The organism is Mesorhizobium sp. WSM4814 (genome assembly GCF_055811595.1).
This window is the reverse complement of record NZ_JBVVQT010000006.1, coordinates 56,888-113,619: the sequence shown is the minus strand read 5'-3', so window position 1 is coordinate 113,619 and position 56,732 is coordinate 56,888. Positions and strand designations below refer to the sequence as shown.

Annotated in this window: 50 protein-coding genes, 1 tRNA gene and 1 riboswitch (2 of these 52 running past the window's edge); of the genes, 25 read left to right on the top strand and 26 right to left on the bottom strand. The window is 62.6% G+C overall.

The features are described 5' to 3' along the window. Positions 1-642, bottom strand: the 5' portion of a protein-coding gene (locus AC0L2V_RS12520) for a lysine--tRNA ligase (protein ID WP_091600333.1). 1,008 nt of this gene lie to the left of the window's left edge; the window shows 642 of its 1,650 coding nt (coding positions 1-642); it begins with the start codon at positions 640-642; its stop codon lies off the left edge, out of view. Positions 643-810: 168 nt separating this feature from the next. Between AC0L2V_RS12520 and AC0L2V_RS12515 the strand changes: the two genes are divergently transcribed. Continuing rightward, the gene (locus AC0L2V_RS12515; protein ID WP_091600334.1) at positions 811-1,221 is read left to right on the top strand and encodes a tellurite resistance TerB family protein; all 411 of its coding nucleotides are present in this window, start codon (positions 811-813) and stop codon (positions 1,219-1,221) included. Between the two features lie 88 nt (positions 1,222-1,309). Here AC0L2V_RS12515 and AC0L2V_RS12510 read toward each other — a convergent pair whose 3' ends face one another. Continuing rightward, on the bottom strand, positions 1,310-2,128 hold the full coding sequence (locus tag AC0L2V_RS12510) for a transporter substrate-binding domain-containing protein (RefSeq protein ID WP_091600345.1): 819 nt from the start codon (positions 2,126-2,128) through the stop codon (positions 1,310-1,312). 291 nt (positions 2,129-2,419) lie between these two features. Between AC0L2V_RS12510 and AC0L2V_RS12505 the strand changes: the two genes are divergently transcribed. The 3 genes from AC0L2V_RS12505 to AC0L2V_RS12495 all read left to right on the top strand — a co-directional run bounded on the left by AC0L2V_RS12505 (position 2,420) and on the right by AC0L2V_RS12495 (position 4,652). Further along, complete coding sequence (locus AC0L2V_RS12505; RefSeq protein ID WP_091600335.1) at positions 2,420-3,154, top strand: helix-turn-helix transcriptional regulator; 735 nt, start codon at positions 2,420-2,422, stop codon at positions 3,152-3,154. Positions 3,155-3,251: 97 nt separating this feature from the next. Continuing rightward, positions 3,252-3,890, top strand: a complete 639-nt coding sequence (locus AC0L2V_RS12500) for an acyl-homoserine-lactone synthase (protein WP_027155170.1) — start codon at positions 3,252-3,254, stop codon at positions 3,888-3,890. Between the two features lie 15 nt (positions 3,891-3,905). Next, the gene (locus AC0L2V_RS12495) at positions 3,906-4,652 is read left to right on the top strand and encodes an enoyl-CoA hydratase-related protein (RefSeq protein WP_084646899.1); all 747 of its coding nucleotides are present in this window, start codon (positions 3,906-3,908) and stop codon (positions 4,650-4,652) included. 70 nt (positions 4,653-4,722) lie between these two features. Here the strand turns inward: AC0L2V_RS12495 and ppk2 are convergent, their stop codons facing one another. Beyond that, a complete protein-coding gene (gene ppk2, locus AC0L2V_RS12490) occupies positions 4,723-5,631 on the bottom strand; it encodes a polyphosphate kinase 2 (RefSeq protein ID WP_027155172.1) in 909 nt (302 codons plus the stop codon). 194 nt (positions 5,632-5,825) lie between these two features. On the opposite strand from ppk2, the gene AC0L2V_RS12485 reads away from it, so the two are divergent. The 3 genes from AC0L2V_RS12485 to AC0L2V_RS12475 all read left to right on the top strand — a co-directional run bounded on the left by AC0L2V_RS12485 (position 5,826) and on the right by AC0L2V_RS12475 (position 9,120). Further along, the gene (locus AC0L2V_RS12485) at positions 5,826-7,094 is read left to right on the top strand and encodes a sensor histidine kinase (protein WP_473520214.1); all 1,269 of its coding nucleotides are present in this window, start codon (positions 5,826-5,828) and stop codon (positions 7,092-7,094) included. 201 nt (positions 7,095-7,295) lie between these two features. After that, positions 7,296-8,021, top strand: coding sequence for a phosphate signaling complex protein PhoU (phoU, locus tag AC0L2V_RS12480; RefSeq protein WP_473520213.1), 726 nt, complete (start codon positions 7,296-7,298; stop codon positions 8,019-8,021). Positions 8,022-8,112: 91 nt separating this feature from the next. After that, positions 8,113-9,120: a magnesium and cobalt transport protein CorA gene (locus AC0L2V_RS12475; RefSeq protein ID WP_473520212.1), complete on the top strand. Its 1,008-nt coding sequence runs from the start codon at positions 8,113-8,115 to the stop codon at positions 9,118-9,120. A gap of 155 nt (positions 9,121-9,275) precedes the next feature. On the opposite strand, the gene AC0L2V_RS12470 is transcribed toward AC0L2V_RS12475, so the two are convergent. Further along, positions 9,276-9,794: a GcrA family cell cycle regulator gene (locus AC0L2V_RS12470; RefSeq protein ID WP_027155176.1), complete on the bottom strand. Its 519-nt coding sequence runs from the start codon at positions 9,792-9,794 to the stop codon at positions 9,276-9,278. Positions 9,795-10,149: 355 nt separating this feature from the next. Here AC0L2V_RS12470 and AC0L2V_RS12465 point away from each other — a divergent pair, with 355 nt between their 5' ends. The 3 genes from AC0L2V_RS12465 (at position 10,150) to AC0L2V_RS12455 (ending at position 13,451) form a co-directional block, all read left to right on the top strand. Next, a complete protein-coding gene (locus AC0L2V_RS12465) occupies positions 10,150-11,349 on the top strand; it encodes an acetylornithine transaminase (protein ID WP_473520211.1) in 1,200 nt (399 codons plus the stop codon). A gap of 17 nt (positions 11,350-11,366) precedes the next feature. Then, complete coding sequence (argF, locus tag AC0L2V_RS12460) at positions 11,367-12,278, top strand: ornithine carbamoyltransferase (RefSeq protein ID WP_027155178.1); 912 nt, start codon at positions 11,367-11,369, stop codon at positions 12,276-12,278. 162 nt (positions 12,279-12,440) lie between these two features. Next, positions 12,441-13,451, top strand: coding sequence for an Hsp33 family molecular chaperone (locus AC0L2V_RS12455; RefSeq protein WP_167366584.1), 1,011 nt, complete (start codon positions 12,441-12,443; stop codon positions 13,449-13,451). A gap of 80 nt (positions 13,452-13,531) precedes the next feature. Here the strand turns inward: AC0L2V_RS12455 and apaG are convergent, their stop codons facing one another. Further along, entirely contained in the window at positions 13,532-13,924 is a 393-nt protein-coding gene (gene apaG, locus AC0L2V_RS12450) for a Co2+/Mg2+ efflux protein ApaG (RefSeq protein ID WP_023802187.1), read from the bottom strand. 258 nt (positions 13,925-14,182) lie between these two features. Here apaG and AC0L2V_RS12445 point away from each other — a divergent pair, with 258 nt between their 5' ends. After that, positions 14,183-15,337 carry a ceramide glucosyltransferase gene (locus tag AC0L2V_RS12445; protein ID WP_473520210.1) on the top strand — a complete coding sequence of 385 codons (1,155 nt, stop codon included), beginning with the start codon at positions 14,183-14,185 and terminating at the stop codon, positions 15,335-15,337. Positions 15,338-15,383: 46 nt separating this feature from the next. On the opposite strand, the gene AC0L2V_RS12440 is transcribed toward AC0L2V_RS12445, so the two are convergent. Continuing rightward, positions 15,384-16,574, bottom strand: a complete 1,191-nt coding sequence (locus tag AC0L2V_RS12440; protein ID WP_128177929.1) for an O-succinylhomoserine sulfhydrylase — start codon at positions 16,572-16,574, stop codon at positions 15,384-15,386. A gap of 73 nt (positions 16,575-16,647) precedes the next feature. Further along, positions 16,648-16,725: riboswitch (SAM riboswitch) on the bottom strand. 125 nt (positions 16,726-16,850) lie between these two features. On the opposite strand from AC0L2V_RS12440, the gene AC0L2V_RS12435 reads away from it, so the two are divergent. Next, complete coding sequence (locus AC0L2V_RS12435; protein ID WP_023802190.1) at positions 16,851-17,945, top strand: 2'-deoxycytidine 5'-triphosphate deaminase; 1,095 nt, start codon at positions 16,851-16,853, stop codon at positions 17,943-17,945. 135 nt (positions 17,946-18,080) lie between these two features. Beyond that, positions 18,081-18,812, top strand: coding sequence for an ABC transporter substrate-binding protein (locus tag AC0L2V_RS12430; RefSeq protein ID WP_473520258.1), 732 nt, complete (start codon positions 18,081-18,083; stop codon positions 18,810-18,812). 181 nt (positions 18,813-18,993) lie between these two features. On the opposite strand, the gene araD1 is transcribed toward AC0L2V_RS12430, so the two are convergent. The 4 genes from araD1 to chvE all read right to left on the bottom strand — a co-directional run bounded on the left by araD1 (position 18,994) and on the right by chvE (position 24,259). Next, positions 18,994-19,986 carry an AraD1 family protein gene (gene araD1, locus AC0L2V_RS12425; protein WP_023802192.1) on the bottom strand — a complete coding sequence of 331 codons (993 nt, stop codon included), beginning with the start codon at positions 19,984-19,986 and terminating at the stop codon, positions 18,994-18,996. A gap of 288 nt (positions 19,987-20,274) precedes the next feature. After that, complete coding sequence (mmsB, locus tag AC0L2V_RS12420; RefSeq protein WP_473520209.1) at positions 20,275-21,567, bottom strand: multiple monosaccharide ABC transporter permease; 1,293 nt, start codon at positions 21,565-21,567, stop codon at positions 20,275-20,277. Further along, a complete protein-coding gene (gene mmsA, locus AC0L2V_RS12415) occupies positions 21,564-23,096 on the bottom strand; it encodes a multiple monosaccharide ABC transporter ATP-binding protein (RefSeq protein ID WP_473520208.1) in 1,533 nt (510 codons plus the stop codon). The genes mmsB and mmsA overlap by 4 nt, the downstream gene beginning before the upstream one ends. 98 nt (positions 23,097-23,194) lie before the next feature. Further along, positions 23,195-24,259: a multiple monosaccharide ABC transporter substrate-binding protein gene (gene chvE / locus AC0L2V_RS12410; RefSeq protein ID WP_473520207.1), complete on the bottom strand. Its 1,065-nt coding sequence runs from the start codon at positions 24,257-24,259 to the stop codon at positions 23,195-23,197. A gap of 336 nt (positions 24,260-24,595) precedes the next feature. Here chvE and AC0L2V_RS12405 point away from each other — a divergent pair, with 336 nt between their 5' ends. Both AC0L2V_RS12405 and AC0L2V_RS12400 read left to right on the top strand, forming a co-directional pair. After that, on the top strand, positions 24,596-25,585 hold the full coding sequence (locus tag AC0L2V_RS12405) for a LysR family transcriptional regulator (RefSeq protein WP_091600229.1): 990 nt from the start codon (positions 24,596-24,598) through the stop codon (positions 25,583-25,585). Between the two features lie 140 nt (positions 25,586-25,725). Next, a complete protein-coding gene (locus AC0L2V_RS12400; RefSeq protein ID WP_473510138.1) occupies positions 25,726-26,730 on the top strand; it encodes a L,D-transpeptidase family protein in 1,005 nt (334 codons plus the stop codon). A 655-nt stretch (positions 26,731-27,385) separates the two neighbouring features. On the opposite strand, the gene AC0L2V_RS12395 is transcribed toward AC0L2V_RS12400, so the two are convergent. The 4 genes from AC0L2V_RS12395 to AC0L2V_RS12380 all read right to left on the bottom strand — a co-directional run bounded on the left by AC0L2V_RS12395 (position 27,386) and on the right by AC0L2V_RS12380 (position 30,718). Next, positions 27,386-28,084: a Crp/Fnr family transcriptional regulator gene (locus AC0L2V_RS12395; protein WP_091600261.1), complete on the bottom strand. Its 699-nt coding sequence runs from the start codon at positions 28,082-28,084 to the stop codon at positions 27,386-27,388. 178 nt (positions 28,085-28,262) lie between these two features. Beyond that, entirely contained in the window at positions 28,263-28,511 is a 249-nt protein-coding gene (locus AC0L2V_RS12390; RefSeq protein WP_473510136.1) for a DUF3606 domain-containing protein, read from the bottom strand. 172 nt (positions 28,512-28,683) lie between these two features. Then, a tRNA-Gly gene (locus AC0L2V_RS12385) sits at positions 28,684-28,757 on the bottom strand. A gap of 89 nt (positions 28,758-28,846) precedes the next feature. After that, on the bottom strand, positions 28,847-30,718 hold the full coding sequence (locus tag AC0L2V_RS12380) for an acyltransferase family protein (RefSeq protein WP_473510134.1): 1,872 nt from the start codon (positions 30,716-30,718) through the stop codon (positions 28,847-28,849). Between the two features lie 253 nt (positions 30,719-30,971). Here AC0L2V_RS12380 and AC0L2V_RS12375 point away from each other — a divergent pair, with 253 nt between their 5' ends. Continuing rightward, a complete protein-coding gene (locus AC0L2V_RS12375) occupies positions 30,972-31,235 on the top strand; it encodes a DUF6460 domain-containing protein (protein WP_027155530.1) in 264 nt (87 codons plus the stop codon). Positions 31,236-31,303: 68 nt separating this feature from the next. On the opposite strand, the gene AC0L2V_RS12370 is transcribed toward AC0L2V_RS12375, so the two are convergent. From AC0L2V_RS12370 to AC0L2V_RS12360, 3 genes are read right to left on the bottom strand one after another with little or no spacing between them, the layout of a single operon-like run. Then, positions 31,304-32,206, bottom strand: coding sequence for a histone deacetylase family protein (locus AC0L2V_RS12370; RefSeq protein WP_473510132.1), 903 nt, complete (start codon positions 32,204-32,206; stop codon positions 31,304-31,306). 32 nt (positions 32,207-32,238) lie between these two features. After that, complete coding sequence (locus AC0L2V_RS12365) at positions 32,239-33,315, bottom strand: quinone-dependent dihydroorotate dehydrogenase (protein WP_473510131.1); 1,077 nt, start codon at positions 33,313-33,315, stop codon at positions 32,239-32,241. After that, a complete protein-coding gene (locus AC0L2V_RS12360; protein WP_473510129.1) occupies positions 33,312-33,662 on the bottom strand; it encodes a DUF952 domain-containing protein in 351 nt (116 codons plus the stop codon). Before AC0L2V_RS12360 ends, AC0L2V_RS12365 begins: the two co-directional genes overlap by 4 nt. A 173-nt stretch (positions 33,663-33,835) precedes the next feature. Between AC0L2V_RS12360 and AC0L2V_RS12355 the strand changes: the two genes are divergently transcribed. Together AC0L2V_RS12355 and AC0L2V_RS12350 are read left to right on the top strand one after the other, a co-directional pair. After that, entirely contained in the window at positions 33,836-34,273 is a 438-nt protein-coding gene (locus tag AC0L2V_RS12355; RefSeq protein WP_128169125.1) for a hypothetical protein, read from the top strand. Positions 34,274-34,398: 125 nt separating this feature from the next. After that, entirely contained in the window at positions 34,399-35,058 is a 660-nt protein-coding gene (locus AC0L2V_RS12350) for a response regulator transcription factor (protein WP_287055843.1), read from the top strand. 9 nt (positions 35,059-35,067) lie between these two features. Here the strand turns inward: AC0L2V_RS12350 and AC0L2V_RS12345 are convergent, their stop codons facing one another. Beyond that, positions 35,068-38,556, bottom strand: a complete 3,489-nt coding sequence (locus tag AC0L2V_RS12345) for a hybrid sensor histidine kinase/response regulator (RefSeq protein WP_473510359.1) — start codon at positions 38,554-38,556, stop codon at positions 35,068-35,070. Positions 38,557-38,803: 247 nt separating this feature from the next. On the opposite strand from AC0L2V_RS12345, the gene mscL reads away from it, so the two are divergent. Together mscL and AC0L2V_RS12335 are read left to right on the top strand one after the other, a co-directional pair. Beyond that, the gene (gene mscL / locus AC0L2V_RS12340; RefSeq protein ID WP_023803298.1) at positions 38,804-39,226 is read left to right on the top strand and encodes a large conductance mechanosensitive channel protein MscL; all 423 of its coding nucleotides are present in this window, start codon (positions 38,804-38,806) and stop codon (positions 39,224-39,226) included. Positions 39,227-39,338: 112 nt separating this feature from the next. Beyond that, positions 39,339-40,505 carry a pyridoxal phosphate-dependent aminotransferase gene (locus AC0L2V_RS12335; protein WP_128185244.1) on the top strand — a complete coding sequence of 389 codons (1,167 nt, stop codon included), beginning with the start codon at positions 39,339-39,341 and terminating at the stop codon, positions 40,503-40,505. A 110-nt stretch (positions 40,506-40,615) separates the two neighbouring features. Here AC0L2V_RS12335 and hemA read toward each other — a convergent pair whose 3' ends face one another. Beyond that, complete coding sequence (hemA, locus tag AC0L2V_RS12330; protein ID WP_077376755.1) at positions 40,616-41,893, bottom strand: 5-aminolevulinate synthase; 1,278 nt, start codon at positions 41,891-41,893, stop codon at positions 40,616-40,618. A 281-nt stretch (positions 41,894-42,174) separates the two neighbouring features. On the opposite strand from hemA, the gene galE reads away from it, so the two are divergent. The 3 genes from galE (at position 42,175) to AC0L2V_RS12315 (ending at position 46,434) form a co-directional block, all read left to right on the top strand. Beyond that, a complete protein-coding gene (gene galE / locus AC0L2V_RS12325; protein WP_473520206.1) occupies positions 42,175-43,170 on the top strand; it encodes a UDP-glucose 4-epimerase GalE in 996 nt (331 codons plus the stop codon). Positions 43,171-43,283: 113 nt separating this feature from the next. Beyond that, positions 43,284-44,534, top strand: coding sequence for a D-amino acid dehydrogenase (locus AC0L2V_RS12320; RefSeq protein WP_473510125.1), 1,251 nt, complete (start codon positions 43,284-43,286; stop codon positions 44,532-44,534). A gap of 73 nt (positions 44,535-44,607) precedes the next feature. Further along, on the top strand, positions 44,608-46,434 hold the full coding sequence (locus AC0L2V_RS12315; protein ID WP_473510124.1) for an alanine racemase: 1,827 nt from the start codon (positions 44,608-44,610) through the stop codon (positions 46,432-46,434). On the opposite strand, the gene AC0L2V_RS12310 is transcribed toward AC0L2V_RS12315, so the two are convergent. From AC0L2V_RS12310 to AC0L2V_RS12280, 7 genes are all read right to left on the bottom strand, one after another. Continuing rightward, a complete protein-coding gene (locus AC0L2V_RS12310) occupies positions 46,435-47,805 on the bottom strand; it encodes an FGGY-family carbohydrate kinase (RefSeq protein WP_473520205.1) in 1,371 nt (456 codons plus the stop codon). After that, entirely contained in the window at positions 47,802-48,119 is a 318-nt protein-coding gene (gene rhaM, locus AC0L2V_RS12305) for an L-rhamnose mutarotase (protein ID WP_473510120.1), read from the bottom strand. The genes AC0L2V_RS12310 and rhaM overlap by 4 nt, the downstream gene beginning before the upstream one ends. Then, positions 48,119-49,120, bottom strand: a complete 1,002-nt coding sequence (locus tag AC0L2V_RS12300) for an ABC transporter permease (RefSeq protein WP_023803290.1) — start codon at positions 49,118-49,120, stop codon at positions 48,119-48,121. The genes rhaM and AC0L2V_RS12300 overlap by 1 nt, the downstream gene beginning before the upstream one ends. Continuing rightward, positions 49,117-50,094: an ABC transporter permease gene (locus AC0L2V_RS12295; protein WP_473510119.1), complete on the bottom strand. Its 978-nt coding sequence runs from the start codon at positions 50,092-50,094 to the stop codon at positions 49,117-49,119. Before AC0L2V_RS12295 ends, AC0L2V_RS12300 begins: the two co-directional genes overlap by 4 nt. Next, positions 50,091-51,632, bottom strand: a complete 1,542-nt coding sequence (locus tag AC0L2V_RS12290) for a sugar ABC transporter ATP-binding protein (RefSeq protein WP_091600245.1) — start codon at positions 51,630-51,632, stop codon at positions 50,091-50,093. Before AC0L2V_RS12290 ends, AC0L2V_RS12295 begins: the two co-directional genes overlap by 4 nt. Before the next feature lie 84 nt (positions 51,633-51,716). Continuing rightward, positions 51,717-52,712 carry a rhamnose ABC transporter substrate-binding protein gene (gene rhaS / locus AC0L2V_RS12285; protein ID WP_023803287.1) on the bottom strand — a complete coding sequence of 332 codons (996 nt, stop codon included), beginning with the start codon at positions 52,710-52,712 and terminating at the stop codon, positions 51,717-51,719. Positions 52,713-52,758: 46 nt separating this feature from the next. Further along, the gene (locus AC0L2V_RS12280) at positions 52,759-53,568 is read right to left on the bottom strand and encodes a DeoR/GlpR family DNA-binding transcription regulator (RefSeq protein ID WP_027155512.1); all 810 of its coding nucleotides are present in this window, start codon (positions 53,566-53,568) and stop codon (positions 52,759-52,761) included. Positions 53,569-53,759: 191 nt separating this feature from the next. Here AC0L2V_RS12280 and AC0L2V_RS12275 point away from each other — a divergent pair, with 191 nt between their 5' ends. Together AC0L2V_RS12275 and rhaI are read left to right on the top strand one after the other, a co-directional pair. Beyond that, positions 53,760-55,862, top strand: coding sequence for a bifunctional rhamnulose-1-phosphate aldolase/short-chain dehydrogenase (locus AC0L2V_RS12275; protein WP_473510116.1), 2,103 nt, complete (start codon positions 53,760-53,762; stop codon positions 55,860-55,862). A 178-nt stretch (positions 55,863-56,040) separates the two neighbouring features. Continuing rightward, positions 56,041-56,732 carry the 5' portion of an L-rhamnose catabolism isomerase gene (gene rhaI / locus AC0L2V_RS12270; RefSeq protein WP_473510114.1) on the top strand. The gene runs 601 nt beyond the window's last position, so 692 of the gene's 1,293 nt are visible here — the first part of the coding sequence; the start codon lies at positions 56,041-56,043; the stop codon falls past the right edge of the window.

The window sequence follows — 56,732 nt, the reverse complement described above, 5'->3', positions numbered from 1 at the left end:
ATGCTTCATGGGGACGTAAAGCACGCGGCCGCTTTTGGGGGAAATCGGCAAGAACGGACTGTAGGTCGCCTGACGCTCCTCTCCGAGCGTCGGCAGCATCACGTCCATGATTTTGTCGAAACGTTCGGCAGCGCGCAGCAGAACGTCGTCGAAACGGCCAGCCTTGTAGTATTCCGTCGCGCTGGCGAACTCATAGTCGAAGCCGAACGTGTCCAGGAAACGGCAAAGCATTGCGTTGTTGTGGTCTGCGAAGCTCGCATAGTCGCCGCCAAAAGGATTGGGAACGGACGAGAGCGGCTTGTGCAGGTGCGGCTCGAGTGCGGCGCGATCGGGGACGCTGTCCGGAATCTTGCGCATGCCGTCCATGTCGTCGGAAAAGCACAAGATCTTGGTCTTGACGGTGTCCCGGGTGAGGACGCGGAAGGCGTGGCGCACCATCGAGGTGCGTGCGACCTCGCCGAAAGTACCGATGTGCGGCAGCCCCGACGGACCGTAGCCGGTCTCAAACAGGACAGTCTCGGGAAAGTCAGCCCCTTTGTAGCGATCGACGATCTTCCTGGCTTCCTCGAACGGCCACGCCTTGCTTTCGGCCGCTGCCGCAAGCACCTCGGGATTGAGATCGATGATGTTTGATCCCGCCATGTCACTGTTTTCCAAATTATTCGCTGGCATCGTCGCAAGAAGGGGCCGGATGATTTTTTCAACCGGTCTCTAGGCGTGCCTGCCGTGGGCGTCAACGATCGCGGCGCTTTTTCCTTGCGACGCCGGTGCCGCGTTCCTAACTTCGGAGCCCGTTTGAGGAGTTTTTAAATGCCATTGCCACCGCACGAAGCCCTGATCTATCTTATGGTCATCACTTCCGCGTCCGATCGTGACATGACCAATGTCGAATTGGCGCGGATTGGCGACGTCGTCCGCTCATGGCCGGTGTTCGAGGACTTCGACCACAACCGGCTGGTCGGCGTCGCCCAGGACTGCCAGAAGTTGCTGCACGAAAAGGACGGGTTGGAAGGCGTTTTGGCGCACGTCGCTGAAGCACTGCCCGAGCGCCTGCTTGACACCGCCTATGCCGCAGCCTTCGAGGTCGCGGCCGTCGACCTCGAAATGCGCCTGGAGGAGGTGAGGGTGCTGCAGCTTATCCGTCGCCAGCTCGATCTCGACACGCTCACCGTCGCCGCCATCGCCCGTGCTGCCAAGGCTCGCCTGCGCACGCTGACTTGATCCAGACCCCAACGGTTCAGAAGAAACTGACAGGGCCGGATCAGAAAAAGCTGACCGGGCCGGATCAGAAAAAGCTGACCGGGCCGGATCAGAAAAAGCTGACCGGGAAATAGCGCAGATAAAACTCGGCGAAGATGCCCTTCACCGAAATCTCCTGCAGTGCGTAGTCGAACGCTGCGGCCAGCGCTGGATCGTTGGCCCTGGTAGCGATGGCCATGCCCGACCCCAGATATTCGGGCGCCAGATAGGGACCGCCGGCAAAGCGGCAGCAGGCTGCGGCATTCGAACTGCCCAGCCAGAAGGCGAAGCGCATGCCGTCGCCGAAGCCGGCGTCGACCTTGCCGGCCTTGAGACCGTCGTAGAGCTCTTCCAGCTGCGCGAAAGGAACAACCTGGACGGTGCCGAAGTAATCGCGCAGCATCCGCTCATGCGCGGAGCCTGCGACCACGCCGACGCGCTTGCCACGCAGTCTGTCGAAGATAGGCTCCGTGAGCGCCTTTGCCTTCGGCATGATGAAGCGCGCCGGAAACTGCAGGTAGGAACGCGAGAAAGCATATTTCGATCGCGACTCCGGCGTGGCGGCAATGCCGGCAATGATCGCTTCGCCTTCGCCCTTTTGCAGCGCCCCTTCGAGCTCGGCCCAAGGCAGCGCCTGGATCTGGCATTTTTCGGCGATGCCGAGTTCGGCGCAGATCGCGCGCGCCAGATCGACGTGGAAGCCGGACAAGCGGCCCGCCCCGTCGAGGAAGTTGAACGGCGGGAAATCGGTGGTGGTCAGGAATCTCAGACGCGGCAGCGCGGAAAGGTCAGGCTTCGGCAGCCGCTCCTTGGCATCCCACAGCACCGGCACTTGCGGCTCCGCGGCACGCGCTCCCGTGAGCCACGCTGCCCCCGTCATTGCCAGCATCAAGACGATGGTCATCCACCGAATTGCCACGATCGAGCTCCGCCCTGTCCTGTCCAATGTGGCTTTTGGTACGAAAATGCCACAGGCACAACGGTTTTTGATTTCATCACGCCGATTTAGGGCTATGCTTCGGCGAGCTTGCAAACATGTGTGGCGGTCGGCTGGAGGGTAGCCGCAAGCCGCTGCAAACTGAGGGGAGCAGGTTTGTAATCCGGGGTCGAGGGCAAAGTGCGGGTCAAGCACTGGGCCGTTGATCTCAACGCGGGAAGGCAACATGGGGTAGATGTTGCAATGGGCCATTTCGATCGCACACTGGAATTCATAGATCAGCTACAGCACGCCGATACGGCGGCCGCGGTCTGCGAAAAACTGCTTGGCATAACCTCGGAGTTCGGCCTGACGGCGCTGATGGCCGGAACGGTTCCGCAACCGGGCACGCCAAGAGGCCAGCAAAAGGACCATGTGCTGCTTTGCGAGTGGCCGGGAGAATGGCTGGAGCGCTATGTGGCGCGCAACTATGTCGACCATGACCCCGTTGTCAGCCACATGAAGCAGCTGCAGGCGCCGTTCCAGTGGCGGGAAGCGTCCCAGAGCATCCGCATCGACAAGAGCAGCGGCGAAGTGATGGGCGACGCCGGCGAATTCAAGCTGCGCGACGGATTGGCCTTCCCGCTGATCACGCTCGATGGCCAGATCGTCATGGTGTCGCTGGGCGGCGAGGCCGTCGAATTGTCGGGCGCCGATTTTGGGCTGGTGTCGCTGGTGGCGACCTATGCGATTGGCCGCGCCATGCAGATCCACACGATGGCGGCCAAGACCGTCGACCACCACGTCGAACTGACGCCGCGTGAGCGCGAATGCATGCAATGGGCCGCCGTCGGCAAGTCCGAATGGGAGATTTCACAGATTCTCGGAATTTCGGAACACACATCAGAGAAACACCTTCTTAACGCCAAAAGCAAACTCGGTGCCGTCAACCGGGTGCAGGCGGTCGCGGAAGCGATAAGGCGCGGCTATATTAGCTAGCTCGGCCGTGCCGGCCTAGAAATTCTTGCCTACGTGATCGCGTAATTTCCTCGGGACAGCCCGGCCGTATCTTCCTATTGAACCTAGGAGACGGCAGATGCTTTTTTCCCTTACAACACAGGAACTTATGGAACGCCCCGACCTTTGGGAGGCCGTTCATCGCTTACGCTACAAGATTTTCGTCGAGGAGATGGGGTGGACCGATCTGCAGCGCCCCGACGGCCTTGAGATCGATCAGTTCGACCATGACGAGGCGGTGCATCAGCTCGTCATCCGCAATGGCGAACTCGCCGGTTATCAGCGGATGTTACCGACAACGCGTGCGCATCTTCTGACCGAGGTGCTGGCGGACCTCTTTGAAGGCACGCCGCCATCCGGGCCGAACGTGTGGGAACTGACCCGCTATGCGGTGGCGCCGGGCTTTCGTGACGGCAAGCGCGGCGTCTCGACGGTCGGCACCGAGCTCATTGCCGGCTTCGTCGAGTGGGGGCTGAAGCGGAATGTCAACCAGGTGATCATCGAGTTCGAACCGATGTGGGTCCTGCGGGCGCTGCAGTTGCACTTCTTGGCGAAGCCGCTTGGCTACCAGCGCACCTATGGCAACCAGCAGGTCGTCGCCACACTGCTCACCTTCAACGAGCACACGCTTGAGGTGGTGCGGTCGCGTCGCAGTCATTTCGCGCCGGTTCTGGCCAGGGGATATCCCGACAGGCTCGGAATGAGGCAGGCCTCGTGAGAATTGGAGACAGCCATGAACATCCACCCGCAAACAGAGTTCCGCAATCATTCGCTGATCGTCACGGTGTCGTCGGATGACGGCCGGCCGGTGCTGGACGGGCGAGCCTATGAAAGCCTGGCCAGGATCTTCCACGAAGCTGCAATCGACGATGATGTGCGCGTCGTGGTGCTGCGTGGCCTCGCCGGCTGCTTCTGCCTCGGCGGCGATTTCTCCGAGTTCCTCGACGCCACCAAGCATCAACGGTTGATCGCTGCCGTCACCGACATGTTCCGCACGTTGGCGACGTTCCCCAAACCGGTCCTTGCCTGTGTCGACGGCGACGCCGTCGGTGTCGGCTGCACCATCCTGTTCCATTGCGACATGGTGATCGCATCTGACGAAAGCACGTTCCGGGTGCCGTTCGTCGATTTCGGCCTCGTGCCGGACGCGGCGACCAGCATCCTGGCGCCGCAAAAACTCGGTTATGCCGGCGCTTTCCGCTTCTTCTGCCTGGGCGACACGCTCAGTGCCGCAGACGCCAGGATGCTGGGCCTGGTCACGGAGATCGTGGTGGGCGACGTCGAGGAAGCCGCACTTGGCAGAGCCAGGCAACTCGCCAAGAAGCCGGTCGCCGCACTGCTGCAGACGCGCGACCTGCTCAAGGGCGACACAGGCGCACTCTGCGATCGCATCGACCAGGAGATTTCGCTGTTTCAGCAGGCTTTGCAGGACGATACCACACTGCGGCGGCTGCAGCGGATTGCCCGGCTGGCGGCATGAGACGTCATTCGGCAGAATGACAGGAATATCCGGAATCGTGCCGCGCGTCCTTGGGGCGCGCGGCAGCGCTTCAGGCCTGTCTTCCCAGGAACGAAGGCCCTTCCCCGATGATCTTCTTGTCTTCCTTGCCGATGGCGTCGAGATCGCGGCCGTCATAGGGAAGCGACAACAGGATGCGCCGGATGATGGCAAGTCGCGCGCGCCGCTTGTCGTTGGCCTGTATGATGATCCAGGGCGCGAATTCCTTATGCGTGCGTTCGAACATGAGATCGCGCGCCTTGGTGTAGTCGTCCCATTTGGCGATGCCGGCAATGTCGATCGGCGAGAATTTCCAGTTCTTCAAAGGACTCCAGCGGCGATCGTGAAACCGCTCGAGCTGTGTTTCCCGACCGATGTTCAGCCAGAATTTGAAGAAATGGATGCCCTCGTTACAGATCATCCGTTCAAAATACGGCGTCTCGTCCAGGAATTTCTGATGCTGCTCCGGCGTGCAGAAGCCCATAACCGGCTCGACGCCGGCGCGATTGTACCAGGAGCGGTCGAAGGTGACGAACTCGCCGGATGTCGGAAAGTGCGCGACATAGCGCTGGAAATACCATTGCCCGATTTCGGTTGGGCTAGGCTTGGTCAGCGCCACGTTGCGCGCTGTCCTGGGGTTCATGTACTGGCGCAGCGCGAAGATTGTGCCGCCCTTGCCGGCGGCATCGCGTCCTTCGAACAGCGACATCACCCGCTTGCCCGTCGATTGCAGCCATGCCTGTGCCTTGACCAACTCGATCTGCAGCCGCTCGAGCGTCTCGTCATACTCGTCGCTTTTCATTTTCTTGTCGTAGGGGTAGCCGCCGGCGGTCAGCTTGTTGTCCTCGATCCAGTCCGGAAGCTTGGGATCCTCGATGTCGAACTCGAACTCCTTGCCGTTGATCCGGATCTTTTGCGGACCTGGAACAGGCGCGGCAGCATCTTCCTTGGGGTTTTTCATCGAGACGAACCTTTCCAGCTTCCGGACTCATGCTATTGGGAGCCTTACTGCATCGGCCCGAAAATCGGAATCGATTTTCGAAAGGAACGATGCAGCAGATTTAGTGATAGCGCCGGTCAGCGGGAAATTTCCAACCTGCCGGTCGGGGTGGGGACGGAGGCACAGTGCGCGCGAATGGCTGACAGTAGCTGACAATGGCTGATATGGGCGGCGCAGAACAGCGAACCACGGCGCAAGCCGTCGCCACCCGGTTGTGGAACAGCCGCTGGCTGCTTGCGACCGGCATCGTCGCGATCTTGACGGTCTATGGTTTCGCAGACATGTCCTTCCATGTTGTGCTGCTGGCATGTGCTGTGCTGCTGCTCGCCGCGATGCTGCCGGCCGGCGTAGCGCGCCAATCCGCGGAGGATGCCGCGGCGATTGAGGCGGGCGGGCTACAACAGCTGTCGGGAGAATATCTGGCGGCCGCCGTTGCCGATCCGCTGATCATCTTCGATCGCACCGCGACGATCGTCCATGCCAACGCCGCCGCCTTCGCCGCCTTCGGCGGCATTGCACCGGGCATGTCGCTGTCGCTGAAATTCCGGGCGCCCGAGATGCAGGCCTTGCTGGACAGTATCCTGTCGGGCGCCGCCGCTTCGGACGTCGTCGAATATACCGAAAAGCTGCCGGTCGAACGGGCCTATCGCGTGAGTGCATCTTCGGTCGGCCACGGCACCGACCTCTATGTGCTGGTCTTCAAGGACCAGAGCGAGGCGCGCCGCATCGACCGGATGCGGGCCGACTTCATCGCCAATGCCAGCCATGAGCTGCGAACTCCGCTCGCCTCGATTTCCGGTTTCATCGAGACGCTGCGCGGCCCGGCCCGCAACGACCCGGCGGCGCGCGAGCAGTTCCTGCAGATCATGCACAACCAGACCGGCCGCATGGCGCGCCTGATCGACGACCTGCTGTCGCTGTCGCGGCTGGAGATGAAACCCTATCTGAAGCCGGGAACCGAGGTCGATCTCCGCCAGACCCTCGACAGCGTCATCGATTCGCTGGGTCCGCTTGCCCGGGAAAACGGCGTTGCCATCGAGCGGGATTTCGCGAAAGGACCACTCAATGTGCCGGGGGATCGCGATGAACTTTTCCAGGTTTTCGAAAATCTGCTGGAAAACGCCTGCAAATACGGACAGTCGGGTGGACGTGTCGTGGTGACGATTGCCCACAGCGATGACGGTCCCGAACCGGGCATCGACGTCACCATCCGGGACTTCGGGCCCGGCATTCCCGAGGAGCACATCCCGCGCATCACCGAACGTTTCTACCGCGTCGACGTCGAAAACAGCCGGACCCAGAAGGGCACCGGCCTAGGCCTGTCCATCGTCAAGCATATCCTGACGCGCCACAACGCCAGACTGTCGATCAAGTCGGAGGTCGGCAACGGCGCAGCTTTCACGGTGCATTTGCCGGCGCACTGACACCTCACTATCTAAGAACGCGCCGGCCCGAGTACCGGAAGACTTTAGGACCGCTGGATGCGTGGATACAGGACTTTAGAGCCTACTCTGTGGCCTAGTGGACGCACGTCGCTCTAACGGTTTCTTTTTTCTGTCATCCGGCTAGCGTATCAGCGGGGATTCGAGGAACGACTCGGACCAGAAGACCCGGGAAGGCATTCCATGCAGTCCGTGCACATCGTCAGCGCCTATGACGAGGAGCTGAAATATCTGTCGAAGCGCATTGCCGCGATGGGCGGGCATGCCGAACGCATGGTCGAACAGGCGATTGCGGCCCTGGTCAACGCCGACCCTGGCCTTGCCCAGAAGGTCATCCGCGACGATGCCGTTCTTGACCAGGGGCAGCGCGAGATCGACGACAAGGCGATCATCATCATCGCCAAGCGCCAGCCGATGGCGACGGATTTGCGCGAGATCGTCGGCGCGATCCGCATCTCGGCGGATCTCGAGCGGGTCGGCGACCTCGGCAAGAATGTCGCCAAGCGCGTGGTTGCCGTCACAGAAGGGCGCCAGCCGACCAGCCTGTTCCGCGGCATTGCGGCCTTAGCCGACCTGGCGTTGACGCAGCTCAAGGAAGTGCTCGACGTCTACGCGTCGCGCTCGGTGGAAAAGATCGGCTTCGTGCGTGACCGCGACGATCAGATCGACGCCGTGTACACCTCGCTGTTTCGCGAGTTGCTGACCTACATGATGGAAGATCCGCGCAACATCACGCCCTGCACGCACCTGCTGTTCTGCGCCAAGAACATCGAGCGGATCGGCGACCACGCCACCAATATCGCCGAAACGATCTACTACATCGTCACCGGCGACCAGATGCCGGCCGAGCGGCCGAAGGGCGACAAGACAGACAAGATTGTGCTTCCCGCAACGCTACCGGCGAAGTGAACGGCTGCCTCTCGAACCCATTGCTGATTTAGGCTAAGCTTTACCGAACGTTCCTGATCCTGACCCGAGGCCACGCCTCCAGGAGGTAGCGATGGAGACCGTTCGGAACCTGACGCCGGCCCCGCCGACATCGGCCATCGTCGCTTCCAGCGTCTATACCGCCGGCCGGCGTGTCGCCGACATTCCGATCGAGGAAGCCGGCGATTGGGCCAAGAAGCCAGGTCATGTCGTCTGGATCGGCCTGCTGGAGCCGGACCGCGACCTGTTGCTTCGTGTCCAGGCGCAATTCCACCTGCACGATCTGGCGATCGAGGACGCCGAGCATCCGCATCAGCGGCCGAAGATCGAGCAATATGGCGATGCGTTGTTCATCGTTGCCCGCACGGCTCAACTGATCGACAGGCGCGTCACCTTCGGCGAGACGCATCTGTTCGTCGGCGCCGGCTACATCGTCAGCGTCAGGCACGGTCCGTCGACTTCTTATGCCGTCGTTCGCCAGCATTGGGAAAGCTGCCCGCATTCGCTAGCCAAAGGCGAGGATTTCGTCCTCTATGCCATTCTCGATTTCATCGTCGACAACTACATGCCGGTGCTCGAGCAGATCGAGGACGAGGTCGAGGCGATCGAGGACAGGGTTCTGCTGAAGCCGATGACCGGCTCCGACATAGAGCGGCTCTATATGCTGCGCCGCGATCTCTTGCGCCTGCGCAACGCCGCGCTGCCGCTGGTGGAAGTCTGCCGCCGGTTGACCAGCGCCGACCTGCCGCAGATCCATGCGGCCATGCACCCACTGTTCCGCGACGTCACCGACCACATCCGCACCGTCCAGGAGAAGATCGACAGCTTGCGGGAGGTGCTCGCATTTGCCTTCGAGGCGAGCCTCCTGGTTGGCCAGAGCCAAGAAACGGCGATCACCAAGAAGCTCGCCTCATGGGCTGCAATCCTGGCGGTGCCGACGGCGCTCGCAGGCATCTACGGCATGAACTTCAACGACATGCCGGAACTTAGGATGGAATATGGCTACCCGGTGGTTCTGGGAGCGATTATTTTGGTCTGCTCGGTTCTCTACTGGCGCTTCCGCAAGAGCGGCTGGCTGTGAAGAGTAGGGCAGTAGGGCAGTAGGGCAGTAGGGCAGTAGGGCAGTAGGGCAGTAGGGCAGTAGGGCAGTAGGGCAGTAGGGAAAGATGGCGCCTCACGAGCGCAGCCTTTTGCAGTTCACCCCATACTGCCGTACTGCCTTACTCCCCTATTCCCCTACCTACTGCGCCGCCGCTCCGAAGCGGGCTGAAACGCAACGCGGGCGTGATACTTGCAATAGGGTCCGGTTTCGGCCGCGTCGTTGCCGCAGAAATGGAACTCCTCCGAAAGCGGATCGCCATTCGGCCATTTGCATGTCCGCTCGGTCAATTCGACGAGCTGCAGATGCCGCGAGATCGGCACGACGACGTTCTCGACCGGACGGACATAATGACGCGTCACCGGTACGGCGTCGAATTGCGCCTGCAGCGCGGTCGCGCCGATCGACGTGGTGATATGCCGCGCAGTGCTCGCGGCCCGCGACACCGATTTCTGCACGGTCGATCCCTGCACGCTCTTCTTCTGGCGTGCCGGCGTGGCAGTCGCACGTCCGCGGCCCGACAGTTTCAGCCGATGCACCTTGCCGATGACAGCATTGCGGCTGACACCCCCAAGCTGTGCGGCGATCTGGCTGGCGCTCAGCCCCTCCGACCACAATTTTCTAAGAAGTTCGACCCGCTCGTCAGTCCAATTCATGAGACCGCGCTCCTGCTGAAATGTGCGGCGATCGGAATCCTTCCACGATCCGGCTTCCGCCGGGCAGACACCACATATATCGGGTGATTAGGTCCGCCGCACGAAATCTAGTTATTTCTCGACCTACAATTACCTTATGCGCTGACTCGGTGACAAGAGTCCGAGGGCCAACACGAATCGGTTTTTTCGGTTTTCCCCAACTTGCCCGGTCGCTGATGAGCCGGCGTCTCGCTGGAAAGCTTGCCGCGCTTCCTTGCGCGACGTTTTCGTTGACTTCATGGCCGAAAAACACGATAAGCCGCACAAGCCGCCGCTTTGGCGGCTTTTTGATTTTCCGGTTCCGGAGACGCATATAATGAGCGGTTCGGCGCTTTTCGAGACCTTTACCCGCGCGCCCCTGGCCTTCGACCATGGGGAAGGCACTTGGCTGGTCACCGACAAGGGCGAGCGATATCTCGATTTTGGCGGCGGCGTTGCCGTGAATTCGCTGGGCCACAGCCATCCGCATCTGGTCTCGGCACTCACCGAGCAGGCGGCCAAGCTCTGGCATGTCTCCAACCTGTACGAGATTCCGGGGCAGAGCCGTCTGGGCGAGCGGCTGGCCGACGCCACCTTCGCCGACAAGGTGTTCTTCACCAATTCCGGCGCCGAGGCGCTGGAATGCGCCATCAAGACGGCGCGGCGCTACCATTTCGTCAAGGGCCATCCCGAGCGCTTTCGCATCGTCACCTTCGAAGGCGCTTTTCATGGCCGCACGCTGGCGACCATCGCCGCCGGCGGCCAGTATAAATATTTGGAAGGTTTCGGCCCTAAGGTCGAAGGTTTCGACCAGGTCGGTTTCGACGACATCGACGCCGTCGAAAAGGCGATCACATCAGAGACCGCCGCGATCCTGATCGAGCCGGTGCAGGGCGAGGGCGGTATTCGCCCGGTGCCGACGCAGTCGCTGAAGCGGCTGAGGCAGCTCTGCGAACAGCATGATCTGCTGCTGATCTTCGACGAGGTCCAGTGCGGCATCGGCCGCACCGGAAAACTGTTCGCGCATGAATGGGCTGGCGTCACGCCCGACATCATGGCGGTCGCCAAGGGCATCGGCGGCGGTTTCCCGGTGGGCGCCTGCCTCGCCACCGACGAGGCCGCCGTCGGCATGACCGCCGGCGTGCACGGCACCACTTTCGGCGGCAATCCGCTGGCGATGGCGGTCGGCAACGCCGTGCTCGACGTGGTGCTGGAAGACGGTTTTCTGGAGGATGTGCAGCGCAAGGCGTTGCTGCTGAAGCAGGGGCTGGCGGGTGTCGCCGACGAATTTCCTGATGTCATCGAAGACATCAGAGGCAGCGGCCTGATGCTCGGCCTGAAATGCGCCGCGCCCAACACCAAGGTGAACATGGCGTTGCGCGACCAGCATCTGCTGGCGGTTCCGGCCGGCGACAACGTTCTTCGCCTGCTGCCGCCGCTCACCGTCACCGACGCCGAGATCCATGAGGCGCTCGACCGCATCCGCGCCGGCGCCCGGGGCCTGTCGGACGCCATCGCCGCGGCTGCGGCGAAATAACAGTCGGAAGACCCAAGATGAGCCTTCGCCATTTCACCGATCTTTCCGCCGTTTCCGAGGGCGATCTGCGCCTTATGCTGGACGATGCCGTCGTGCGAAAGGCAAGGCTGAAGGCCGGCGAGCGGACAAAACCGCTCGAAGGCAAGGTGCTGGCGATGATCTTCGACAAGCCGTCGACGCGCACGCGCGTGTCGTTCGACGTCGGCATGCGCCAGCTCGGCGGCGAGACCATCATGCTGACCGGCGCCGAGATGCAGCTCGGCCGCTCCGAAACCATCGCCGACACGGCCAAGGTGCTGTCGCGCTATGTCGATGCGATCATGATCCGCACCACGTCGCATGACCGGCTGCTGGAGCTGACCGAGAACGCGACCGTCCCCGTCATCAACGGGTTGACCGACGACACCCATCCCTGCCAGCTGATGGCCGACATCATGACCTTCGAGGAGCATCGCGGCCCGGTCGCCGGCAAGACCATCGCCTGGACCGGCGACGGCAACAACGTGCTGCATTCGCTGCTGGAGGCCTCGGCGCGGTTCCGCTTCAACCTCAACGTGGCCGTGCCGGAAGGCAGCGAGCCGGCGCAGAAGCATGTCGACTGGTCGAGGGCGCATGGCGGCAAGTTGAACTTCACCCGCTCGCCCGAGGAGGCCGTCCACGAGGCCGACTGTGTCGTTACCGATTGCTGGGTGTCGATGGGCCAGGAGCACCGTGCTCGCGGCCACAATGTCTTCTCACCCTATCAGGTCAATGCGGCACTGATGGCGAAGGCAAAGCCCGACGCGTTGTTCATGCACTGCCTGCCGGCGCATCGCGGCGAGGAGGTCACCGACGAAGTCATCGACGGCCCGCATTCGGTGGTGTTCGACGAGGCCGAGAACCGGCTCCACGCCCAGAAGGCGGTTTTGGCCTGGTGCCTCGGCGCTTGATCCGGGCTGCTGTGATCCTGGTCACCGTGATCCGGGCCGCCTTGATCCCGGCCGCCTTGATCCGGGAGTGCGTGATGCCTATCTCAGGCGCATCACGCAAATCGAGCGCGTTTCGACGCATGCGCCCCGGAGGGCGGCATCGCCGCGCCCCGGAGCTTTGTCATGTTGGAAACCCGTCAATTGGCTGAACATCAACCCAAACTCGGCGAATTCGGCTACGCCGGCGACGATCATGTCGTGCCCTTCGAGGTCGGCCCGCTCGACGTGCGCGGCCGCACCGTCCAGCTCGGGCCGATGCTCGACGCGATCCTCAGCCGTCATGACTATCCCGAGCCGGTCGCCCGCCTGCTGGCGGAAGCCTGCGTGCTGACGGTGCTGCTCGGCACCTCGCTCAAGTTCGAAGGCAAGTTTATCCTGCAGACCCGCACCGACGGGCCGGTCGACATGCTGGTGGCGGATTTTTCCACGCCGCATGCGCTGCGCGCCTATGCCCGCTTTGACGCCGACCGGCTGGAGGCACTGATTTCTGCCGGCGAGACCTCGCAGCGGACGCTGCTCGGCAGCGGTGTGCTGGCGCTGACTATCGACCAGGGCGCCCACACGCAGCGCTATCAGGGCATCGTCCAACTCGACGGCGAGACGCTGGAGGAGGCCGCCCGCACCTATTTCCGGCAGTCGGAGCAGATCCCGACCGATCTCAGGCTTTCGGTGGCCAAGCTGTTGACGCCCGGCATCGGCGGTGCCCGCGAGCAATGGCGCGCCGGTGGCATCCTGGCACAGTTCCTGCCGCAATCGGCGGAGCGCATGCGCGTGCCCGACCTTCCGGGTGGCGACGGCGATCCGCGCGAGGAGATCCATGATCCGGCCGACAATTCCTGGCAGGAACTGCTGGCGTTGCTTGGCACCATCGAGCCGACGGAACTGATCGACCCGACGATCGGCGCCGAGCGGTTGCTTTACCGGCTGTTCCACGAGCACGGCGTGCGCGTCTTTGGCGGCGTGCCGGTAGCCGACCAGTGCTCATGCTCCAGGGAGAAGATCCGCGGCATTCTCGGAGGCTTCTCCGCCGACGAGATCAGGGACAGCACCGAGGATGGCGGCATTCACGTCGCCTGCGAATTCTGCTCGAAGCAATATGACTTCGACCCGGCGGAATTTGCTGCGGCTCAATAGCCGGCGTCAGTGCTGCCTCGGTGCCTTCGCAGAGCTTGGTTTCTCGCCCCTCGCCCTGGGGCGAGAAGCCCAAGTGAGCCTCAGTTCACTGTCCGCCGCGTGCCCGGCAGGTCGAGCGAAAAGGCGGGGATGGCGACGTCGAACGTCTCACCCCGCTTATTGCGCATCGTGTAGTGGCCGACCATGATGCCGGATGGCGTCGAGAGTGGGCAGCCAGACGTATACTGATAACTATCGCCGGGATTGAGTTCAGGCTGGTCGCCGACAACGCCGGCGCCGCGCACCTCTTCGACCCGGCCGGTGCCGTCGGTGATCTGCCAGTAGCGCGACAGAAGCTGCACGAATTCATCCGACTGGTTGTCGATGGTCACCTGGTAGCCCCAGACATAGCGGTTCTCCGACGGGTCGGAGCGGTCTTCCAGATAGAACGGCCTGACCTGCACTTCGATGTCGCGCGTGACGGCGCTGTACATAAATCACTCCACACTATGCAGACGGAACATTCGACCCTCTCCGCAGTTCGGTCAACGGGGTGCGTCCCCTCGGTGTCTGCCATCGTTGCCCGAATTTGTTAAGCGCAGGTGCCGAACAACAATGTCATTTAAGTGACACGTGACAATGATGGTGTGCAGGGCCGGGGATGGTGTGCAGGGCCGGGCGACTCAGCATTCTGTCGAACTGTTGAAAACGGCTTTCATGCGGCCGGTTTTTTCTGGAGCGACCAGATATTGATGGAATTGACAGTCACAGCCGCCTTGCTTTCCATAGCTCTGCTTGTTGTCAATCTCGCCAGCATCCTGCTCGCTTCGTTGAAGCTGAAGCGGCCTGGCAGGATCACGCCGCCAGCCGTCGAGGCGCCGCCGGTGTCGATCGTCGTGCCGTCGCGCGGCGTCGAGCCGTTTACCGAGGAGACGCTCGAGCGCGCCTTCTCGCTCGACTGGCCGCACTATGAGCTCATTTTCTGCGTCGCCCATGCCGACGACCCGGTGGTCGGGCCGATCACCGATGCGATAGCCCGCTTTCCGGCCGTGCCGGCCCGGCTGCTGGTCGGCGACGACCGCATCAGCGGCAATCCAAAACTCAACAATTGCGTGAAGGCCTGGGAGGCCGCGCGCCACCACTGGGTCATCCTTGCCGATTCCAACGTCCTAATGCCGAGGGACTATGTCCAGCATCTGATGACGGCATGGCGGCAGGACACCGGCCTCGTCTGCTCGACGCCGATCGGCTCGCGGCCGGACGGGTTCTGGGCGGAGGTCGAATGCGCTTTCCTCAACACGCTGCAGGCGCGCTGGCAATATACCGGCGAGGCGCTCGGCCTCGGTTTCGCCCAGGGCAAGAGCATGCTGTGGAACAAGCCATTGCTCGACGCCAATGGCGGCATCCGTGCGCTTGCCGCCGAGATTGCCGAGGATGCCGCCGCGACCAAGCTGGTCAACGGGCTCGGACTGCGCGTCAATCTCGTTGCCGCGCCCTTCGAACAGCCGCTCGGCTTGCGCACATTTGGCGAAATCTGGTCGCGCCAGGCCCGCTGGGCACGCCTGCGTCGCGTCACCTTCCCACTGTTTTTCGCGCCCGAGATCCTGATCGGAGCGGCGCCGCCGCTGGTGCTTGCGCTGGTTGCGGCAGCAGGCGCCGGTTTCAGCCTGCCGGCTACCGCCATCGCCGTGCTGATAGTCGCCTATCTGCCGGAATGCGCTCTCGCCTCGGCCAAGGGCTGGCACCTGTCGCTGCGCATGATCCCGGCGATGGTTGCGCGGGACGTGATGCTTCCCGCCATCTGGGTGCGCGGCTGGCTCAGCGGTGCCGTCGACTGGCGCGGCAACACGATGACCATCCAAACCAGCGCCGTTGCGGAATTGGAAGAGACGCCGTCGGGCGCCTGACCGCGCCTGCTTTGCAGATCACAGCGCAGCAGTTCGGCGCGTATCCCTACCTGGCGGCTTTCAAGGCCTGCTCGATGTCTTCGAGCAGGTCGTCAGTGTCCTCCAGTCCGACGGACAGCCTGAGCGTGCCTGGCCCGATGCCAAGTTCGGCCCGCGCCTCGTCGCTCAGATTCTTGTGTGTCGTCGTCGCCGGATGGGTGATCAGGCTCTTGGCGTCACCGAGATTGTTGGAGATCAGCACGACATCGAGCGCGTTCTGGAAGGCGAAGGCCGCCTGCTTGCCTCCCTTGACGTCGAGGCAGATCAGCGTCGACCCGCCCGACATCTGCTTCTTGACGATCGCCGCCTGCGGGTGATCGGCGCGGCCGGGATAGATGACGCGGACAATTTCCGATCGCTCGGCGAGGAAGTCAGCGATCCGGCCGGCACTTTCCGTCTGCTGGCGAACGCGCAGCGGCAGCGTCTCCAGCCCCTTCAGCAGCGTCCAGGCATTGAAGGGCGAGAGGCTGGGACCGGTGTGGCGGAAGTAGTCGTGCAAATTCTCGTCGATCCACTTCTTGTCCGACAGGATGATGCCGCCGAGGCAGCGTCCCTGACCGTCGATGTGCTTGGTCGCCGAATAGACGACGATATGGGCGCCGAGTTGCAACGGCTTCTGCTGCAAGGGCGTGGCAAAGACGTTGTCGACGATCAGCCGCGCGCCGATCGAATCGGCAAGCGAGGCTACGGCTGCGATGTCGACGACCTCCAGCGTTGGATTGGTCGGGCTTTCAAGGAAGAACAACTTGGTGTTGGGCCTGACCGCCTTTTCCCAATTGGCGATGTCGGTGCCGTCGACCAGCGTCGCCTCGATGCCGTATTTCGGCGCCAGCGTCTCGACCACCCAGCGACAGGAGCCGAACAGCGCGCGCGCCGCCACGATGTGGTCGCCGGCCCGGGCACTGCACAGCAACGCCGCCGTCACCGCCGCCATGCCGGATGCGGTGGCGCGGGCATCTTCGGCACCTTCCAGCGCACACATGCGCTTCTCGAACATGTCGACCGTCGGGTTGGCATAGCGCGAATAGATGAAGCCCGGTTCCTCGCCCTTGAAGCGGGCTTCCGCCGCCTGCGCCGTGTCGTAGACATAGCCTTGCGTGAGATACATCGCCTCGGAGGTTTCGCCGAAGCCGGAACGCAGCGTTCCTGCATGCACGAGGGCGGTCTGAGGCTTCCAGTTGCGCGTTTTGCTCGTCATCACCTTGTTCCAAACACAAAAAATGGTCCAAACACAAAAAAACCGGCCGCGAAAGTCGCAACCGGTCGTACGGCCTTTCGGCCCGACGGTCCTTTAGCGACTTGTTTAACGTGGCTGCAAGCCGACCGGCCAAATCACCACGGGATAACGATCCTTTAGACCTGCACCGCGCTTGCGTCAATTGCCGGCATGATTAAGAGGTTTGTACCAGCGGGTTCCACGGCAAGAACCTGCGACAAGACGAGACCACGCCCGGCCTTCGAGCGGAGCCAGACTTTGCGGCAGACAGGCATTCTTCCGGATCAGGATATTTCCGCGCTGTACCAGTCTGGCGCGCTGAAGTCGCCGCGCGCGCTCGACGCCGACCAGGTCCAGCCGGCCAGCCTGGACCTCAGGCTTGGCGACAAGGCCTGGCGGGTGCGCGCCTCCTTCCTGCCCGGCCCCAACCACAGGGTTGCTGAAAAACTCGACCGCCTGAAGCTGCACGAAATCAATCTCACCGATGGTGCGGTGCTGGAGACGGGCTGCGTCTATATCGTGCCGCTGCTCGAGAGCCTGGCGCTTCCGGCAAACATTTCCGCCTCGGCCAACCCAAAAAGCTCGACCGGGCGGCTCGACATCTTCACCCGGGTGATGACCGATCGCGGCCACGAGTTCGACAAGATCGCTGCCGGCTACAACGGCCCGCTCTATCTCGAAGTCAGCCCGCGCACCTTTCCGATCGTCGTCCGCGCCGGCTCGCGGCTGTCGCAGATCCGGTTCCGCACCGGCAATGCGCTTTTGTCGGAAAGCGAGCTGCACGAATTGCACCGTGCCGAGACGCTCGTCGCCACCGAGCCGCCGAACATTTCCGGCGGCGGCATCGCACTGTCGATCGACCTCGATGGCGACAAGGACGGGCTGGTCGGCTACCGCGGCAAGCACCACACCGGCCTGGTCGATGTCGACAAGCGCGCCGCGCAGGATGTCGTCGATTTCTGGGACCCGCTCTACAAGAGCGGCGCCGGCGAACTGGTGCTCGATCCGGACGAATTTTATATCCTCGTCAGCCAGGAAGCGGTGCATGTGCCGCCGCTCTATGCCGCTGAGATGACGCCCTTCGATCCGCTGGTCGGCGAATTCCGCGTCCACTATGCCGGTTTCTTCGATCCGGGTTTCGGCCATTCGGCCTCGGGCGGCACCGGCAGCCGGGCCGTGCTCGAAGTGCGCAGCCACGAAGTGCCGTTCATCCTCGATCACGGCCAGATCGTCGGACGGCTGGTCTACGAGCACATGCTGAAGCGGCCGCAGGCGCTCTACGGCACAGATCTCGGCTCGAACTATCAGGCGCAGGGCCTGAAACTGTCCAAGCATTTTCGCGCCGCGCGCTGATCGCCCGCCATGATCAGACCATGCTTGCCTGACCTTACGGGTCGTGCTTGGCTGTCTTAGCCGTCAATACGGTTGGAACAAGGGGAACAAAAAATGCAGATTTCAAGATGGATCGCATCGGCAGCAACAGCCGCCATGCTGGCGATGTCAGTCGGGTCGCTGTCGGCGCAAGCACAGGAAAAGTTGAAGATCGCCACTGAAGGCGCCTATCCGCCGTTCAACACCATCACCGCGGATGGCAAGCTCGTCGGCTTCGACATCGACATCACCAATGCGCTTTGCGCTCAGATGAAGGTCGAATGCGAACTTGTCACGCAGGACTGGGACGGCATGATCCCGGCGCTCCAGGCCAAAAAATTCGACGCCATCATCGCATCCATGAGCATTACCGAGGAGCGCAAGAAGCAGGTCTCCTTCACCAACAAATACTATACGACGCCGCTTTCGCTGGTGGCCTTGAAGGACAGCGATATTGCCTCGACCGAACCGGCGGCACTCGCCGGCAAGACGGTCGGCGCCCAGGCTTCGACCACCCAGGCCGACTATGCCCAGGATGTCTATGGCAAGGCCGGCGCCGAGGCGAAGCTCTATCCAACCCAGGAGGAGGCGGTCGCCGACCTGGTGAACGGCCGTCTCGATGCTGTCCTTTCAGACAAATTCGTGCTGATGGACTGGATGAAGAAGTCGAGCGATGACTGCTGCAAGATGGTCGGCGACGTCAAGGGCACCGAGACCGAAGCCGGTATCGCCGTGCGCCAGGAAGACAATGCGCTGCGCGAAAAGCTCAACGCCGCAATCGACGCGATCGTCGCCGACGGCACCTACAAGAAGATCCAGGCCAAATATTTCGACTTCGATATTTATTGAGGCGTTGAAGCTGCGCGTTCTTCCTTCTCCCCTTGTGGGAGAAGGTGGCCGAGCGAAGCTCGGTCGGATGAGGGGTGTTCCAGGGAACACCAACGTCTCATTCCTTCCAGCACCCCTCATTCGTCTCGGCGCTGCGCGCCGATCCACCTTCTCCCACAAGGGGAGAAGGAAGAAGCCCACCTCACAGCGCCTTCACCGCCACCTTCACCGGCTGCTCGATTTCAAGCGGGTTGCGCAGCGGCAGGCCGAAATCCTTGGCCTCGATTTCGAAGACATCGCCGGCCTCGGTCCTGACGCCGTCGGCGAAGGACAGTGTCGCGGTGCCGAACATGTGCACATGCACGTCGCCCGGCTGGCGGAAGGCCGAATATTTGAAGTGGTGATGTTCGAGATTGGCGATGGTGTGCGACATGTTGGCCTCGCCCGACAGGAACGGTTTTTCCCACAGCAGCTGGCCGTCGCGGAGGATGCGCGAGGAACCTCTGACGTCGGACGGCAGCTCGCCGATCAGGATTTCCGGCCCGAACGAAGCGTTGCGCAGCTTGGAGTGCGCGAGGAAAAGATAGTTCACGCGCTCGGTGACGTGATCGGAAAATTCGTTTGACAGCGTGAAGCCGACGCGGAACGGGACGCCGTCGTCGCCGATGACATAGATGCCGGCGACTTCCGGCTCCTCGCCGGCATCCTCGGCGAAGGCGGGCGACAGAAGTGCCGCACCGGGCGCCACTGCCATGGTGCCGTTGCCCTTGTAGAACCATTCCGGCTGCACGCCGGTCTGGCCCTTGGCCGGCTTGCCGCCCTCCAGCCCCATGCGGAACATCTTCATCGAATCGGTGAGCTGCTCCTCGCCGTCGCTGCTGAGCTTCTTGTGCATGGAATCGCGGGTCGCGGCGGAGCCGAGATGTGTCAGCCCGGTGCCGGTGAGGTGGAGATGCGCCGGGTCGGGATGGTTGATCGGCGACAATAGCCGCCCCTTCTTGTAGGCGGCATCGAGGTCGACCGCTTCACCAAAACCCTTGCGCTCGATGAGGGCGACAAGCCCGGTGCCGGTGCGCGCGGCCTCCATCGCCAGCGAATAGACGCTGCGGGCGCCGTTGATGATTCTGGTCTTGCCGCCGTTGCGGGCGACGACGCGGATGGTTTCCGCCTCGTCGAGGATCTGGGAAATCAGCATGACGTACCCTCTCTCAATTGCCTTGGCCGGCCTGCCGGTCTGGCAAGCTTTTCCTGGCGCAGCTCGGACGGTGTCCGCGCCACGGGTGAAATTCTTCCTCCGGATTGCGCTCGCGGGCCCGGTCCCCTGGGGGGACTTCCTTGCGTCGCCCGGCAGCGCCGCGATGTGACCCGTGCCTCCTAAAAGCGCGCCGCGTTTGAAAACGGGCCCGCTTTAATCCTTGCTTTCATGCGTGCCGTTGTCCCAACACGCTGCACACGTTTGGCGACATGCATGAGTTCCCTCGCCTCAAGCCTTGTTCTTGTTGTAGACGTCGAAGACCACGGCGCCGAGCAGCACCAGGCCTTTGACCACCTGTTGCCAGTCGACATTGACGCCCATGATCGACATGCCGTTGTTCATGACGCCCATGATGAAACCGCCGACCACCGCGCCAACCACCTGACCGACGCCGCCCATCGCCGAAGCGCCGCCGATGAACACAGCGGCGATGACGTCGAGCTCGCTGCCGAGGCCGGCCGCCGGCACCGCCTGGCCAAGGCGCGCCGCAATAATCAGCCCGCCGAGCGCCGAGAGCACGCCCATATTGATGAACACCATCAGGGTCAGCCGCTCGGTCTTGATACCCGATAGCTGCGCCGCCTTGGCATTGCCGCCCATTGCGTAGATGCGGCGGCCCACCGTCATGCGTTTGGTGACGAAGACGAACAGCGCGATCAGCACGCCCATCACCACGAGAACGATTGGCAGACCCCTGTAGGTGGCGAATTGGTAAACCAGAAACAGCGCCAGGGCGCTGGTCACCAGGGTCTTGACGACGAACAGCGAGAACGGCTCGGCTTCGTAGCCATGCCGCTCGCGGCTGCGCCGTGCCCTGAGCCCGAAATAAGCATAGGCGACCACGGCAATGAGGCCGAGCACGATCGTCGTCATGTGCAGCGTCAGGCCGCTGCCGACGATTGTCTTGCCGGCGGCGTTCACCACCGGCGGGATCAGCGTCAATGAGCCGATCACGTCGGGAATGAAGCCGGAACTGAGCGCCTTGAAGCCGGCCGGAAGCGGGCCCACGGAAGACCCGCCACCCAGCAGCGCCTGGCAGATGCCGCGGAAGATCAGCATCCCCGCCAGCGTGACGATGAAGCTCGGTATTCGGTGATAGGCAATCCAGTAGCCCTGTGCCGCGCCGATGGCACCACCGACGATCAGGCAGATGATCGACACCACCAGCGGATTGCTGAACGGGCCGAGCGGCCAGATGACCATCATCATCGCCGCCAGCGCGCCGATGAAACCGGCGACGGAGCCGACGCTGAGATCGATATGGCCGGAGACGATCACCAGCAGCATGCCCAGCGCCATCACGATGATAAAACTGTTCTGCTGCACCAGGTTGCTCAAGTTCACCGGCTTGAACAGCGTTCCGGATGTCGTGTACTGGAAGAACACCATGATGGCGATAAGCGCCAAGATCAGGCCGTATTCGCGCAGGTTGGTGACCAGCGCCGAGACAGCAATGCGCGGCCCTTGCTGCACATCTTCGGCGACGCCGCTTTTCGGGACGGGACCGCTTTCGGTGCTCATGATGCTTTTCCTTCTCCGCGAACGATGGCGCGCATGATCTTTTCCTGGCTGGCATCGCTCGCCGCCATTTCGCCGACGATGCGTCCTTCGTTCATGACATAGATACGGTCGGTGATGCCGAGCAGTTCGGGCATCTCGGACGAGATGACGATGATCGCCTTACCCTCCGAGGCGAGACGCGCGATGATCGTGTAGATTTCATACTTGGCGCCAACGTCGATGCCGCGCGTCGGCTCGTCGAGGATCAGCACCTCCGGATTGGCGAACAGCCACTTCGACAGCACCACCTTCTGCTGATTGCCGCCCGATAGATTGCCGGTCATCTGATAAACGCTGGACGAGCGGATGTTGGTCTTGGCCTTGTAGTCGTTGGCGACGGCGAGCTCGCGCATGTCGTCGATCACGCTATGGCGCGACACGCCGGGAAGATTGGCCAGCGTGATGTTGTGCTTGATATGATCGATCAGGTTGAGACCGTAGGTCTTGCGGTCTTCGGTGACGTAAGCAATGCCGTGTTCGACTGCCTTGCTGACAGAGGAGACATCGATGGGCTTGCCCTTGAGCAGCACCTCGCCGGTGATGTGGCGGCCATAGGAGCGGCCGAACAGGCTCATCGCGAATTCGGTGCGTCCGGCGCCCATCAGCCCGGCGATACCCACCACCTCGCCCTTGCGGACGTCAAGATCGATACCCTTGATCACTTGCCGCTCGGCATGGATCGGATGATAGACCGACCAGTTCTTCACCTGCAGCACGACCTCACCGATGTCAGGCTCGCGCGACGGATAACGGTCGTCCAGCGAGCGGCCGACCATCGAGGTGATGATGCGGTCTTCCGAGATGTCCTTCTTCGCCAGCGTTTCGATCGTCCGCCCGTCGCGGATGATCGTGACCTTGTCGGCGACCCGGTTGATTTCGTTGAGCTTGTGCGAGATCAGGATCGAGGTGATGCCCTGCCGCTTGAATTCGAGCAGCAGGTCGAGCAGCGCCTGGCTGTCCTTTTCGGACAGGCTCGCCGTCGGCTCGTCGAGGATAAGCAACTGCACTTCCTTGCTGAGCGCCTTGGCGATCTCGACCAGTTGCTGCTTGCCGACGCCGATATTGGTAATCAGCGTCTTGGGGTCTTCCTTAAGGCCCACCTTCTTGAGCAGGGCGCTGGTGCGCGTCTCGTTGGCGTTCCAGTCGATGATGCCGTAGCTGGCGTGTTCGTTGCCGAGGAAGATGTTTTCGGCGATCGACAGCATCGGCACCAGTGCGAGTTCCTGGTGGATGATGACGATGCCGCGACGCTCGCTGTCGTGGATGCCCTTGAATTGGCACTCATCGCCGCGATAGACGATTTCGCCGTCATAGGTGCCGGCGGGATATACACCCGACAGCACCTTCATCAGTGTCGACTTGCCGGCGCCGTTCTCGCCGACAACGGCGTGGATCTCGCCTTCCTCGACGCTGAGGTTGACATTCGAAAGCGCCTTGACGCCGGGAAACGTCTTGGTGATGTCACGCATCTCCAAAATCGTCGAGGCCATCGGCAATACCACTCCTGCGAGGTCCGGAAACATACCGGGGTCGTTCACTGACGAAGCGGGGCCCTGCGTTGCGCAGGACCCCGGTTTCACGTCTGCGGTTACTTCAGTTCTTCGGCCTTGATGTAGCCGGAATCGACCACCAGGGCCTGGTAGTTCGACTTGTCGACCTCATGCGGCGTCAGCAGGATCGAGGGGACGACCTTGACGTCGTTGTTGTAGGTCTTGGTGTCGAGGCCCTCCGGCTTGCCGCCCGAGAGCACCTTGTCGACGAGCTCGACCGTCGCCTTGGCGAGTTCGCGGGTGTCCTTGAACACGGTCGAGTACTGCTCGCCGGCGATGATCGCCTTGACCGAAGCGGTTTCGGCATCCTGGCCGGTGACGATTGGCCATGGCTGATCGGCCGTGCCGTAACCAACGGCGCGCAGCGAGGCGATGATGCCGCGCGACAGGCCGTCATATGGCGAGAGCACGCCATCGACGCGGCTGCCATCCGAGTAGTGGGCGGAGAGCAGATTGTCCATGCGGGCCTGGGCGGTGGCTGCCAGCCAGCGGAGCGTGCCGACCTTGTCCATGCCCATCTGGCCGGACTTCACGACGAGGGTCTTGTCGTCGATCAGCGGCTGCAGAACGGACATGGCGCCGTCGTAGAAGAAGAAGGCGTTGTTGTCGTCGGGCGAGCCGCCGAACAGTTCGACGTTGAACGGACCCTTGTTCTCGGGATAGCCGAGGCCCTTGAGCAGCGATTTCGCCTGGATGACGCCGACGCCGAAATTGTCGAACGTGGTGTAGTAGTCGACATTCGGGGTTTTCTTGATCAGCCGGTCATAGGCGACGACGACGACGCCGGCGTCAGCCGCCTTCTGCAGCGCGTCCGACAAGGTGGTGCCGTCGATCGAGGCGATGATCAGTGCCTTTGGGCCCTTGGTGATTTCGTTTTCGAGCTGGCTGAGCTGATTGGGGATATCGTCCTGCGCATATTGCAGGTCGACAGTGTAGCCCAGAGCCTCGAGCTGGGACTTGACGGCGTCGCCGTCGTTGATCCAGCGCTGCGAGGTCTTGGTCGGCATCAGCACGCCGATGAGGCCTTCGCCTGCCTGCGCCGGGACCGACATGGCCGCGATGCCAAGGGCCGCGACGGCGGCCAGTGTCTTGATGATCTTCACATTAACTCTCCCTGGTTGATGGACGCGCACCCTGGGTTTCGTGGGCCGCGCGATCGTGCAGGAGCGCCAAAACGCGCCGCTGCCGCCATATCGATCTCCGGTATCCTCCCAATCGGCCCTGAGACTCTGGTTCCGGTCGATGCGATTTTTCTCGCTGGCGACGGTCAGGTTTCAGGACGCGCAAAGGTGTGGCGCTTTGCCATAACTGTCAAATGCGATCTTTGGTAGTTGCTATACCCAAACTGGTATACTGAAAGTGGCCAAAAGAATTGAAAGTAGCCAAAAAGATCGGGCCGGGATTGCCGGCCGGCCACCAGCGAGGAGCAAACGGACATCATGGCGGCGCTCCGGGATTTTCACGGACTTTCAGAGGGTTATGGGGAACGTCCCGGCAAGAGTGAGACCTTGCTGCGCAGCGGCCTCAGTCTGCGCCACATGCGCATGATCGCAGCCCTCGACGACCATGGCCGGGTCAGCGCGGCAGCCCAGGTCATGAACATCTCCCAGCCCGCCGCCTCGCGCATGATCGCCGAGATGGAGGCGGTGCTCGACGTCAAGCTGTGCGAGAGGCTGCCGCGCGGCATCACGCTGACGCCCTATGGCAAGGCGTTGGCGAGGCGCGCACGTTCGATCCTGCTCGAGATGCGCGAGGTCGACCGCGAGATATCCGAGCTCAAGGCGGGCAAGGGCGGCTCGGTGTTCCTGGGCGCGGTGACGGCCCCTGCAATCGAGCTCGCCGTGCCGGCGATCCGCGAGATCCGGCGCATCTATCCGCGTATCGAGATCACCATGCAGGTCGAGACCTCCAATGTGCTGGCGCGCGAACTGATCGCCACACGTCACGATTTCATCATCGCGCGCATCCCCGAGGACCTCAATCCGCGGCTGTTCGAGGCCCGCGTCATCGGCGTCGAGAAAGCCTGCCTCATCGTGCGCCGCGGCCACCCGCTGGCCAAGGGCAAGGCGGTGCGGCTGGAGGAGACCGCCGCCTATGACTGGGTTTTCCAGTCGGGCGGCTCGCCGCTGCGCCAGGCGATGGAGAGCAATTTCCTGAACCGCAACATCGCGCTGCCGGACCGCATCCTCAACACCAGCTCGCTGCTGCTCACCCTGGTCATGGTCGCGCAGTCGGACGCCATCGCGCCGGTGTCGATCCAGGTGGCGAAGTTCATCCAGAACCCCGAGGGGCTGGCCGGCGCCATCGACGTCGTCCAGACCGAATTCGACATCGAGGTCAGGCCATACAGTCTGATCACCGTAAAAAATCGCGTGCTTTCGCCGGCGGCCAAGATGCTGCACGACTTCATTTTGCGAGAAGTGGGCTGACGGCGTTAAATCAAGCAATCCTGCCAATCCACTCTTCGGCCATGTCGCTTCAATCAGAATATCGCTCGAGCGAAGGAACCACACAGGGCCGTGCCGCGTCATAGAAGCGGGGTCCTGTGCAGGATCCAGGGAGGCTATCGATGATCAGGCTTCTCCTCGTCTTCGCCGCGTTGCTTGCCGTCGCATGCGGCGGGGCGCGTTCGGCCAGGCTGGACCTGGCGACCGTCAATCAGGCCCAATTCACCGCTGGCGAACCGAAGGAGGTCGATCCGACGGTGCTCAAGGCGCAGATTCTTTTGGATCGCGCCCGCTTCTCGCCGGGGCTGATCGACGGTCGCCTTTCAGAGAACTTTGCCAAGGCACTCGGCGCCTTTCAGCAGGCGAACGGACTCCGATCCGATGGCAAGCTCACTGCGGAGACCTGGAGCAAGCTCACGGCGACCTCCGCCGACCCGGTGCTGGTCACCTATGAGGTGACGCGCAAGGATTTGCGCGGACCCTTCACCAGGCCTATTCCGGCTCGCATGGAGAGGATGGCCCGTCTGCGGCGGCTCGCCTATCGCAACGCGTTGGAGAAGCTGGCGGAGCGCTTCCATGTCAGCGAAAAGTTGCTCAGGATGCTCAATCCGGGCGCCGGCTTCAGGAAGCCCGGCAAGACCTTGATCGTGCCTGATGTTGGCCGCGGCGATCCTCCCGCCGGCGTAGCCGGCATCGAGGTCGACAAGGGCGCTCGCCTGGTGCGCGTGCTCGATGCTTCCGGCAAATGGCTCGCAGTCTACCCCGCCTCGATCGGCAGCGATGAGAAGCCGGCGCCAAGCGGCACGGCGCAGGTCAAGCGCGTGGTGCGCAATCCGACCTATCACTACGATCCGGATTTTGCCTTCAAGGGAGTCAAGACCAAGCGTCCCTTCACCATCGCTGCCGGGCCGAACAATCCCGTGGGATCGGTGTGGATCGATCTCTCCATCGAAAGCTACGGCATCCACGGCTCGCCCGAACCTGGCAAGATCGGCACAACCTTCTCGCATGGCTGCATCCGATTGACCAACTGGGATGTCGAAGATCTCGGCTCCATCGTGCAGCCGGGCACGAAGGTCGAGTTCAAGGACGAGACCGCCCGCGCCGTCGACGAGCTTGCCCCGTAGCAAAGCGGACTGGCCCGCCACCTGCTCTCGCAAGGCCCGGGCGCGCGCCGGAGACGATGCCGGATGACGTCCTATGGACCTGGCCTTCAGGCCGGTGGCGAGCTTCGAGGTGGCTGAAGACCCGTCCGACGACCCCGGCAAACGATCGCGAATGGCTTCCTCAGTTCTGTTTGCGGTCGATTCCACAACTTTGCCGACCTTGCCTGCTAGGGTGCCTGCATCTCCACCCGAGCCTTGCCGGTCGGCCTCTTCCTTGACCGTTTCGTAGGCCTCGGAAGGCTCATGGTCGGACTGCATAATGACGCGCCACGCCTAGCTCTCATTAAGGTCAAAGCTCACCGGAAGGTTGTAGTCTATTGCACGATTGGCAATCATGTTCGCCAGGTCGGAATCTGAGACCGAACATGCCGGTACGATCTGTTTGAGCGCCTTTACGGCGAGCCCCGTCGATATGAAACTATGGCGCCGCCTCCGACTATTTACATACTGTTCGATGAGATTTTCGAGCTCACGCATGTGCAATCCTTCTTTGACGTCAACTGTGCCAATTGAAGCCAGCCGTAATCGATCCGGAGCGAGGGCTCATTCACATTGTTTATTTGACGAGAAATCTTGATGCCGCATCAGTGCGCCGACGCGTCTTGGCCGAGGGCGGTCACCGTGGCTCATGGAAGAGATTTAGGTAAGTCGTATCAAAGTCGGCCAGTAAGGCCAATCGCTGGAAATCAAGGATAACAATCCTGCGGTCTTTCCAGATAACCAGGTCCTTCGCTCGAAGCTCCTGCAGTGTCCGATTCACGTGAACTACAGATAGACCAAGCACGTCCCCCATTTCCGCTTGCGTCAGTGGAATAGCGAACTTCTGGTCAGAGGCCAATCCGACTATCTCTAATCGGACATACAACTCGCAAATTATATGTGCGAGATGCTGTTTGGCGGAGCGACGCCCGAGGCAGGTTATCCAGGTCCTTTGGATCGAGGCGTCGATAGTCGTCGAAAGCCAGAGCATCCGGGTGAGATGTGGACTTCCACCCATTGCTGTAAGCAGGTCTTTGTGTCGAATGAAAACTACATCGCACGAACCCAGCGCGCTCACGCTGTGATCCATCACTTTTAGCAGTAAACTATGCAGATCGACAAAGTCTCCCGGCACGTGAATTGCCGTTATTTGACGCTTTCCTTCCCGAATAGCCTGGTTTCGAACTGCGAACCCATTCGCGACAAGGCAGCTTTCGGTGGGGCGGGATCCCTCCCTGACGATCTCCTCATCGGGTCCGAAAGTTACCGGCCGAACCGGAAGAGCCTCAATGAGCGCGATCTCGTCTGGCGGCAGGGTGTCGCGGCGGTCGAGCATGTGAACCAGGAGGTCTTTGCCGAACATCGCGGTGCCTTTTGAGCAGATCAGGCATCGAGTTCCAGCGGCTCGTGCCAATTGACATGCCGCAGGTCCCGAGCATCTACGACTTGGCCTGTCGGACACAGATAGAAAAGGTCGCTCTCATGTTCGACTTCTTGGCTATGTCGCTTGCCGGTCATGGGCGGCCCTGGTTGTGAAACGTTCGGTCGTCGTTCGAGATCCGTTCTTGTGTGGTCACGGCGTTTCCGAGCTTCCGAGCCTCCCGATACAGGGTCTCGCGATCATTGCCGTGCTTGCCAAAAAGCTCGCGGATCTGCGGTATTGAGAGGCCGAACTTGGTAGCGAAATAGCGGAATTCATAGTCTTGGTCGCGCGCGACGCGGTTTCCCTCGCCAGAACCTCTATTGCCCTTGTCGTCGGCCATTATGGTTCCTCCCTGGCTGGCCTTCAGATCAACCGCAACGCGGATCGGCATCTTTTGTTGCCGCCTCTTATTAGAATCACGTTATGTTCTGTTCAGCTGATATAGGCCGCTCACCTAGACCTGATGATGTGATCCTGTGAGGTGCGGCGCCGGCCGGCCCGACTGGGTAAGCTGGAGCGGGTAGCGGGAATCGAACCCGCGCGTTCAGCTTGGGAAGCTGACAGGCTACCATTACATCATACCCGCGCAGCAGCCTCGTTACCACGCAAGCCGGCATTCGGGCAATCGTTATGCGTGCACTCGTGTGCACTCATGCCTTGCCAGCCGCCAGACTGTTATTCCGTCGTGGCAACGGCATCGTCTGAGGCAAAGGCCGGCCAGTATTTCGAAATTGCCAGCGTGGCCCCGACGGTAGAAAAATGGCCGTAGTCGAAATAGAGGAACTGGCCTGCGTCGGCGTAGGAGCAGCGTCCGGCGCTGCAGAGGAAATTCAGCGGATCGATGAAGGTGGCGCCTTTGGTAAATGCGCGCACACGGTTGTTGATGTCGGAATCCATGGCCATTGGCCACGATGTATCATCAAGATTTTCGCGCTTTGCGAAGAACGCGATTTTCCGAACATCGGTTATGAACTGTGGAGACTGGCCGATGACAAACACGCGTACACCCAGACCACGAAGCGTATCGATCGTTTGCTGGAGACCGTCGAAACTTCTGGCCTCATAATCGGTCCACCGACCGCTGAGTACAACCGTCTTGATGCCAGCGTCCTGAATAATCTTCAGGGCTTGCTGATTGAACCGCATGCAATCCGGGCGTCCATAGGAGAAGTAGGAGAGAATCGGGGGACAGCCCGCGTAGGTGTATTCGACGATATTGGCCCGGAGTTGATTTATGTTGGCGTCCAGGCCTGGAACATAGTGGGCGGCGAACGAGTCACCCCACAACAAAACTGTTGTAGGGAAGCCGCGTGTGCGCGTGCAATCCTCGATATTCCAGTTTTCGATTCGGCTGCCGCCCTCGTTGAAACAGGTGCCATTGCCCCAGTCCCCGACAGGAATCCGCTGTTGGACATAGTCTGGAAAGCGTTGCGGAAAGCCGTTGCCGAGCGCCCCGGCCGCCCCGCCAAGGCAAAGAACAGCGATTGCGCCCGCTGAAAAGGCGAAGATGGGCGCTGGGGCGGTGAAGCTCCTTTTCTGCCGAAACGGCTGCTCGACGTACTTCCAGGAAAACGCAGCCAGCGCGAGGCTTGCTACCGTCAACGCAACGGTCATCGAGGGGTCGAATTCTTCCAGTGAGAAATAGTGCGCAAACGCATTGATCGGCCAGTGGACAAGATACAGCGAATAGGAGATGAGGCCGATCCAGACTAGCGGTCGGACTTCGAGCAGGCGGGTAATGATCGTCGAGGGGCTGTTTTGGCCGACATAGATAAGCAGGACCGTTCCGACGCAAGGATACAAGGCGTTGTAGCCCGGGAACGGATCGCTCTCCGAAATCGTGAAGAACCCGATGGCAAGAAGGCCAAATCCGGCCAACCCGAGCAGTTCCATAACAAACCGGCTGCTCAGGGGCGGGGGGCGTTTCAGCATGAGCACGGCGCCCAGCATGAGCTCCCAGATCCGTGTCGGCAGCAGGTAGAATCCCGCGTTTGGCGCCAGCCACGTCGCCATGACCGCCAGCACGAAGCTGCCGAGGATGATCGGCAGGAGTATCGTCAGCCAGCGTTTGCCAAAATAGCGATAGATCAGGAACATCAGGATCGGGGCAAAGATATAGTACTGCTCCTCGACCGAAAGCGACCACGTATGCAACAGCGGTCGGAGCTCAGCATCGATCGAGAAGTAATTTGACGTTTTCCAGAAATAGATGTTCGACCAGAAAGTCGAAGCCGCTATGACGCTGAGACTGAATTCATGCAGATCCGACGGTAGAAGAATGAACAAGGCCGCAATACAGGTGAGAAGCGTGACAAAGATCAGCGCCGGCAGGATGCGCCGGGCGCGGCGCCAGTAAAAGCTGACGATCGAAAACTGGCCGCGTTCAAGGTCGTCCAGCAGGCTTCCGGTGATCAGATAGCCAGATATGACGAAGAAGATATCGACGCCGGTAAAGCCGCCTGGAATTGCCGAGATGCCGAAATGGAAGAGTACGACCGGCAGTACCGCAACGGCCCGAAGACCATCGATATCGCGCCTGTACTTCATTCAAGAAGCCCTGTGTTCGCAAGTCACGGTGAGGCAGCGCAGTCCGTCCATCACCGGGCGATGAGTCTGGCAGTTCGATATCAACTGGTTACCCTCTGTCGCCCAATTTTGCTGCACTGCAACATAAGTGTCAAGAGCACAATTCGGCAAAGCGCCGACGGGAGCAACTGAGCGATCGCCTTGATGCCGGGCGGCCAAGTGCGTATTTCTGGAGTTGTGCCCGAATCGGGGCAACCGAATCTGGAGACACGCCTTGTCCGCACTGACGCGCTTTCTCGGCGACACGCCGCTCCGGGTGCTCCTGAAGCTGCTGGTGCTGTCGTTCCTCGTCGGCCTTGTCATGAACGCTTTCGGCTGGTCGCCGATGGATGTGCTCTACGGCATCCGCAATGTCTTCGTCGATCTCTGGAACCTCGGCTTCCGCGCTATTGACCGTTTCCTCGGCTACATCCTTCTCGGCGCGGCGATCGTCATTCCAGCCTTCATCCTGCTCAGGATCGCCAACTACCGGAAATAGAGCAGACGCCGAACCGAAGGTTAGCGTGCGATAGCGGAAGCCGGTTCGAGGCCAAAACCGTAAGGCGGTTAGGCGAAGCCTGAGGCCGTTTCGAACAGGATCGCGTGGCGCGCGGCCAAAGCCGCCACGTCAGTCGAATAGCCGCCGCCGATAACGCCGCAGACCGGGATGCCGAGCGCGCGGAAATGACGGATCACCATGTCGTCGCGCGCACGCAGCCCGTCGTTCGACAGCGACAACCTGCCGAGCCGGTCCTCGGCATGAACGTCGACCCCGGCATTGTAGAAAACGATGTCCCAGCGCGCCCTGGCGGTGAGTTCCGGCAGGATGCCGCCCAACCTTTCGAGATAGGCCGCATCGCCGATGCCGTCGGGCAGGGCGATATCGAGGTCGGAAGCGATCTTGCGCGTCGGATAGTTACGATCGCCATGCATGGAAAAGGTGAAAACGCGCCGTTCAGCGCCCAAAATGTCGGCCGTGCCGTCACCCTGATGCACGTCGAGATCGACGATCAGGATATTGTCGGCGACGGCTTCGGCAAGCAGCACCAGTGAAGCCACCGCAACATCATTGAAGGTGCAGAAGCCGGCGCCTTGCGCGCGCCGCGCATGATGGCTGCCGCCGGCGGTATTGCAGGCGATGCCGTTCAGCAACGCCAGCCGCGCCGCCAGCACGGTGCCACCCGTTGCGAGCTGCGCCCTGAGCGAGACGCGCGGGCCTACCGGAAAGCCGATCTCGCGCTCGATTTTTTCTGGCACTTCGCAGGCCAGCACCTGGTCGACATAGCCGGCGGCATGGGCAAGCTTCAGCCATGATGCCGGCGCCGGCTCGGGCATGTTGAGCGCGGCGTGGCCGGCCAGTCCGCGCGCGCCCAAGGCTTCCATCAGCAGCTTGTATTTGCTCATCGGAAAACGATGATTGACGGCAAAACCGGCGTCGTAGTCGGGATGATGAACGATCTGCAGGGGCATGAGCGGCAGGTGCTTTTTAGGGCGACTTCGGGTTAGAGCGGCTTGGACGCCCATCGCTCGAGACTGGTATCGCGCAACTCGCGCAGTGATTTGAGCCGTTGCATGTCGGCGAACCGGGCCATGCCGGCAAGAATGCGGCCCGGCAGTGCCGGCCCGGCATAGATCATGCCGGTATAGAGCTGGACGAGATCGGCGCCGGCGCGGATCTTTTCGAGCGCCGTCTCGGCGGAATCGACGCCGCCGACGCCGATGATGGCGGGGTCCGGGCCAAGCAGTTTGCGCATCTTTGCCAGCACGATCGTCGAGCGCTCGAACAGCGGTTTTCCCGAAAGCCCGCCGGTCTCGCCGGCAAGATCGGCGCTGCGCAGCCGCGGCCGCGCGATGGTGGTGTTGGAGACGATGACGCCGTCTATTGCTTTCTCGGCGACCTCGGCGGCGATGTCCTCCAGTTCGGCCTCGACCAGATCCGGCGCGATCTTCAGAAAGATGACCGGCTGCGCGGCCGCTGCCGCACGTGCGGCCACGACGCGCGACAGCAACTCGCCAAGCTGTTCACGCGCCTGCATGTTGCGCAGGCCCGGCGTGTTCGGCGAGGAGATGTTGATCGTCAGATAGCTGGCGTAGGGCGCAAACCTGGCAACGCCGCGTTCAAAGTCACCGACGCGGTCTGTGCTGTCCTTGTTGGCGCCGATATTGACGCCGACGATGCCGGCGCGGCGCTTGCGGGCGGCAAGCCGTTGTTCGGCGGCCGCGTGACCCTCGTTGTTGAAGCCCAGCCGGTTGATCACCGCGTCGTCTGATGTCAGCCGGAAAATGCGCGGCTTCGGGTTGCCGGCCTGCGGCAGCGGCGTGATCGTGCCGACCTCGGCAAAGCCGAAGCCAAGGCCAAGCAGCGCATCGGGAACCTCGGCGTTCTTGTCGTAGCCGGCGGCCATGCCGAGCGGATTGGGGAAATCGATGCCGCAGACGCTGACTTTCAGCCTGTCGTCGCGCACGGGTCTCCCGCCTATCGGCAGCCCGCATTTCAGCGCCGCGATCGACAGGCCGTGGGCGGCTTCTGGATCGAATGCGAACAGGAACCTCTGGCCGAGCCGGTCGAGCACGCTCATTCGGCCTCCAGCGTCGGGAATTGGTGCAGGCCATCGGTGCCGAGCGGCAATGGTTGCACCCAGACGACGGCGTTGAGGTCGAGCGGGCCGTAAAGATGCGGGAACAGCGCACCACCGCGCGAGACCTCGTATTTCAGCGCATCACCCAGTCTGGCGCCATCGACGGCGACCAGCAGCAGCCCGGTCCGGCCGGCAAAGTGTTTTGCCGCGGTTTCCCTAGCCTGGCCGGCGGTGGAAAAATGAATGAAGCCGTCGGCGACATCGATCGGCGCGCCGGTGAAGCGGCGATTTCTTTCGGCCTCGCGCCACAGCGGTTCAGGTACTATCTTGTAGATAAGCTGAGACATGGTTGCGCTATAGTCCGAACCAATCGTACGGGGAAGAGGCAAGCAGGTTCCGGAAAAGTGTCACACGGTTTTCCGACAGGAACCTGCGTCAAGGTAAAGGCCAGGGTTCTTCCCCATTTCCGGCGCAAACATGCGATAAGATTGCGCTTACTGGCCTATGGAGGACAAACAATATGCGTCCGCAGCACGTCTTGATCCCTGCAGCCCTCGTCTCGCTCGTCGCGGCATCAGCCTTTTCCGAGGAAGCCGACCGCTACCGGTTGGAAAAGTCGGCCACCGGCTATGTCCGCATGGACACGCAGACCGGTGCGATGTCGATCTGTGAGGAGCGTTCCGGCCAGCTCGTCTGCAAGATGGCGGCCGATGAACGCGCCGCCTTCCAGGACGAGATCGACCGGCTGCAAAATTCGGTGAAGGCGCTCGACCAGCGCGTCGTCAAGCTCGAGAACTCGCTTGCCGCCCGCTTTGAGTCGACATTGCCCAGCGAGGAGGATTTCAACAAGACGATGAGCTACATGGAGCGCTTCCTGCGCGGCTTCATGGGCATCGTCAAGGACATGGAAAAGGACAGCGGCGAGGATGGCGCCAAGCCCAATTCGCAAAAAACCTGAGCACCGTTCACCGGGGAAGCCCGGCGCACCGGCTTGCCGCTTGAAAACGGCTGATATCGCCGCATAATCGTTCGACTGATCCCGCAAGAAGCAGACAATCACCAATGGGATTCGGGGAGGGCCATGTGCCGTCAGGCTATACTTTCGTCATCGCTGACGATCATCCGCTTTTTCGCGGCGCGCTGAGAGAGGCGCTTGCCGGCATCGGCGACGTCGCCGGCATTCATGAGGCCGGCGATTTCGAAAGCGCCAAGGCGCTGGTCGTGGCCAATGAGGACGTCGATCTGGTGCTGCTCGACCTGTCGATGCCGGGCGCGAGCGGCCTTTCCGGCCTGATCTCGCTGCGCGGCATCCATCCGACAGTGCCGCTGGTGGTGGTGTCGGCGCATGACGATCCGGTGACCATCCGGCGCGCGCTCGACCTTGGCGCTTCGGGTTTCATCTCCAAATCGGCCAGCATGGACGAGATCCGCAGCGCCGTGCAGTCGGTGCTTGCCGGCGACATCGCTGCGCCCACCGGCATCGATCTCGGCGTCGAGCGCGATCCCGAGATATCCGATCTGATCAAGCGGCTGCAGACGCTGACGCCGCAGCAGACGCGCGTGCTCGGCATGCTGGCCGAAGGTCTGCTCAACAAGCAGATCGCCTACGAGCTCGGTGTCTCCGAAGCGACGATCAAGGCGCATGTCTCGGCCATTCTGCAGAAGCTTGGCGTCGACAGCCGCACCCAGGCGGTGATCCTGCTGTCCAAGATCGGCAGCGACCCGCTGGCGGCGGCCGGCTGACCTCCGGCGCTACTCGGCTGCCGACGCCAGCGGTCTGACCCTCGCCATCATCGAGCGCAGCACCGCTGGTTTGAGCGGCTTGTTGATCACCGGCACGTCGAGCCTGCCGGCGCTGGCGCGCACCTCGCTCGAGCGGTCGGCGGTGACCAGCACCGCCGGCATGTCATGGCCATGGATAGCGCGCAGTTTGGCGATGGCGTCAAGGCCGGTCTCGCCGTCGAGATGATAGTCGGCAAGCACGATGTCGGGCCGACGCATGCCGGACCCCTCCAGATCCCTCGAGCCGGCAAACGTGTCGACGCTGCAGCCCCAGCCTTCGAGCAGCAGCCGCATGCCGTCGAGGATGCGGGCGTCGTTGTCGATGCAGAGCACGCGGAGCCCGGCAAGCGAAGCAGCCGTGCGGACCGGCGCCTTGGCCTCGATCTCGCGCCGCGGCTCCTGCACTGCCGCGACCGGCAGGACGACGGAAAAGCGTGTGCCCTTGCTCGGGCTTGAAAATATCTGGAGTTCGAGGCGCAAGACACGAGCGATGCGGTCGACGATCGAAAGGCCGAGCCCCAGGCCTTCGGCTTCGCGGGCGCCCTCATCGAGCCGGGTGAATTCGTGAAAGACCGTGTTCAGCTTGTCGGCGGCAATGCCGATGCCGGTGTCGATCACCTGTATCTCGGCCAGTTCGCCGCGCCGCCGCACGCCGACCAGGATGCGGCCATGGCGGGTGTATTTGATGGCATTGGATACGAGGTTCTGGATCAGGCGGCGCAACAGATTGCGGTCAGTCGTCACGCTGAGCGACGATGGCATGATCGTCAGGCTGAGTTTCTTCTCGGCGGCAAGCGGCTGAAAGTCGTTGCCGATCTGGCGCAGCAGTCCGTCCAGGCTGAAGGCCGTGTCGTCCGGTTTCATCGCGCCGGCGTCGAGACGGGAAATGTCGAGGACTGCGCCGAGAATGGTCTCGACCGATTCCAGCGAGGATTCGATGTTGATCGCGGCCTTGCCCGCAGGTCCCTTGCCGGCCTTTTCGATCAGCGACGAGCAATAGAGACGAGCAGCGTTCAGCGGTTGCAGGATGTCATGGCCGGCGGCAGCGAGGAAGCGGGTCTTGCCGAGATTGGCCTCCTCCGCCAGCATCTGCGCCTGTGCCAGCTCCTCGTTGACGCGGGTCAGTTCGACGGTGCGGTTCTTGACGCGCTGTTCGAGCGTTTCATTGGCGCGCTTCAGCGCCAGGTCCTGCTCGACGCGCCCGGAAATGTCGGCATAGGTGGCAACGATGCCGCCATCCGGCATCGGGTTGGAGCGCAATTCCAGGATGCGGCCGCTGGTCTTCAGCTCCATCTGCCAGGGGCTGACGAAGCTGGTGAGGCGGTTGAGCATCGCCACCCGCTGGTCGGCCGGAATATCGCCGCGCTCGGCAAGGTGGCGCAGGATGCGATCGAGCGAGACGCCGACCTGGCCCATCTCGTCGGGCAGGTCGAACAGCGCCCGATATTGGCGGTTCCAGCAGATCAGCCGGAAATCCCTGTCGAAGACGGTGATGCCCTGTCCCATCTGGTCGAGCGCGATCTGCAGCAGGTCGCGGTTGTGCTGCAGCGCTTCGGTGGCGTCGTCGAGCAGGCGAAAGGCGTCCTTCGCCTCTCGATCATTGCGGCGCAGCAGCAGCGACAGGATGAGCCGCGCCGAAGAGGAGCCGACGGCACTTGCCAGAAGCTGCTCGGAGAAACGGATGACGTCCATGCTGGCCTGCTCGTTGCCGTGCAGCGAAGCGCCGTTGCTCTTTTCGAACGACTGAAACGACCGTTCAGTGCGTTCGACGCCGAGATAGCGCGCGATGGTGTCCTTGAGGTCGTTGACGGTGACGGTGGTGCGGAAGCGGCGCAGGCTCGGCATCGGGCTCGCCTCGCGCGGCACGAAAATCGACGCCTGGATGCGCTCCAGCGGCACCGACGCGCGCGACAGCGAGCCTAGCACGAAGAACAGAGTGTTGACCGACAGGCTCCACAGGACACCGTGGTTCAGCGGCTCGGCGACGGTGCCGAACAATGCTTGCGGCCGCAACGCTTCGAAACCGAACAGGCCGTGGACGACGATGCCGGTATCGGACGCGGCGAGCGAAGGAAGCAGCAGCGTATAGCTCCAGACGACGATGCCGGCGACCATGCCGAGCGCCGCCCCCCTGCCGTTGGCGCCGCGCCAGATCAGCCCGCCGACCAAGGCCGGCGCGAACTGCGCGATCGCGGCGAACGACATCAGGCCGATCGAGGAGAGCCGCGCGCTGTTGGTGCTCTCGCGATAGTAGAGGAAGGCGACGAACAGCATGATGAAGATCGCCGCCCGTCGCACGTTGAGGATGAGCGCTGACCAGTCCTCGTTCTCGGATGTCGTGGTCTTGAGCAGGCGACGCACAAACAGTGGAATGACGAGATCGTTGGAGATCATGATCGACAGCGCGACGCTTTCGACGATCACCATCGCGGTCGCCGCCGACAGGCCGCCGATGAACGCCGCCATAGCCAACACATCGTGACCGCTGAGCAGCGGCAGCGACAGGACATAGAGGTCGCTGCTGGTCCTGGTGCCGACCAGCGCCAGGCCGGCGAGCGCGATCGGCAGCACGAAAAGGTTGATCGCCACCAGATAGAGCGGAAACACCCATGTCGCGGTGCGCAGTTCGGCCTCGCTGCGGTTCTCGACGATGGTGACATAGAACTGGCGCGGCAGCATGATGATGGCGAAACCGCTCAAACACGTCAGCACCAGCCAGGTTGCGAGCGAGGTGCTGTAGCTCATCGCTTGCTGAACTTGCGAATTCTCGGCGAGCTTGTCGACCATATCGCCCGGGCCGCCGAAGATCAGGAAGGTCACCATCAGGCCGATCGCCAGGAAGGCGGCGAGCTTGACCACAGTTTCGACCGCTACCGCCAGCACCAGCCCGTCCTGGTGTTCGGTGGCGTCGGCGTGGCGCGTGCCGAACAGCACCGCAAATAGCGCAAGCAGCATGGCGACGACCAGCGAGATGTCGCTGACGAATGGATCGAACGAAGGCGGCGAGCCGGTATAATGCTCGACCATCAGGCTGACCGAGCCGGAAATCGCCTTCAACTGCAGTGCCATGTAAGGCACCGCGCCGATCGTCGCGATCAGCGTGGCGATCGCTGCCACGGCAAAACTCTTGCCGTAGCGGGCGCCGAGGAAGTCGGCGATCGAAGTGATCTTCTCTGTCTTGGCCAGCCTGACGATGCGCCGAAGCAGCGGAAAGCCGAACACGAACACCAGCACCGGGCCGATATAGATGCCGAGGAATTCGAGGCCGCGCTCGGAGGAAAGGCCGACCGAACCGAAGAAGGTCCAGGAGGTGCAGTAGATCGCCAGGCTGAGCGCATAGATGAAGGGCCGGGCTCGGTCAGGCCCGGATGTCGTCGAGCGTTGGTCGCCGAGGCTGGCGATGACGAACAGCAACGTCACATAGGCGATCGCGATGATGACGATGAACCAGCCCTGCACGGCCCAAAAATCCTCCCTTGCCGGTTTTTGCATCCGGCCTGCTGAGACGCAATCACAGCTTGGCGATCAAGTCCATCGCGGCTTTCGGCGCAGGATGGCTGCGGCTTCGGGAAATTTTGGCCGGAACCGGTCTTTTGCCGATGCTGCAACCGTAGGTTTTTGCTATTGTGCCAGTGGGGGGAATGAAGCGGGGCCGAACGAAGCGGGCAGAGGCGGCGGCCTGGCCCGTCAGGAGAAGGAGGGTCGGATGCTGAAAGAATTCCAGGAATTCATTTCCAGGGGCAATGTCATGGACCTGGCCGTCGGCGTCATCATCGGCGCCGCCTTCGGCAAGATCGTCGATTCCCTAGTCAACGACATCATCATGCCGATAATCGGGGCGATTTTCGGCGGACTCGACTTCAACAATTATTTCCTGCCCTTGTCCTCAGCGGTCAACGCCACATCGCTGGCGGAAGCCAAGAGGCAGGGCGCAGTCTTCGCCTATGGCAGTTTCATCACCGTGGCGCTGAACTTCATCATCCTCGCCTTCATCATCTTCCTGATGATCAAAGCGGTGAACGATCTGCGCAGGCGGCTGGAGCGTGAGAAGCCCGTTGCGCCTGCTGCCGCTCCGCCGGCCGATGTCGCGCTGCTCACCGAAATTCGCGATCTCCTCGCCAGGAAATAGCGCAGGGGCAAGATCTCTGGACCAAACCCCCGGTCGATTTCGGCCGGGGTTTTCTATTTTCGCCTGTCGCAAAACACGCTAGCTGTCCGGAAGGCGAAAAACGGATCCATCCATGACCCTGATCGAGAATTTGCGCGCCGAGGCCCGGGCCGCGCCCGAAAGCGGCATTGTCGCCGTCATGAACCGCGGCCGCGACCGCGACGGCATGATCCCGCTCTGGGCCGGCGAGGGCGACCTGCCGACGCCCGCCTTCATCACCGATGCCGCTGCCCGGGCGCTGGCCGGCGGCGAAACCTTTTATACCTGGCAGAAAGGCATCCCCGAACTGCGGCAGGCGCTCGCCCGCTATTACATCAGGCATTTCGGCAAGAGCTTCGCCGAGCAAGAATTCATCGTCACCGGCTCTGGCATGCATGCCATCCAGCTGGCGCTCGACGCTGTCGCCGGCAATGGCGACGAGGTCGTCTATCTGTCGCCGGCCTGGCCGAACTTCGCCGCAGCCGCCGGCGTGGCGGGCGCCGTCCCGGTCGCAGTCACGCTCGACCAGTCCGGCAATGGCTGGTCCTGCGACATCGGCAAGATCGAGGCGGCGATCACGCCAAGGACAAAGGCGCTGTTCGTCAACACACCGTCCAACCCGACCGGTTGGACCGCCGACAGGCAGACGCTGCAGGCGATCCTCGACCTTGCCCGCGAACGGGGGCTGTGGATCATCGCCGACGAGATCTATTCGCTGTTCCACTACGGCGACAGCCGCGCGCCGTCCTTCATCGACATCATGGCCGACGAGGATCGCATCCTGTTCGTCAACAGTTTTTCCAAGAACTGGTCGATGACCGGCTGGCGGGTCGGCTGGATCAAGGTCCATCCCTGCCTGCAGCAGGTGTTCGAGAACCTGGTCCAGTATTCGACCTCCGGCGTTGCCCAGTTCATGCAGCGCGGCGCCGTCGTCGCGCTCGACGAAGGCGACGCCTTCATCGTCGAGCAGGTGGAGCGGGCGAGGGCGGCGCGTGACCTGGTCTGCGGCATCCTGGCTGCGACCGGCAGGGCACGCTTTACCGTGCCGCAGGGCGCGTTCTATCTGTTCTTCGCAGTCGACGGCATCACGGATTCACGCGCCGCCGCCTTCGACATCGTCGACCGCGCCAATGTCGGCCTAGCGCCCGGAACCGCATTCGGTCCCGGCGGCGAAGCCTTCCTCAGGCTATGCTTCCACCGCCGCCTCGACCAGCTCGAGGAGGCCGCGCACCGGCTGGCGAAGTGGATGAAAAGTGTGTGAGGTTGTTGAGGTCCGCGCCAAGCCGGACAGCTGCGAACCGTTGCACTCCTTGGCCGCGCCGCGTCGCTTCGCTCCTTGCTACGCCCTAGGAAGACGAAGGTAGCGGAAGCTCAGCCGCCGGACTTCGGCACCAGCAGCGGAATGACGCGGTCGCTTTCCCTCACCGCCGGCCGGCCCGCAGAACCGTAAGAGATGCCCAAGGCATCCCAGGTCTCGACCAGCGCGTCCTGAAGCGCCGCGATCAGCTGATCCGAATGGAATGGCGTCGGGGTGATGCGCAGCCGTTCGGTGCCGCGCGGCACGGTCGGGTAGTTGATCGGCTGGATGTAGATGCCGTGGACGCCGAGCAGGCGGTCGCTGGCCATCTTGCACAGTTCGGGATCGCCGACGAGCAGCGGCACGATGTGGGTAGCGGAGTCCATCACCGGCAGGCCCGCGGCGGTAAGAACCTGCTTCGTCCGCGTCGCCTGGCGCTGCTGCGCGGCGCGTTCGGCCTGTGAGCGCTTGAGATGGCGGATCGACGTGGTCGCCGCGGCGGCAATGGCCGGCGGCAGCGCCGTGGTGAAGATGAAGCCCGGCGCATAGGAGCGCACGGCATCGATCACCGCACTTGTGCCGGTGATATAGCCGCCGAGCGTGCCGAACGCCTTGGCCAGCGTGCCTTCGATGATGTCGATACGGTCGGCCAGCCCTTCGCGCTCGGTGATGCCGCCGCCGCGCGGTCCGTACATGCCGACGGCATGCACCTCGTCGATATAGGTCATGGCGTTGTAGCGCTCGGCAAGTTCGACGATCTGTTTGATCGGCGCGATATCGCCATCCATCGAATAGACGCTCTCGAAGACGATCAACTTGGCGCGCTCGCGGCCCGCCGCCTGCAGCAGGCTTTCGAGATGCGCAACGTCGTTGTGGCGGAAGATCTTCTTCTCGGCGCCCGAACGCCGCACGCCCTCGATCATCGAGGCGTGGTTCAACTCGTCCGAGACGATCAGGCAGTTGGGCAGCAGCCGCGCAATGGTCGAGATCGAAGCTTCGTTGGAGACGAAGCCGGAGGTAAAGACGAGCGCGGCTTCCTTGTCGTGCAGGTCGGCCAGTTCCAGTTCGAGCTCGACCAGCGGATTGCTGGTGCCGGAGATGTTGCGGGTGCCACCGGCGCCGGATCCCATCTTGCCGGCGGCGTTCTGCATCGCGGCGATGACGTCGGGATGCTGGCCCATGCCGAGATAGTCGTTGGAGCACCAGACGGTGATTTCCTGGGCGCGGCCGTTGGCGCGCCAGATGGCGCGTGGGAAGTTCCCCACGATGCGCTCGAGGTCGGCGAAGATGCGATAGCGACGCTCGGCGTGGAGCTGGTCGATCGCGTCTTCGAAGAACCGCTGATAGTTCATTTCGGCTTCCCAATTTTTGCGTGGGATCATAATCATTGCCCTATTCGCCGTCTACTTGGCCTTTTTGGTCAAAATGCCACGCCCCAAGCCTGTTCCTAACGGCCACGGATCATGGCCTATTCCCTTGATGTGGATCAATTTTGTTTCAGGACGATGCCATGCGCCGATGAGACTGGTTACCGCAGGCACTGATGGACATGGACTAATGGCCTGGTGGCAGGCTTTCCAGTAAGGCGGGTGTTGAGACAGCTTCCGACAAATCTTGAGCAGCGAGGACACGGATGACGGTTTTGGTGACAGGCGGCGCTGGCTATATCGGCAGCCATATGGTCTGGGAACTGCTGGACGCGGGCGAGAGCGTTGTCGTCCTCGACCGGCTTTCGACCGGCTTCGAATGGGCCGTGGCGCCGGAGGCAAAGCTTGTCGTCGGCGATGTCGCCGACAAGGAGCTGGTCGGCGGGGTCATCCGCGACAATCATGTCGATGCGATCATCCATTTTGCCGGCTCCATCGTGGTTCCCGAATCGGTCGCCGACCCGCTCGGCTATTACGAGAACAACACCTGCAAAACGCGCACACTGATCGAGACCGCGGTGCGCGAAGGCGTGCCCAATTTCATCTTTTCCTCGACCGCCGCCGTCTATGGCGGCGCCGGGCTGGAGCCGGTGCGCGAGGATGCGCGCCTTGCACCGGAATCGCCCTATGGCCTGTCCAAGCTGATGAGCGAATGGATGCTGCGCGACGCCGCAATCGCCCACGGCTTGCGCTATACGGCGTTGCGCTACTTCAACGTCGCCGGCGCCGATCCGAGGGGCCGCGCCGGCCAGTCGACGCCGGGCGCCACGCATCTGATCAAGGTCGCCTGCGAGACGGCGCTCGGCAAGCGGCCCTTCATGGAGGTGTTCGGCACCGACTATCCGACGCCCGACGGCACTTGCATGCGCGACTACATACATGTCAGCGATCTGGCGGCGGCGCATCGGCTGGCGCTGGAACGGCTGCGCGCCGGGGGGAAAAGCCTCGTCGCCAATTGCGGCTACAGCCACGGCTATTCGGTGCTCGAAGTTATCGACAGCGTGCGCCGCGTCTTTGGCCGTGATTTCGACGTACGGATCGGCGAGCGCCGTGCGGGCGACGCGGCGGCGGTGGTCGCCAATTCGGAGCTGGCGCGCCGCGAGCTCGGCTGGATCCCGCAACGCGATGACCTCGACCGGATCGTCGCCGACGCGCTGGCTTGGGAGCGTATCCTGACCGGCAAGAATTCGGCGCGGAGCTGAAGTCCCGGTTTTTCCTCCGTGGGCTCGTAGGTCGAGCGTAGAAGCGCTATTTAAGGAGCTGTGCGGCTGAAACGTGGAGGCGTTTCGGCCGCGTCTGATCCTTTGGGGGCGGCATGAAGATATTGGTCCTTGGCGCGGGCGTCGTCGGCACGGCGGCGGCCTACTATCTGGCGAGCGACGGCCACGAGGTGACCGTGATCGAGCGCCATCCGATGGCGGCGCGAGGCACCAGCCAATCGAATGCGGGCCTGGTGTCGCCCGGCGACGCCACCGCCTGGGCCTCGCCCGCTGCGCTGAGGACGTTTTTGCGCGCGCTCTACAACCACGATCTCGGCATCAAGGTGCGGCTGCGCTTCGATCCTTATTTCTTCGCCTGGAGTCTGCGCTTCCTGCGCCAATGCACGCATGCGCGACTGCGCGCCAACACCGACATCAAGCTGCGCCTGGCGCTTTATTCGCGCGACTGCATCAACGCCATCTCGGCCGACACCGGCATTCACTATGACGAGCGCAAGAAGGGCGTTCTCTATTTCTTCCGCTCGCAGCAGAGTTTTGATACCGGCACCGACAATTACCGCTATCTCGCCGAGCACGGTCTGCCGATCGAGATCGTCGGCCGCGACCGGCTGGTCGAGATCGAGCCCGGCCTTGCCGGGGCCAGGGACAGAATAGCCGGCGGCGTCTATTCGCCGATCGACCAGACCGGCGACTCCAGCCAATTCACCCGAAACCTCGCTGCCTATGCCGCCGAGAAACTCGGCGTCCAGTTCCTCTACGGCACGACGGTCGAAGGCCTCGACATCGAAGGCGATCGGGTGCGCGCGGTGATGACCTCGGCCGGCCCAATAACAGCCGACGCCGTGGTCATCTCGATGGGACCGGAGAGCGGGCTGCTCGGCCGCCGCTACGGCGTCGACCTGCCGGTCTATCCGGTCAAGGGCTATACCGCGACCGTGCCGCTGGAGGACGAGAGCAAGGGCCCGACCATGGGCGGCGCCGACGAGGATCAGCTTATCGGCTATTCCAGGCTCGGCAACCGGCTGCGGCTTGCTTCGACCGCCGAGTTCACCGGCTTCGACCGCAGCCACAAGCCGAGCGATTTCGCCGCCATGTTCAGGACCGGCAAGGAGCTTTTCCCGGGCGCCTTCGACGAGAACAAGGCCGAGCTCTGGGCCGGTCTGCGGCCGATGATGCCGAACTCGGTCCCGGTCATCGGCCGGGCGCGCTACAGCAATCTCTATCTCGATACCGGCCACGGCCATGTCGGCTGGACCATGGCCTGCGGCTCCGGAAAATTCCTTGCCGATGTGGTCGCCGGCCGCAAGCCGGAGATCGACCCGCAAGGGCTGGTCTATGTCAATTGAGGGAGAATTAATCGTCGTGTCGGCACCGGGAAGATAATGCGTCTAATACCGTGCACAAATTCTGAGTAGAAAAATGTCGGGACCGCAAGTCGCCATCGACCTTGGCCGCATCGAGCGCAATGCGCGCACCATCGTCGACCGCTGCGCCCTGTCCGGCATCAGGGTGTTCGGCGTTACCAAGGGCACCTGCGGCATGCCGCAGGTGGCGCGCGCCATGCTGCGCGGCGGCGTCGCCGGCATCGCCGAATCGCGCTTCGAAAACATCCGCCGGCTGCGCGACAGCGGCATCACCGCCCCGATCATGCTGCTGCGCAGTCCGCCGATGGCACGCATCGAGGAGGTTGTGCGCACCGTCGACATCAGCCTGCAATCCGAACTCGCCACCATCCGCGAACTATCGCGCATCGCCGAGCGTATGGACCGCGTCCACGACATCATGCTGATGATCGATCTTGGCGACCTCAGGGAAGGTATCTGGCCGAACGACCTCATTCCGACGGTCGAACAGATACTGGCGCTCAGCGGCGTGCGCATCGCCGGCATCGGCACCAATCTCGGCTGCTTCGGCGCCATCATGCCGACGCAGGAAAATCTCGGACAGCTCGTTGCCCATGCCTACAAGACCGAGCGCCTGTCCGGTGCAAGGCTCGACTGGATCTCGGGCGGCGCGTCATCGTCGCTGACGCTGCTGCTCGAAGGCAGGCTGCCCGCCGGCATCAACAATCTGCGGGTCGGCGAGGCGATCCTGCAGGGTGGCGTCGAGACTTTTCGCGACACGCCATGGGCCGAACTCGAACCCGATGCCTGCCGGCTGACCAGCGACATCATCGAGGTCAAGCTGAAGCCGTCGCGGCCGATCGGCCAATCCGGCTACGACGCTTTCGGCAACCAGCCGGTGTTTGCCGACGATGGCGACCGGTTGCGCGCCATCGCCAATATCGGCCGCGAGGATGTCTTGATCGAAGGTTTGACGCCGATTGCCAAGGGCGTGCGGGTGCTTGGCGCCTCCAGCGACCATCTGCTTCTCGACGTGACCGATGCCGAGCCGCCACCCGCCGTCGGCGATCGTGTCGCCTTCCGCATGAGCTATGGCGCCATGCTGCTGGCAATGACCTCGGAATATGTCGAAAAGGCGCCAATGCACGATGTCGAGGATTTCTCCGGCCGCAAGATGGTGTCGATATCTGCCGAACCGGCGGCGGCCGGCATCCTGGCCAGGGAGGCGACCGGCGCCCGGCTGGAGGCGATGAATTTCGATGTCGTCGAACTGGCCGATATCGAGCGGCCGCCGTCCGGCCTGGTCCGGCTCACCGCCGGCAGCGACCGGCGCATCGCCCACACGGCGCTGACGGCGACCGCGCGGGCGACGCACTCGTTTGGCCTGATCTGGATCGATTCCATCGCTGGGCTGATGCCCGAGGACGAAGACGGCATCGACCTGCCGGAAGCTTCGGTGCTGGCGCGGGCGCTCGGCCTCGATCACAAGCCCGGCGCGCTGCAGCCACAACTGTCGCCGGAAAACGTCGTCATTGTCGGTTTGCGCCATGCAGATCCGGCCGAGGCCCGGGTGCTGAAGGATTCGCGCGTCTGCGCCTTCACCATGACCGACATCGACGCCATGGGCATGCGCGACGTGATGCACGAGGCGATCCGCATCGCCAGCTCCGGCACGCAAGGCTTTCATGTCAGCTATACGCCTGAGGTGACCGAATTCGCCGGCTGGGCGGCAGGCTCCGGCGGCATTACGGTGCGCGAAACGCACCAGGCCATGGAGGCGATCGCGTTGTCCGGCGGGCTGTTGTCGATGGACGTTTCCGGCCTGACATCAGCTCTGGAACCGCGATTGGCGGCGGAAACGGTCAATTTCGTCATGTCGGCGTTTGGCAAGCGGATTTTGTGATCAGCCCTGTGCGTCGACCGCCGCGCGCCATGAACGTGCGTAATCCGCCCAGGCCGGGTCGACCGGCGGTTCGAACCTTTCGCCGGCGCCTTGTACCGTTCCTTGGTCCGACGCCAACAGGGCGGCGCCAATGCTGGTGCCGGTTGCGGCCTCCGACGCGATGACGGCACGCGCCGTCGCTGCAGCGAGCATGCGCGTGAAAAGCCGGTTGCGGGCGAACGGCCCCTCGACGGTCGTCGGGCCGCCGGCGTCGATCAGTTCGAGGCAGGTCGCGGTCATCAGCGCCAGGTAGAAAGAGATGGCGGCAAAGCGCTGGCCGCCGTTGATGCCGTCGGCGTCGAGCCATGCTGCCCTGTGATACGGGAACGGCCCCGAACCCTGTTGGGTCGAAGGCATCAGGGACGTCTTCCGCGCGAGCGCTGTGGCGATATCCGCTTCGGTCCAGTCTTCCGATTGGCCTTCCGTCAGCAGCGAAAACTCACGGCCGCCCATGAAACGCGCCGACGGCACCGGATCACCGAGCGCGTTGACGTTGACGAGCGAGTCGCGGGCCGGGTCGAGCGCGATCTTGTTGCCGCCAACCGCCATCGACACCACCCAGGTGCCGGTCGAGACGACCGAGAACGGCGGCGTATCGGACAGGAGATGCGGCAGCAGCGAGGCGTTGGAATCGTGCAAGCCGCAAAACACCTGCGTTTGCGGATCAAGCCCGGTCCGTATCGCAAGCGCGGGCAGGATCGGGCCAAGGCGATCTTTCGCCGGCCGCACCGGCGCCATCAGATGACGCCATTGCATCTTGTCGACCAGCGACGAAAAATCGGCCTTCCACGGGTTCCACAGATCGGTGTGGCAGCCAAGCGAAGTCACTTCGTTGGCGGCGACGCCGGTCAGGCGCAAGGCCCAGTATTGCGGGTACATCAGCATCGCGGCGGCCTTGGCGAACTCCGCCGGGAAGCGCTTCTGCTGCCAGAACAGCTGCGCGCCGAGATTGAGGCCGACCGGCAGGCGCGGCGTGCCCGTCTCGGCGAAGGCCGGACGGTTCGTATCATAGTCCTCGGCAAGGGTGTCGGGCCCGGCAAATTCATAGTCGAGCACCGGCAGCGCCAACTCGCCGGCAGTGTCCACCAGCACGCCCGTCGCGCCATGGGTGGTGATCGAAATCGCGTCGATGCGCTGTTCGCGATTGATCTCGGCGAGGCTGTCGAGGATGAACGACCACAGAAGCTCGACATCGTGGTGCGGGTAGGGACCGTCAAGGACAGGCGCGTTCGCCATGCGGCGCAGCGCGATTTCGCGTACATCGGCGAGATCGACCAGCGCCACCTTGGCGTTGGTCTTGCCGATATCGATGACGGCGACGTGGCGGGTCATTCCATATGGAACATTGTTTCCAGCGGCACCGCCACCGGCTCGTTATCAGGCCTGGTCTCCATGATGTTGGCCATTTCAGCCCACCAGCGCTGCATCACCTTGTGCTTCGGCAATTCGTCCATGCCGTGGCCGTCGCGCCGCCACAGCACGCCGAACAAGGTGTTGGTCTCATCGTCGAGATGGATCGAATAGTCGGAAACGCCGGCCTGTTTCAGCAGTGCGACCAGCGACGGCCAGATCTCGTCATGACGCCTTTTGTATTCGGCCTTCATGCCGGGATTGAGCTTCATCTTGAACGCGTATTTCTCGGCCATCAGGTAAAACGCTCCCGCCGCACCCGCCGCCAGACGATGGGCAGCGCGATGACGATGATCAGCAGCAGGCCGATGAAGATCGACATGACTATGCCGGGCACATTGAGCAGCCCCAGGCCGAAAGTCACCAGCCCCATGATGAAGGCGGCGAGCACCACGCCCAAAATGCTGCCGGCGCCGCCCAGGATGCTGACGCCACCCAGCACCACCATGGTGATGACTTCCAATTCATAGCCTTGCGCGATCGATGGCCGGGTCGAGCCGAGCCGCGAGGTGATCAGCACCGAGGCGATGCCCGCCATCAGCCCGGTCAGGCAGAACAGGATGAACTTGATGCGGCCGACACGCACGCCGGAAAACTGTGCCGCGACCGGGTTGTTGCCGATGGCGAAGACGCGGCGGCCGAAGCTGGTCCGGTGCAGAAGGAACCAGTAGATGACCGCCGCGACGAGGAACAGCGTCAGCTCGAACGACACCACCCACCAGACATAGCCCTGGCCGAAGAAGGCGAAGCTGGAGGGATAGCCTTTGTAGGCCTGGTCGCCGAGGACGATGAAGGCGATGCCGCGAAACAGGCTCATCGTGCCGATGGTGACGACGATCGACGGCAGGCCGAGCCTGGTGACGAGCAGCCCGTTGAAGGCGCCGCAGCCGAGCCCGACCAGGATGCCGATCGCCACCAGCACCGGCGTGCCGGCGCCGGCCTGCACCGCCATGCCCATCATCGTCGAGGCCAGCGCAATGATGGCGGCGACCGACAGGTCGATCTCTCCGGAAATGATCAGCAGCGCCATGGCGAGCGCGATCAGCGCCTTCTCGGTGAAGTTGAAGGTCAGGTCCGACAGCGACCACGCGTCGAGGAAATAGGGCGAGGCGAAGCTGTTGACGGCAAAGATGGCGACCGCCACCGCGACCAGCAGCGCCTCCCACGAGAAGATCGCCGAGTTGAGCGGCGTGTCGAGCCGGTCGGGAATGTGGCGCGGGGCTGGGGTGTCGGTCATGCCGCTTCCGCCTTCTTGAGGATGATGCGGCCTTGCCGGCGTTCGCCGCGCGCGTTGAGCACCACGGCCAGGATGATGGCGCTGCCCGAAATCGCCATCTGCCAGAACGGCGAGATGTTGATGACCGGCAGCGCGTTGGAGATGATGCCGAGGAACAGCGCGCCAAGCACCGCGCCGCCGACCGAGCCGATGCCGCCGGCGATCGAGATGCCGCCGATGACGCAGGCGGCGATGATGTTGAGCTCGTAGCCATTGGCGACCTCGACCGAGGCGATGACATAGCGCGAGATCCAGAGATAGCCGCACAGACCGGCGGCCATCCCCGAGATGCAGAAGACGATGAACTTGGTGCGGCCGACATCGATGCCGGCGTAGACCGATGCGGTTGGATTGACGCCGATGGCATAGATCGAGCGGCCGAGCGCGGTGCGCGTCATCAACAGGAAGAACAAGGCGATGACCAGTATGGCGATCCACGACAGCACCGGAATGCCGAGAAAGGCCGCACGCTGCAGCCCAATGAAATCAGGGCTCATCTGATCGGCATTGACCCAGGCGCCGCCTGAAATGACGAAGGTGGCGCCGCGATAGATGGTGAGCGTGCCGAGCGTCACCACGATCGAAGGAATGTTCAGGCGCCATACCAAAAAACCGTTGATGGCGCCGAGCACCAGGCCGACCAGAAGTGCGATGACGATCAGCAGCGGGATCGGGATTGCCGGATGCGCTGCGTTCAGCATCGCCACCACCATGCCGGTGAAGCACAGGTTGGAGGCCATCGACAGGTCGATCGAGCGGGTCAGGATCACCACCACCTGCCCCAGCGCCAGGATCATCAGGATCGAGGTGTCGTTGAACACCTGGCGCAGATTGGCCGGATTGGCAAAACCCGGAAAGCGCATCGAGATCAGCCCGATCAGCACGACGATTGCCGCGAGCAGCCAGACTTCGCGATACTTCAGAAAAGCCTTCATGCTGCGATCCCTGCTGCCGTCTTGACCAGCGTCTCGGCGTCGAGCTTCTTGTTGTCATAGATCGAGGCGATGCGGCCCTCGCGCATGACCACAACCCGGTCGGACATGCCAAGGATCTCGGGCAGTTCGGACGACACCATGATCACCGACAACCCTTGAGCGACCAGCTCGGCCATGAAGCCGTGCACGGCGGCCTTCGAGCCGATGTCGATGCCTTTGGTCGGCTCGTCGAGGATGATCACCTTGGGCGCGGTCGCCAGCCATTTGGCGATGACGATCTTCTGCTGGTTGCCGCCCGACAAAGTGCCGACGTCCTGGCTGAGCGAGGCGGCGCGCAGATCGAGCCGCTCGGTATAGGAACGGGCTAGCGCGAACTCTTCGGCCAGCTGCAACACACCTGACTTGGATGTGCGCTTGAGCGAGGGCAGCGAGATATTCTGGAAGATCGGCAGGCCGATCACCACGCCTTGCTTGCCGCGTTCTTCCGGCACGTAAACGATGCCGGCGTCGATCGAATCCGCCGCCGATTTCGGCATGATCGCCTTGCCTTCCAGCGTGATGGTGCCGCTGCTGGTGCGGGTGATGCCTGATATCGCCTGCATCACCTCGCTGCGCCCGGCGCCGACAAGGCCGTAGAAGCCGAGGATCTCGCCTCTGTGCAGCTCGAAGCCGATGTCGTCGAACTCGGTCGGGTGCGACAGGCCGGAGACGGCAAGCACCGGCGCGCCGATCTCGGCCTTGCGCTGCGGAAAGATGTGGTCGACGGCGCGGCCGACCATCATGCGCACGATCTGGCTCTGGCCGGCATCCCTGATCAGGCCTTCGCCGATCATCTCGCCGTCGCGGAACACCGTGTAACGGTCGGCGATGCGATAGATCTCGTCGAACTTGTGGCTGATGAACAGGATCGCCTTGCCTTCGCTCTTCAGGAACTCGACCAGCAAAAACAGCTCCTCGATCTCCTTCAGCGACAGCGCTGCGGTCGGCTCGTCCATAATGACGATCTGGGCGTCGATCGACATGGCGCGGGCGACTGCGACGAGGTGCTTGTTGGCGATGCCGAGATCCTTCAGCCGCGCATCGGCGTCGATGTGGCCGGCGCCCATGGTGTTCAGTACTTCACGGGCATTCTTGCGCATGGTGCGCCAGTCGATGGTGCCGACGCGCGATCGCGGCGCATGGCCGAGAAAGATGTTCTCGGCCACCGTCAGGTCGTCGAACAGCACGGTTTCCTGGTGGATGGCGGTGATGCCGTGCCCGAAGGCGGCATGCGCGCTGGGCAAGGTCACGGCCTGGCCATCGATGCTGATCGTGCCTGTATCAGGCTGGTAGATGCCTGTCATGATCTTGACCAGCGTCGACTTGCCGGCGCCGTTCTCGCCGATCAGCGCGGTCACCTGGCCTGGGTAGAGCGACAGGCTGACATCATGCAGCGCGCGCACGCCGGGAAAACTCTTCGAGATGCCGGCCAGGGTCAGGCGCGGAGCCGCAGCCAAAGGCTGCTCAGTGGTCGGGTCGAGTTGGGCTGTCGTGTCCATAGTCGTATCAAGCCCTTAAGCAAGGTCCGTTTGAGGACGCGGCGGAACTTGAGCTCCGCCGCGCCGGCTTGAAGGGCTCCAGGATCAATAGATCTTGGAGAACTCTTCGATGTTCGACTTGTCGAACTTGAAGGGCGGAGCCATCGCGGCCGAGTTGGTGTCGTCGAGGGTGACCTTGCCGACACGGCCGATCGACAGCGTCGCACCCGGCTTGGCTTCTTCCTTCTTCACCGCCAGATCATGGGCGAGGTAGACGGCCGAGTAGCCGAGATCGATCGGGTTCCACAGTGCGACAGCCTGGCTGGCGCCGTTGTCGATGAACTTCTTGAACTCCGACGGCAGCGCCAGGCCGGTGACATTGACCTTGCCGATCAGGCCCTGGTCGGTCACCACCTGGGCGGCGGCCACGACGCCGACGGTGGTCGGTGCGATGATCGCCTTGAGGTTCGGATAGGATTTCAGCAGGCCCTTGGCCTCGTCCGTGCTCTTGGCCGAGTCGTCGTCGCCATAGACGGTGGCGACGAGATTGATCTTGGGGAATTTCTCCGGCAGCACCTTCTTGGCCGCTTCGATCCAGGCGTTCTGGTTGGTCGCGGTCGACGAAGCCGACAGTATGGCGACATCGCCGCCTTCCGGCAAATAGTCGGCGGCAAGCTTGATGATGGTTTCGCCGATCAGGTTGGTGTCCGACGGGTTGAGGTGGAGCTGGCGGCCTTCCGGAGCGACGCCGGAATCCCACGAGATGACGGTGATGCCGCGATCCATCGCCTTCTTCAGCGCCGGCACCAGCGCGTCGGCGTCATTGGCCGAAATGGCGATCGCGTTGACCTTTTGGGCGATCAGCGAATTGATCACCTCGATCTGCGCTTCGGCGGTCGCCTTGGTCGGGCCGGTGTAGATGATATCGACGTCGCCGAGTTCCTTGGCCGCCTCTTCGGCGCCCTTGTTGGCGGCATCGAAGAAGCCGTTGCCGAGCGACTTCACCACCAGCGCGATCTTGACGTTCTCGGCATAGGCCGCATTCACGAAGATGGCGGCGGAGAACGCCGCCGTAACCATCAATTTCTTCAGAAAGCTCATCGAATATCCTCCCTTGAGTGTTGCATTCCATCGCCGCTGCGAACCCTCAGGCCTGCAGCGAAGATTCTTCCCTATTGCCTGCCGTTGTGCGGGCGACGACCAGCGTCACACCGGCGGCCTCCAACATCTTGGCCTCGCGATCCTCGATGCCGTCGTCGGTGATGACCGTGGCAATGCGCGACAGGCCGCACAGGATCAGGCTCGAGCGTTTGCGGAATTTTGACGAGTCGACCAGCACCACCAGTTCGTCGGCCTGATCGATCAGTTTCTGCTCGGCCTGGATCAGCAGCGGATCGCCTTCCATCAGGCCGAGTGGCCCGAGCCCTTGCGCGCCCATGAACATGCGGCGCGCATAGAAATTGCGCGTCACGTCATTGTCGAAGGGCGACAGGATGATGTTCTGCTCGCGGTAGATGGTGCCGCCCGACAGCATCACCGTGTTCTTGGAGTGCTTGAGCAGGTGCTCGGCGATCGGAAAGGAATTGGTGAAGATCGGCATGCGGCGACCGGTCAGGAAATGCACCATCTGGAAGGTGGTGGTGCCGCCATTGATGATGATCGGCTCGCCGTCCTTGCACAGTTCCACGGCGTCCCGCGCGATCGCCCGCTTCTGCGCAGCGTTGATCGTCTCGTTGACGGAAAAAGGCCGGCCGGCAAGGCCGATGAATTGCGGCGGGGTGATCGCCTCGGCGCCGCCACGCACCCGGCGCAGGCGCTTTTGCACATGCAGTGCGGCGATGTCGCGCCGGATCGTCGCCTCGGATGAATCCGTCAGGTCGACCATCTCCTGCACCGTCACCACAGGCTTTTCCTGGACGGCGGACAAAATGATCCTGTGGCGCTCTTTTTCGTGCATGGTTCCTCCCTGCCAGCACATCTAGGCACTCAAAACGCGCAGTGTCAATCATTTCCAATCAGATAAATTCATTGTGCAGTGCAATATGATCGATGTTGATCGTTTGTGATTGACAACGCCGCCGCTTGCGTAGAAATTCGGCCCAAAGGGACCGCACCGTTTGCGCGTCTCACGTCACGGGAGGATTACCTATGCTTGACAAGCGCTCCGGCACGCGCCTCGCCAATCTTTGGGATGAGGCGACAGCCCTGGGAATGAGCGAGCCGGAACGTCTCGTCTATCGCTCGAATGTTCTTGGCTCCGACAAGCGCGTCACCAACTATGGCGGCGGCAACACCTCTTCCAAGATCTGGCAAAAGGATCCGCTCACCGGCGAAAGCGTGGAAGTGCTTTGGGTGAAGGGATCCGGCGGCGACAGCGCCTCGATTAAAACAGACGGTTTCGCCACCCTCTACATGGACAAGTTGCGCGCACTTAAGGGTCTCTATCGCGGCCTCGAGCATGAGGACGAGATGGTCGCCTATCTGCCCCATTGCACCTTCAATCTTAACCCACGCGCGGCCTCGATCGACACGCCGCTGCACGCCTTCGTGCCGAAGCCGCATGTCGACCACATGCATCCCGACGCCATCATCGCGATTGCCGCCGCCAAGGATTCGCAGGCGCTGACCAGGGAGATCTTCGGTGACGCGATCGGCTGGCTGCCATGGAAGCGTCCGGGCTTCGAGCTCGGCCTGTGGCTGGAAAAATTCTGCTCCGAAAACCCTGAGGCCAAGGGCGTTGTGCTGGCAAGCCATGGCCTGTTCACCTGGGGCGACACTCCAAAGGAATGCTACGAGACGACGATCTCGGTGATCAACCAGGCGATCGACTGGTTCGAGCGCAAGTCTGAAGGCAAGCCGATCTTCGGCGGCGAAGTCGTCAAATCGCTCGACGCGCCGGCGCGTCGCGCCGTGGCGGCAAGGCTGATGCCGAGGATCCGCGGCCTGATCTCGGAGAAAAGCCACAAGCTCGGCCATTTCGACGATTCGCCGGCCGTGCTCGAATTCGTCAATTCGAAGGATTTGCGCCCGCTGGCGGCGCTCGGCACCTCCTGCCCGGATCATTTCCTGCGCACCAAGATCCGGCCGCTGGTCATCGAATTCGACCCCAAAAATCCTGATGTCGACGCCGTCATCGCCCGTCTCGCCGACGATTTGGCAGAGTATCGCGATGGCTACCAGGCCTATTATGACAGGTGCAAGCATGCGGATTCGCCGCCGGTGCGTGATCCGAACGCCGTGGTCTATCTGATGCCCGGCGTCGGCATGTTCACCTTCGCCGGCGACAAGGCGACGGCGCGCATTTCGGGCGAATTCTACGTCAATGCCATCAATGTCATGCGCGGTGCCTCGACAGTGTCGACCTATGTCGGCCTGCCCGAGCAGGAAGCCTTCGACATCGAATACTGGCTGCTCGAAGAGGCGAAGCTGCAGCGCCTGCCCAAGGCGAAAGCGCTTGCCGGCCAGATCGCGCTGGTCACCGGCGGCGCCGGCGGCATCGGCCGGGCGACGGCCAACCGGCTGCTGCGCGAGGGCGCCTGCGTCGTGCTGGCCGACATCGACGAGACCGCCCTTGCCAGCGCCAATGACGAATTGGCCAAGGCCCATGGCAAGGATTTCGTGCGGCCGGTGGTGATCGACGTCACGTCAGAGGACCAGGTGATCTCCGGTTTCGCCGAGACGGCTGTCGAGTTCGGCGGCATCGACATCCTGGTGTCGAATGCCGGCCTGGCAACCTCGGCGCCGATCGAGGAGACGACGCTGGCGCTGTGGAACAAGAACATGGACATCTTGTCGACCGGCTATTTCCTCGCGTCGCGAGAAGCATTCCGGCTGTTTCGGGCGCAGAAGATCGGCGGCAATGTCGTCTTCGTCGCCTCCAAGAACGGGCTTGCCGCCTCGCCCAATGCCGCAGCCTATTGCACCGCCAAGGCCGCCGAAATCCATCTGGCGCGCTGCCTGGCGCTGGAAGGCGCGGAAGCGCAGATCAGGGTCAATGTCGTCAATCCCGACGCCGTGCTGCGCGGCTCGAAGATCTGGACCGGCGAGTGGAAGGAACAGCGCGCCGCCGCCTACAAGATGTCGACTGACGACCTTGAGGAACACTACCGCTCGCGCTCGATGCTGAAGCGTTCGGTGTTCCCCGAAGACATCGCCGAGGCGATCTATTTCTTCGCCTCCGACATGTCGGCCAAGTCGACCGGCAATATCGTCAATGTCGACGCCGGCAACGCCCAGAGTTTTACGCGCTAGGCGATCATTTTTTGAGGGTGGCGCTGCCCCTCACCCTTACCCTCTCCTCGCGAACAACGGGGAGAGGGGGTCGCCAATGCCGGACACGCTTGTCCTTCTCCCCGTCGCTATACGGGGAGAAGGTGCCGGCAGGCGGATGAGGGGCAGCGCCAACCGAACGCATTTGGGAGGAAGCACCATGTCCGAAACCATCATCTCAGCCGACGTCGTCGACAAGGACAATCTCGCGCGCGCGGCCGAGCTCAAGCGCGATTACGATGCGCTCGGCGAACGCCTCGACCGCCGCGGCATCGCCGTCGACGCCATCCGCGGCAAGGTCGAAAAATTCGCCGTGGCGATCCCGTCCTGGGGCGTCGGCACCGGTGGCACCCGCTTTGCCCGCTTTCCCGGCGCCGGCGAGCCGCGCGATATCTTCGACAAGATCGAGGACTGCGCCGTCATCCGGCAGTTGACGCAGGCGACACCCACCGTCTCGCTGCACATTCCCTGGGACACGGCCGACCCGAACCAGCTGAAACAGGCGGCCTCGCGCTTCGGCCTCGGCTTCGACGCCATGAACTCCAACACCTTCTCCGACGCCAAGGACCAAAAACTGTCCTATAAATTCGGCTCGCTGTCGCATGCCGACGCCGGCACCCGCCGGCAGGCCGTCGAGCATAATCTCGAATGCATCGAGATCGGCAAGACGCTCGGCGCCAAGGCGCTGACGGTGTGGATCGGCGACGGCTCGAATTTCCCCGGCCAGGTCAATTTCGCCACGGCGTTCGAGCGTTATCTCGACGCAATGAAGGAGATCTACGCCGGGCTGCCTGACGACTGGAAGCTGTTCACCGAGCACAAAATGTACGAGCCGGCCTTCTATTCGACGGT

Excerpts from the sequence above, each read along its gene's own strand:
- AC0L2V_RS12335 (WP_128185244.1), top strand. The coding sequence starts at position 39,339 with ATGACCCTGATCGAGAATTTGCGCGCCGAGGCCCGGGCCGCGCCCGAA.
- AC0L2V_RS12470 (WP_027155176.1), bottom strand. The coding sequence starts at position 9,794 with ATGAATTGGACTGACGAGCGGGTCGAACTTCTTAGAAAATTGTGGTCG.
- AC0L2V_RS12275 (WP_473510116.1), top strand. The coding sequence starts at position 53,760 with ATGCTTGACAAGCGCTCCGGCACGCGCCTCGCCAATCTTTGGGATGAG.
- AC0L2V_RS12430 (WP_473520258.1), top strand. The coding sequence starts at position 18,081 with ATGCTGGCGATGTCAGTCGGGTCGCTGTCGGCGCAAGCACAGGAAAAG.
- galE (WP_473520206.1), top strand. The coding sequence starts at position 42,175 with ATGACGGTTTTGGTGACAGGCGGCGCTGGCTATATCGGCAGCCATATG.
- AC0L2V_RS12445 (WP_473520210.1), top strand. The coding sequence starts at position 14,183 with ATGGAATTGACAGTCACAGCCGCCTTGCTTTCCATAGCTCTGCTTGTT.
- apaG (WP_023802187.1), bottom strand. The coding sequence starts at position 13,924 with ATGTACAGCGCCGTCACGCGCGACATCGAAGTGCAGGTCAGGCCGTTC.
- AC0L2V_RS12300 (WP_023803290.1), bottom strand. The coding sequence starts at position 49,120 with ATGACCGACACCCCAGCCCCGCGCCACATTCCCGACCGGCTCGACACG.
- AC0L2V_RS12370 (WP_473510132.1), bottom strand. The coding sequence starts at position 32,206 with ATGCCCCTGCAGATCGTTCATCATCCCGACTACGACGCCGGTTTTGCC.
- mmsA (WP_473520208.1), bottom strand. The coding sequence starts at position 23,096 with ATGGCCTCGACGATTTTGGAGATGCGTGACATCACCAAGACGTTTCCC.
- AC0L2V_RS12455 (WP_167366584.1), top strand. The coding sequence starts at position 12,441 with ATGTTGGAAACCCGTCAATTGGCTGAACATCAACCCAAACTCGGCGAA.
- AC0L2V_RS12295 (WP_473510119.1), bottom strand. The coding sequence starts at position 50,094 with ATGAAGGCTTTTCTGAAGTATCGCGAAGTCTGGCTGCTCGCGGCAATC.
- phoU (WP_473520213.1), top strand. The coding sequence starts at position 7,296 with ATGCAGTCCGTGCACATCGTCAGCGCCTATGACGAGGAGCTGAAATAT.
- AC0L2V_RS12500 (WP_027155170.1), top strand. The coding sequence starts at position 3,252 with ATGCTTTTTTCCCTTACAACACAGGAACTTATGGAACGCCCCGACCTT.
- hemA (WP_077376755.1), bottom strand. The coding sequence starts at position 41,893 with ATGAACTATCAGCGGTTCTTCGAAGACGCGATCGACCAGCTCCACGCC.
- AC0L2V_RS12405 (WP_091600229.1), top strand. The coding sequence starts at position 24,596 with ATGGCGGCGCTCCGGGATTTTCACGGACTTTCAGAGGGTTATGGGGAA.
- AC0L2V_RS12510 (WP_091600345.1), bottom strand. The coding sequence starts at position 2,128 with ATGCTGGCAATGACGGGGGCAGCGTGGCTCACGGGAGCGCGTGCCGCG.
- argF (WP_027155178.1), top strand. The coding sequence starts at position 11,367 with ATGAGCCTTCGCCATTTCACCGATCTTTCCGCCGTTTCCGAGGGCGAT.
- AC0L2V_RS12400 (WP_473510138.1), top strand. The coding sequence starts at position 25,726 with ATGATCAGGCTTCTCCTCGTCTTCGCCGCGTTGCTTGCCGTCGCATGC.
- AC0L2V_RS12515 (WP_091600334.1), top strand. The coding sequence starts at position 811 with ATGCCATTGCCACCGCACGAAGCCCTGATCTATCTTATGGTCATCACT.
- mmsB (WP_473520209.1), bottom strand. The coding sequence starts at position 21,567 with ATGAGCACCGAAAGCGGTCCCGTCCCGAAAAGCGGCGTCGCCGAAGAT.
- AC0L2V_RS12290 (WP_091600245.1), bottom strand. The coding sequence starts at position 51,632 with ATGGACACGACAGCCCAACTCGACCCGACCACTGAGCAGCCTTTGGCT.
- AC0L2V_RS12495 (WP_084646899.1), top strand. The coding sequence starts at position 3,906 with ATGAACATCCACCCGCAAACAGAGTTCCGCAATCATTCGCTGATCGTC.
- AC0L2V_RS12440 (WP_128177929.1), bottom strand. The coding sequence starts at position 16,574 with ATGACGAGCAAAACGCGCAACTGGAAGCCTCAGACCGCCCTCGTGCAT.
- rhaS (WP_023803287.1), bottom strand. The coding sequence starts at position 52,712 with ATGAGCTTTCTGAAGAAATTGATGGTTACGGCGGCGTTCTCCGCCGCC.
- AC0L2V_RS12315 (WP_473510124.1), top strand. The coding sequence starts at position 44,608 with ATGTCGGGACCGCAAGTCGCCATCGACCTTGGCCGCATCGAGCGCAAT.
- AC0L2V_RS12310 (WP_473520205.1), bottom strand. The coding sequence starts at position 47,805 with ATGACCCGCCACGTCGCCGTCATCGATATCGGCAAGACCAACGCCAAG.
- araD1 (WP_023802192.1), bottom strand. The coding sequence starts at position 19,986 with ATGCTGATTTCCCAGATCCTCGACGAGGCGGAAACCATCCGCGTCGTC.
- AC0L2V_RS12280 (WP_027155512.1), bottom strand. The coding sequence starts at position 53,568 with ATGCACGAAAAAGAGCGCCACAGGATCATTTTGTCCGCCGTCCAGGAA.
- AC0L2V_RS12465 (WP_473520211.1), top strand. The coding sequence starts at position 10,150 with ATGAGCGGTTCGGCGCTTTTCGAGACCTTTACCCGCGCGCCCCTGGCC.
- AC0L2V_RS12505 (WP_091600335.1), top strand. The coding sequence starts at position 2,420 with ATGGGCCATTTCGATCGCACACTGGAATTCATAGATCAGCTACAGCAC.
- AC0L2V_RS12485 (WP_473520214.1), top strand. The coding sequence starts at position 5,826 with ATGGCTGATATGGGCGGCGCAGAACAGCGAACCACGGCGCAAGCCGTC.
- AC0L2V_RS12390 (WP_473510136.1), bottom strand. The coding sequence starts at position 28,511 with ATGGCCGACGACAAGGGCAATAGAGGTTCTGGCGAGGGAAACCGCGTC.
- AC0L2V_RS12395 (WP_091600261.1), bottom strand. The coding sequence starts at position 28,084 with ATGCTCGACCGCCGCGACACCCTGCCGCCAGACGAGATCGCGCTCATT.
- AC0L2V_RS12355 (WP_128169125.1), top strand. The coding sequence starts at position 33,836 with ATGCGTCCGCAGCACGTCTTGATCCCTGCAGCCCTCGTCTCGCTCGTC.
- AC0L2V_RS12380 (WP_473510134.1), bottom strand. The coding sequence starts at position 30,718 with ATGAAGTACAGGCGCGATATCGATGGTCTTCGGGCCGTTGCGGTACTG.
- rhaM (WP_473510120.1), bottom strand. The coding sequence starts at position 48,119 with ATGGCCGAGAAATACGCGTTCAAGATGAAGCTCAATCCCGGCATGAAG.
- AC0L2V_RS12360 (WP_473510129.1), bottom strand. The coding sequence starts at position 33,662 with ATGTCTCAGCTTATCTACAAGATAGTACCTGAACCGCTGTGGCGCGAG.
- ppk2 (WP_027155172.1), bottom strand. The coding sequence starts at position 5,631 with ATGAAAAACCCCAAGGAAGATGCTGCCGCGCCTGTTCCAGGTCCGCAA.
- AC0L2V_RS12475 (WP_473520212.1), top strand. The coding sequence starts at position 8,113 with ATGGAGACCGTTCGGAACCTGACGCCGGCCCCGCCGACATCGGCCATC.
- AC0L2V_RS12365 (WP_473510131.1), bottom strand. The coding sequence starts at position 33,315 with ATGAGCGTGCTCGACCGGCTCGGCCAGAGGTTCCTGTTCGCATTCGAT.
- mscL (WP_023803298.1), top strand. The coding sequence starts at position 38,804 with ATGCTGAAAGAATTCCAGGAATTCATTTCCAGGGGCAATGTCATGGAC.
- AC0L2V_RS12320 (WP_473510125.1), top strand. The coding sequence starts at position 43,284 with ATGAAGATATTGGTCCTTGGCGCGGGCGTCGTCGGCACGGCGGCGGCC.